The sequence below is a fragment of the aff. Roholtiella sp. LEGE 12411 genome, assembly GCF_015206995.1.
Lineage (GTDB): Bacteria > Cyanobacteriota > Cyanobacteriia > Cyanobacteriales > Nostocaceae > Komarekiella.
Map to the genome: position 1 here is coordinate 1 of NZ_JADEXR010000010.1, position 57,671 is coordinate 57,671.

The 57,671-nt window shown below is 42.6% G+C and carries 42 protein-coding genes (1 of these 42 running past the window's edge); 19 read left to right on the forward strand and 23 right to left on the reverse strand.

Going from position 1 to position 57,671, the window contains the following annotated elements; all coding sequences use genetic code 11:
• Positions 1-477: 477 nt before the first annotated feature.
• The 3 genes from IQ246_RS03780 to IQ246_RS03790 all read right to left on the reverse strand — a co-directional run bounded on the left by IQ246_RS03780 (position 478) and on the right by IQ246_RS03790 (position 4,979).
• Positions 478-2,361: an N-acetylmuramoyl-L-alanine amidase gene (locus tag IQ246_RS03780; RefSeq protein WP_194000238.1), complete on the reverse strand. Its 1,884-nt coding sequence runs from the start codon at positions 2,359-2,361 to the stop codon at positions 478-480.
• A 644-nt stretch (positions 2,362-3,005) separates the two neighbouring features.
• Positions 3,006-4,478 (reverse strand): cation:proton antiporter, encoded by a 1,473-nt coding sequence (locus IQ246_RS03785; RefSeq protein ID WP_194000240.1) that lies wholly within the window; start codon positions 4,476-4,478, stop codon positions 3,006-3,008.
• Positions 4,479-4,565: 87 nt separating this feature from the next.
• On the reverse strand, positions 4,566-4,979 hold the full coding sequence (locus tag IQ246_RS03790) for an EVE domain-containing protein (protein ID WP_194000242.1): 414 nt from the start codon (positions 4,977-4,979) through the stop codon (positions 4,566-4,568).
• Between the two features lie 134 nt (positions 4,980-5,113).
• On the opposite strand from IQ246_RS03790, the gene IQ246_RS03795 reads away from it, so the two are divergent.
• Complete coding sequence (locus IQ246_RS03795) at positions 5,114-5,863, forward strand: SIMPL domain-containing protein (protein ID WP_194000244.1); 750 nt, start codon at positions 5,114-5,116, stop codon at positions 5,861-5,863.
• 61 nt (positions 5,864-5,924) lie between these two features.
• On the opposite strand, the gene IQ246_RS03800 is transcribed toward IQ246_RS03795, so the two are convergent.
• On the reverse strand, positions 5,925-6,287 hold the full coding sequence (locus IQ246_RS03800) for a single-stranded DNA-binding protein (RefSeq protein ID WP_194000246.1): 363 nt from the start codon (positions 6,285-6,287) through the stop codon (positions 5,925-5,927).
• Positions 6,288-6,659: 372 nt separating this feature from the next.
• Here IQ246_RS03800 and IQ246_RS03805 point away from each other — a divergent pair, with 372 nt between their 5' ends.
• The 4 genes from IQ246_RS03805 to ribD all read left to right on the forward strand — a co-directional run bounded on the left by IQ246_RS03805 (position 6,660) and on the right by ribD (position 10,873).
• A complete protein-coding gene (locus tag IQ246_RS03805; RefSeq protein ID WP_162395282.1) occupies positions 6,660-7,667 on the forward strand; it encodes a rod shape-determining protein in 1,008 nt (335 codons plus the stop codon).
• Between the two features lie 86 nt (positions 7,668-7,753).
• Positions 7,754-8,563 (forward strand): rod shape-determining protein MreC, encoded by an 810-nt coding sequence (mreC, locus tag IQ246_RS03810; RefSeq protein WP_194000248.1) that lies wholly within the window; start codon positions 7,754-7,756, stop codon positions 8,561-8,563.
• Positions 8,564-8,586: 23 nt separating this feature from the next.
• Positions 8,587-9,222 (forward strand): rod shape-determining protein MreD, encoded by a 636-nt coding sequence (gene mreD, locus IQ246_RS03815; RefSeq protein ID WP_194000250.1) that lies wholly within the window; start codon positions 8,587-8,589, stop codon positions 9,220-9,222.
• Positions 9,223-9,640: 418 nt separating this feature from the next.
• Entirely contained in the window at positions 9,641-10,873 is a 1,233-nt protein-coding gene (gene ribD / locus IQ246_RS03820) for a bifunctional diaminohydroxyphosphoribosylaminopyrimidine deaminase/5-amino-6-(5-phosphoribosylamino)uracil reductase RibD (protein ID WP_194000252.1), read from the forward strand.
• Between the two features lie 39 nt (positions 10,874-10,912).
• On the opposite strand, the gene IQ246_RS03825 is transcribed toward ribD, so the two are convergent.
• Positions 10,913-11,131 carry a hypothetical protein gene (locus tag IQ246_RS03825; RefSeq protein WP_194000254.1) on the reverse strand — a complete coding sequence of 73 codons (219 nt, stop codon included), beginning with the start codon at positions 11,129-11,131 and terminating at the stop codon, positions 10,913-10,915.
• A 302-nt stretch (positions 11,132-11,433) separates the two neighbouring features.
• On the opposite strand from IQ246_RS03825, the gene IQ246_RS30765 reads away from it, so the two are divergent.
• Positions 11,434-11,556, forward strand: a complete 123-nt coding sequence (locus IQ246_RS30765) for a hypothetical protein (RefSeq protein WP_255515439.1) — start codon at positions 11,434-11,436, stop codon at positions 11,554-11,556.
• Positions 11,557-11,701: 145 nt separating this feature from the next.
• Here IQ246_RS30765 and IQ246_RS03830 read toward each other — a convergent pair whose 3' ends face one another.
• The 6 genes from IQ246_RS03830 to rpoB all read right to left on the reverse strand — a co-directional run bounded on the left by IQ246_RS03830 (position 11,702) and on the right by rpoB (position 24,561).
• Positions 11,702-13,489 carry a serine/threonine-protein kinase gene (locus tag IQ246_RS03830; protein WP_194000256.1) on the reverse strand — a complete coding sequence of 596 codons (1,788 nt, stop codon included), beginning with the start codon at positions 13,487-13,489 and terminating at the stop codon, positions 11,702-11,704.
• Positions 13,490-13,703: 214 nt separating this feature from the next.
• Positions 13,704-14,249 (reverse strand): GIY-YIG nuclease family protein, encoded by a 546-nt coding sequence (locus IQ246_RS03835; RefSeq protein ID WP_194000258.1) that lies wholly within the window; start codon positions 14,247-14,249, stop codon positions 13,704-13,706.
• A gap of 39 nt (positions 14,250-14,288) precedes the next feature.
• A complete protein-coding gene (locus IQ246_RS03840) occupies positions 14,289-14,612 on the reverse strand; it encodes a hypothetical protein (protein WP_194000260.1) in 324 nt (107 codons plus the stop codon).
• 471 nt (positions 14,613-15,083) lie between these two features.
• The gene (locus IQ246_RS03845; protein WP_194000262.1) at positions 15,084-19,142 is read right to left on the reverse strand and encodes a DNA-directed RNA polymerase subunit beta''; all 4,059 of its coding nucleotides are present in this window, start codon (positions 19,140-19,142) and stop codon (positions 15,084-15,086) included.
• Between the two features lie 100 nt (positions 19,143-19,242).
• On the reverse strand, positions 19,243-21,120 hold the full coding sequence (locus IQ246_RS03850) for a DNA-directed RNA polymerase subunit gamma (RefSeq protein ID WP_194000264.1): 1,878 nt from the start codon (positions 21,118-21,120) through the stop codon (positions 19,243-19,245).
• Between the two features lie 141 nt (positions 21,121-21,261).
• Entirely contained in the window at positions 21,262-24,561 is a 3,300-nt protein-coding gene (gene rpoB, locus IQ246_RS03855) for a DNA-directed RNA polymerase subunit beta (protein ID WP_194000266.1), read from the reverse strand.
• 103 nt (positions 24,562-24,664) lie between these two features.
• Between rpoB and IQ246_RS03860 the strand changes: the two genes are divergently transcribed.
• Positions 24,665-24,862 carry a hypothetical protein gene (locus IQ246_RS03860; protein ID WP_194000268.1) on the forward strand — a complete coding sequence of 66 codons (198 nt, stop codon included), beginning with the start codon at positions 24,665-24,667 and terminating at the stop codon, positions 24,860-24,862.
• A 454-nt stretch (positions 24,863-25,316) separates the two neighbouring features.
• On the opposite strand, the gene IQ246_RS03865 is transcribed toward IQ246_RS03860, so the two are convergent.
• Together IQ246_RS03865 and rpsT are read right to left on the reverse strand one after the other, a co-directional pair.
• On the reverse strand, positions 25,317-26,102 hold the full coding sequence (locus IQ246_RS03865) for a TatD family hydrolase (protein ID WP_194000352.1): 786 nt from the start codon (positions 26,100-26,102) through the stop codon (positions 25,317-25,319).
• A gap of 67 nt (positions 26,103-26,169) precedes the next feature.
• Complete coding sequence (gene rpsT / locus IQ246_RS03870; RefSeq protein WP_194000354.1) at positions 26,170-26,469, reverse strand: 30S ribosomal protein S20; 300 nt, start codon at positions 26,467-26,469, stop codon at positions 26,170-26,172.
• Positions 26,470-27,171: 702 nt separating this feature from the next.
• Here rpsT and hisD point away from each other — a divergent pair.
• Both hisD and IQ246_RS03880 read left to right on the forward strand, forming a co-directional pair.
• Complete coding sequence (gene hisD / locus IQ246_RS03875) at positions 27,172-28,473, forward strand: histidinol dehydrogenase (protein WP_194000270.1); 1,302 nt, start codon at positions 27,172-27,174, stop codon at positions 28,471-28,473.
• 296 nt (positions 28,474-28,769) lie between these two features.
• Positions 28,770-29,201 carry a universal stress protein gene (locus IQ246_RS03880; protein WP_194000272.1) on the forward strand — a complete coding sequence of 144 codons (432 nt, stop codon included), beginning with the start codon at positions 28,770-28,772 and terminating at the stop codon, positions 29,199-29,201.
• Positions 29,202-29,532: 331 nt separating this feature from the next.
• On the opposite strand, the gene IQ246_RS03885 is transcribed toward IQ246_RS03880, so the two are convergent.
• Positions 29,533-29,919, reverse strand: coding sequence for a hypothetical protein (locus IQ246_RS03885; RefSeq protein ID WP_194000274.1), 387 nt, complete (start codon positions 29,917-29,919; stop codon positions 29,533-29,535).
• A gap of 565 nt (positions 29,920-30,484) precedes the next feature.
• Between IQ246_RS03885 and hslO the strand changes: the two genes are divergently transcribed.
• The gene (gene hslO, locus IQ246_RS03890) at positions 30,485-31,396 is read left to right on the forward strand and encodes an Hsp33 family molecular chaperone HslO (protein ID WP_194000276.1); all 912 of its coding nucleotides are present in this window, start codon (positions 30,485-30,487) and stop codon (positions 31,394-31,396) included.
• A 147-nt stretch (positions 31,397-31,543) separates the two neighbouring features.
• Positions 31,544-33,631, forward strand: a complete 2,088-nt coding sequence (locus IQ246_RS03895; RefSeq protein ID WP_194000278.1) for a chromosome segregation ATPase — start codon at positions 31,544-31,546, stop codon at positions 33,629-33,631.
• A 102-nt stretch (positions 33,632-33,733) separates the two neighbouring features.
• Here IQ246_RS03895 and crtD read toward each other — a convergent pair whose 3' ends face one another.
• The 7 genes from crtD to IQ246_RS03930 all read right to left on the reverse strand — a co-directional run bounded on the left by crtD (position 33,734) and on the right by IQ246_RS03930 (position 45,521).
• On the reverse strand, positions 33,734-35,248 hold the full coding sequence (gene crtD, locus IQ246_RS03900) for a C-3',4' desaturase CrtD (RefSeq protein ID WP_194000280.1): 1,515 nt from the start codon (positions 35,246-35,248) through the stop codon (positions 33,734-33,736).
• A 53-nt stretch (positions 35,249-35,301) separates the two neighbouring features.
• Positions 35,302-38,898: a trifunctional glycosyltransferase/class I SAM-dependent methyltransferase/polysaccharide deacetylase gene (locus tag IQ246_RS03905; protein WP_208491996.1), complete on the reverse strand. Its 3,597-nt coding sequence runs from the start codon at positions 38,896-38,898 to the stop codon at positions 35,302-35,304.
• 169 nt (positions 38,899-39,067) lie between these two features.
• Complete coding sequence (locus tag IQ246_RS03910; protein ID WP_194000282.1) at positions 39,068-40,396, reverse strand: glycosyltransferase family 2 protein; 1,329 nt, start codon at positions 40,394-40,396, stop codon at positions 39,068-39,070.
• The gene (locus IQ246_RS03915; protein ID WP_194000284.1) at positions 40,393-41,625 is read right to left on the reverse strand and encodes a glycosyltransferase family 2 protein; all 1,233 of its coding nucleotides are present in this window, start codon (positions 41,623-41,625) and stop codon (positions 40,393-40,395) included. Before IQ246_RS03915 ends, IQ246_RS03910 begins: the two co-directional genes overlap by 4 nt.
• Positions 41,626-41,643: 18 nt before the next feature.
• A complete protein-coding gene (locus tag IQ246_RS03920; protein WP_194000286.1) occupies positions 41,644-43,437 on the reverse strand; it encodes an ABC transporter ATP-binding protein in 1,794 nt (597 codons plus the stop codon).
• A gap of 21 nt (positions 43,438-43,458) precedes the next feature.
• Positions 43,459-44,598 (reverse strand): glycosyltransferase family 2 protein, encoded by a 1,140-nt coding sequence (locus IQ246_RS03925; protein ID WP_194000288.1) that lies wholly within the window; start codon positions 44,596-44,598, stop codon positions 43,459-43,461.
• A 734-nt stretch (positions 44,599-45,332) separates the two neighbouring features.
• The gene (locus IQ246_RS03930) at positions 45,333-45,521 is read right to left on the reverse strand and encodes a hypothetical protein (protein ID WP_194000290.1); all 189 of its coding nucleotides are present in this window, start codon (positions 45,519-45,521) and stop codon (positions 45,333-45,335) included.
• A 281-nt stretch (positions 45,522-45,802) separates the two neighbouring features.
• Between IQ246_RS03930 and IQ246_RS03935 the strand changes: the two genes are divergently transcribed.
• Complete coding sequence (locus IQ246_RS03935) at positions 45,803-47,086, forward strand: pitrilysin family protein (protein WP_194000292.1); 1,284 nt, start codon at positions 45,803-45,805, stop codon at positions 47,084-47,086.
• Positions 47,087-47,136: 50 nt separating this feature from the next.
• Positions 47,137-47,994 carry a fructosamine kinase family protein gene (locus tag IQ246_RS03940; protein WP_194000358.1) on the forward strand — a complete coding sequence of 286 codons (858 nt, stop codon included), beginning with the start codon at positions 47,137-47,139 and terminating at the stop codon, positions 47,992-47,994.
• Between the two features lie 37 nt (positions 47,995-48,031).
• Here IQ246_RS03940 and IQ246_RS03945 read toward each other — a convergent pair whose 3' ends face one another.
• Complete coding sequence (locus IQ246_RS03945) at positions 48,032-48,325, reverse strand: DUF2442 domain-containing protein (RefSeq protein WP_194000294.1); 294 nt, start codon at positions 48,323-48,325, stop codon at positions 48,032-48,034.
• A 73-nt stretch (positions 48,326-48,398) separates the two neighbouring features.
• Positions 48,399-49,265, reverse strand: a complete 867-nt coding sequence (locus IQ246_RS03950; RefSeq protein WP_194000296.1) for a WYL domain-containing protein — start codon at positions 49,263-49,265, stop codon at positions 48,399-48,401.
• Between the two features lie 169 nt (positions 49,266-49,434).
• Between IQ246_RS03950 and IQ246_RS03955 the strand changes: the two genes are divergently transcribed.
• The 6 genes from IQ246_RS03955 to cas7d all read left to right on the forward strand — a co-directional run.
• Positions 49,435-49,695, forward strand: coding sequence for a DUF433 domain-containing protein (locus IQ246_RS03955; RefSeq protein WP_194000298.1), 261 nt, complete (start codon positions 49,435-49,437; stop codon positions 49,693-49,695).
• 2 nt (positions 49,696-49,697) lie between these two features.
• Complete coding sequence (gene cas3, locus IQ246_RS03960; RefSeq protein ID WP_194000360.1) at positions 49,698-51,920, forward strand: type I-D CRISPR-associated helicase Cas3'; 2,223 nt, start codon at positions 49,698-49,700, stop codon at positions 51,918-51,920.
• A gap of 128 nt (positions 51,921-52,048) precedes the next feature.
• The gene (locus IQ246_RS03965) at positions 52,049-52,294 is read left to right on the forward strand and encodes a hypothetical protein (protein ID WP_194000300.1); all 246 of its coding nucleotides are present in this window, start codon (positions 52,049-52,051) and stop codon (positions 52,292-52,294) included.
• Positions 52,295-52,306: 12 nt separating this feature from the next.
• On the forward strand, positions 52,307-53,326 hold the full coding sequence (locus IQ246_RS03970; RefSeq protein WP_194000302.1) for a YhcG family protein: 1,020 nt from the start codon (positions 52,307-52,309) through the stop codon (positions 53,324-53,326).
• A 59-nt stretch (positions 53,327-53,385) separates the two neighbouring features.
• Complete coding sequence (gene cas10d / locus IQ246_RS03975) at positions 53,386-56,805, forward strand: type I-D CRISPR-associated protein Cas10d/Csc3 (RefSeq protein WP_194000304.1); 3,420 nt, start codon at positions 53,386-53,388, stop codon at positions 56,803-56,805.
• 194 nt (positions 56,806-56,999) lie between these two features.
• Positions 57,000-57,671 carry the 5' portion of a type I-D CRISPR-associated protein Cas7/Csc2 gene (gene cas7d, locus IQ246_RS03980; RefSeq protein WP_194000306.1) on the forward strand. The gene runs 345 nt beyond the window's last position, so 672 of the gene's 1,017 nt are visible here — the first part of the coding sequence; it begins with the start codon at positions 57,000-57,002; the stop codon falls past the right edge of the window.

Below are 57,671 nucleotides of genomic sequence, written 5' to 3' on the forward strand. Positions count from 1 at the left end.
ATCAAAACGCCAAGATTCAAGTCTCGCGGCCATTGCTGGCGACGATAACATGAAGATAGTTCCAATAGTACTGGGTAGTAACCAGTGTAGTTTCACAGTATTTTCTCCTGATTCACATTTATGGGAGGCGTTAATATCTCAACCTATTGGCAAATCCTCACACTGTCACCGCCCAAACTTGAGCTTTGATGCCTGACTTGAGTTTTGCGCTGATCTAAACACACACTTAATGGCGTAAGATTATAGCACGTTAATCTGATTTTGCCATGCGGTTAACGCCTAACAATTCGGTCAGTAAAGCATCAGATTACACCAAAAAAGCGGAATCAACCATATTTATATAAGTCTAATCAATGACACTGAACATCACGCAGAGACTGGCGTTGGATTGTTGGTAAGCGATACAACAATGCCAAAATTCTCTCTAAAATTAATGTTTAGAAAAATATTTACACCCAATTTTTTAGACTAAATTACTTATCTTCTTTTTAGGTACTGGAGAATACCGCGAGCGATCGCCTCCGCCATTTGGTTTTGGTAAGCTGAGGTTCTTAGCTTAGCGATATCCTCCCGACCAGTCAAATAACCTGTTTCCACTAAAATAGACGGCATAGAACTTTTTCTGAGGACATAAAATCTGGCTCGGCGCACTCCTCGATCTCTGACATTGAGACTTTGGAGAATGCTGCTACGGACAATACGAGCTAGACTCAGACCACTGTCGTAATAATAAACTTCTAAGCCACTGACATCTGGACGATTCGGCCCTATTGCATTAGCGTGGATGCTGACAAACACATCAGCATTAGCTCGCTCTGCGAGTTGCACTCTTCCAGGAAGAGTAACAAAATAGTCAGAATCCCGCGTTAGAATTGCTTGCACGCCATTTTGCTGCAAAATGGCTGCGATTTTTCTACCGATGGGCAAGATGACATCTTTCTCACGTACTCCCCCAATACCAATTGCTCCAGGATCTTTACCACCATGTCCAGGGTCAATGAGAACTACCACTTTTCCTCTGGGAATCGGGCGTGGCTGTGTAATAGGCTGGGGATTGGGATTATTTGGGTCTGGGAATGGTATCCGATTAAGCGGAGGTAGGGGGGGTAAGGGAAGTGTTCCAGAGCGTGTGACGACTCCACGAGATCCTTGTAACTGTAGAGCTAAAAGCTGATCACTAACCTGGTTGAGTTCACCAATTTGCACTCCCGCTGCTGGTTGAACCAAGATAACTACAGTATTAGGTTGTTGTGGTTGTAGGCGTACCCGCAGGATAGGGCTATTAGCATTCAAAACCGGGCCTCTAACTCTAGGAGCTAGGTTAGAGTTAGTAATAGTGATGCGATATAGACCAGAGGTTCTATCCCAGCCTCCTGTCGCAGATAAATTTTGGTCGGCTCTAATCAGTAGTTGTGTACCGTTATTAGACAATTCCACAGACTGAATCGTAGCAGGCGAGCTAACAGCAAGTGGCGTACGGGGTAATGGAAGGGGTTTTGACTGATTATCTTGTATATTGTTGGAATTATTACCTCTAGGCAATCTGACAATTCGACTAGGTAGAAACACCAGACCACCAGCACTGCTCTTAGTTGCTTGCCAGTCAGGACTATTTTTGTCTACCCGCAATGTCATGCGAACACCAGGTGGGCGGGTTTGCAGTTGGGTGAATTCGACACTACTAACACCGTGTCGATTAATGGACACATCATCCCGCTGTGCTAGAGATGGTGATAAAGTCGCGCCATAAATGTCCATAAAAATCGTACTGCGATCGCGGCTGCGATTTACCTGAAGCTGAGGATTACCACCAGTGGTGCGGATGAAAAGCCCATCGCCGGTTACTTGCAAGTTCTCAATTTGAGTCGCCCCTTGTGTGGCGTTGGCAACTCTTGATAAGTCAAGTTTAGTCTCAGGGTCTACTGTTACTACACTGTAAATATTTCTTGGGGGAGAGGATGCTACTTTATCAAGCACTGGCGTGGGTAATTGCACCGTCCACCGACTACCAGTATTTCCGATAAATTGCACTCGTTTGGGGTCTAGAGTATAACCGGGAGTGAGTTCGACAACTATACGCGTTGTTTGTTGGTCAAACTGTCCAACACGGATAGAGCGAATTGCACCCCCGACTTGTTGGGTTAGCTGCTCCCGCCCAAATGTGGTTTCTGGCAAATCAATTACCAGACGAGTCGGGTTGAATACTAATTGCGCTTTGGGTTGAACAGCTCCCAAAGTGTTGATTTCCAGTTTGTTTTGGTTGGCATCAAAACGCCAAGATTCAAGTCTCGCGGCCATTGCTGGCGACGATAACATGAAGATAGTTCCAATAGTACTGGGTAGTAACCAGTGTAGTTTCACAGTATTTTCTCCTGATTCACATTTATGGGAGCCGTCAATATCTCAACATATTGGCAATCGTCACACTGACACCACCTAAACTTGAGCTTTGATGCCTGACTTGAGTTTTACGCTGATCTCAATACACACCTGCTGAGGTAATTTACAGTTTGTCCCTCTGATTTTGCCATGCCGTTAGCGCTTAAAAATTAGACCAGCAAAGCACCAAATATTAACAACAAAGAGACAGCCAGAATTTACTCCACTCATTCAAACCCAGTCAGCAAGACTTGAGTTAGTCAGGAATTGATGTTTATTTATTTGATTGCTGCAATTTATGCACTGAGTAAATAATTCCCACAACCGTCAGAGGATCTAGCAAAATTTATGGAAATTACTCCCTAATTACTTGGAAAATATTCAGACTAAGACTGTGGAGTAGGGTGAAATGGGAAACAGATAACATTCCGAATGCTGGTAAAAATTAGAAACAAACGATAATTTTACAATCTCACGGGACGGAGATTTGGGGAGATAAGTTTCCACTTGACTTTAGCAAAATCCACCAAGTACTTATAGAGTCCTGAGTCCTGAGAATTACTCAGAACTCAGTTATGTTCTACATCAAGACGCTGCTAACAACCTGTTTATACTCAGAATTTTAATTAAGTCTCTTGAGAATCTGGGGCTGTCTCCAAACTCTCATCATCGTTTTGCATCATCGCCTGAGGTGGTTCAATTACTAACGACTTGCCAGAGGAACCGTCTAAAATCAGTTTTTCTGAGCTGATATCCAAGGTTTCCGGATCTGGAAATACGAATCGTAACAAGGGAGGAGCTAAAAAGGTTGTCAAGATTACCATCATGATAATGGCTGCCCCTAGTGGTTTTGAAAGAGCGCCACTGGCAGCGCCGACACCAGCAAACACCAAACCGACCTCGCCCCTGGGAATCATGCCTACACCAATCGCTAAACGGTTGATTTGCGGTTGACCAAATACGCTTAAGCCTGTGATTACTTTACCGAGAATGGCTACTATGATCAGGAAAGTTGCCATAATTAGACCTTCCCGATTGTCGGGAATTGCTGGGTTTAAAACTCCCAAATCAGTTTTTGCCCCAACAGTCACAAAGAAAATTGGTACAAGCATATCCGCAATGGGAATAACTTGCTTTTGCAGTTCTTTGCGCTTATCAGTTTCCTCTAGGACTAAGCCTGCTGCAAAAGCCCCCAGAATTGCTTCTAATTGGATGATAGCAGCAAAGTATGCCATGACAAAGGCGAAGATGAATGCTGGTATTACCAGTCCACCGCGTGTTTTAAGTTGATTAGCGATCGCCACAAAGCTCTTATTGAAAACATTGCCTAGCAAGATGGCTCCGAGCAGAAAACCACTGGCGCTGATAATCAAATAAATGACTTTGCTCACATCTACCGCGCCATCTTTAGCCAAGCTAGCAACTACTGCGAGGACGATGATTCCCAGTACATCGTCAATCACAGCAGCACCAAGAATAATCTGCCCTTCTTTAGAATTAAGCCGTCCTAATTCTGACAGCACTTTGGAAGTAATCCCAATACTAGTGGCAGTCAAAGCCGCACCAGCAAAAATTGCGGGTACAGCGTCGATACCAAATATAGTCATTAGTCCTACAGTACCAGCAGTAAAGGGTACTACTACCCCCACTACTGCCACGACGACGGCTTGAAGACCGACTGCCATTAGATCTTTGAGGTTCGATTCCAAACCAATTTCAAATAGCAGGATGATCACACCCAGTTCTGCCAAAACGGAAACGACTTCCGACTGCGCCGCAAATACTTCGGGAGTGGCTTCAGGACTTAAACCGGCAGTGGTTTTGAGGAAGATCATGATCAAAGAACTTGAACTGTCTGCTCCGCCTTCTGGAAACACTAAAAGATGGAAAACAGAGATACCCACTACTACACCCCCGACGAGTTCACCTAAGACAGGCGGTAAACCCACTTGATTTGATAACTCCCCACCAAGTTTACTCGCAAGGTAAATTACCACTAAGCTTAGTAGCACAGCTGCTACTACCATTGAACTGTCTGCTGCTTTTGTTGCGGTTGCCAGCAGAGGAAAAGAGAAGTTGATTGGATCTAACAAATGCATTGGTTCTGTGAAAATCCTTCTCCTTATTTTTACGCGTTTGTGGAATTTAGCTATTTTTATAAATGCGCTGCTGATAGCAGCTATCAATTATTTTGTGCCACTTGTCAGATCAATTAGGTACTGCCAATCAAATTCAGATACCGGGACTACAGACAGTCTGGGAAGTCGCAGTAAGTCAAAGTTTGTGAATTTGCTATCTTGCTTAATTTGGGTTAGGGTAATGGGCTGATTGACTCTTCTTACTGCCCGCACATCCACAACTACTCTTTTGCGATCGCTGAGTGCTGGATCGGCATAAGGTTGACTAACTATCTCTGCTATACCCATGACTTGCCGTTCTTTAGCGGTGTGGTAAATCAACGCCAAGTCACCAAGGAACATTGTACGTAAATGTTTGAGCGCTAAGGCATTGTTGACTCCATCCCAAACTGTACTGCCGTCCCGTTCTAAATCTGAGTAGGAATAATCTTCCGGTTCAGTTTTCAGCAGCCAATACCTCATCACAAAATCTCCAAATGGGTTGGTGTAATTTTTTCAGTTTCCAAAAATGTAACCATTTCAGCTTTTGATTATGGCAATGTCAAAGTAGGAACAGATAAATCGTATCGATATATACTTTTCGGAGGAGTGCAAATATGACGCATGGAGATGCTTTATCCGGTTCTCAGTTTCAACCCAGAAACCTGTGGAAAACACTATCTTTGGCTTTAGTAGGATGTGTAATTTTGACTTTGCCTGCTTCAGCACAAGAAAAAGAAAAATTGTGGAGAACCCTTACTGTTAGTGGTCGTGGAGTAGAAACAATTCCTACAACCCTGTCGCAAGTTAGTTTAGGAGTGGAGATTCAGGGTAAAACTGCACAAGAAGTACAGCAAGAAGCAGCTCGTAGGTCATCAGCAGTAGTGGCTTTGCTGAAGCGCCAAAATGTAGAAAAACTAGAAACTACTGGTATCCGGTTTAATCCAGTTTATAGTTACAACAATAATGTACAGCGGATTACAGGCTATGCAGCCAATAATACGGTGAGTTTTAGGATTGCTACTGATAAAGCTGGTACTTTGTTGGATGATGCAGTCAAAGTAGGTGCAACACAAATTAACAGTATTAGTTTTGTCGCTAATGACGAGGCGATCGCTAGCGCTCAAAAGCAAGCGCTCAAAGAAGCTACCCAAGACGCCCAACAGCAAGCTGATGCTGTCTTTAGTACCTTGGGTTTGAAGCCTAAAGAAGTGGTCAACATTCAAATTAATAATGCTAGTGCGCCTTCACCACCCATTCTGTACCGTGCTGAAGCTGCCAAGGTAAGCAATGCTGATGCTTCCACCCCTGTAATTGGTGGTGAACAGCAAGTAGAGGCATCGGTGACACTACAAATTAGTTATTAGTCAAGAGTCCAAAGTCAAGAGTCAAAGGTTACATAGTATTAGGCTCTTGACCCTTGACTATTTAAAAATGTTCTGGAGACATATCTGCCGTACCGCCTTCTCCATCACGCTTAGAACCTAATAAATCAAGTTGGTCTACTTGGATAACTGGTGAGGATCGGTTTGCTCCTGTTTGGCGATCGCTCCATGTGTCAAACTTTAGGGAACCTTTGACAGCAATTTGCCTGCCTTTACGCACATAATTACCCGCAACCTCCGCCGTTTTTCCCCATAGTTCCAAATTAAACCAGTCAGTATGTTCCCCTTCCTTAGTGCGCCGATTCACAGCTAGTGTCAATCTACACTTGACACTACCAGACTCAAAATACTTTATATCTGGGTCGTTGCCTACACGACCGATGAGAGTGACAACATTGATACTCATGGGTGTTACCTTTCAGTACAGGTGTACTCATTAATCCAGACTCCCATCATAGCGAATTGTGAAACTATTGAAAATAATGTGTTAAACAGTTAACAATATGAAGGAGATGAAAAATGATACATACTACTAGGGGAAACCTCGAAAAGTATACGGATATACTTACTAAACCTGAGAATATCAAAAAGTAGAGGCCTGAGACATAGTAAATATTGCCGAGAATTATATAAAAATATAGTCTGGTTTACTGGACTCAGGATAAAAAAGGTAATAGAATCCAGCACGATTCACTTTTACCGTTGTAGTAAAAAGTATCGCAAATAGGGAGCGTACAGACGCGTGGGTCTTTTCAGAAACTTTCGCACATCATGGGATATGGGTATCGATCTCGGTACCGCTAACACCCTTGTCTACGTATCTGGTAAAGGCATCGTACTCCAAGAGCCTTCTGTAGTTGCTATCGATGTAAACGAAAAGGTAGCACTGGCAGTAGGAGAAGAGGCCAAAAAAATGCTCGGTCGGACACCAGGAAACGTGATTGCCCTCCGTCCCTTGCGGGACGGTGTTATTGCTGACTTCGATACAGCAGAGTTAATGCTGAAAAGCTTTATCCAGCGTGTAAATGAAGGTAGGTCTTTAATTCTACCCCGGATTGTCATTGGTATTCCCAGTGGCGTTACAGGCGTAGAAAGGCGAGCTGTAATGGATGCAGCTGCTCAAGCTGGAGCCAGAGAAGTTTACTTAATCGATGAACCAGTAGCTGCGGCAATTGGTGCGGGACTACCTGTTGCCGAACCGACTGGCAATATGATTATAGATATTGGTGGTGGTACAACAGAAGTTGCGGTGTTGAGTCTCCAGGGTACGGTAATCAGTGAGTCAGTACGCATTGCCGGTGATGAATTAACGGAAGCAATCATACAGTATATGAAGAAAGTTCATAACTTAGTGATTGGTGAACGTACTGCTGAGGACATCAAGATTCGGATTGGCTCTGCCTATCCGACTAACGATGATGGTGATGCAATTATGGAAGTCCGAGGCTTACACTTGCTTTCTGGTTTACCACGAACTGTAACAATCAAGGGGCCAGAAATCCGTGAAAGTATGTTGGAACCTCTATCAGTAATTATAGAAGCTGTGAAGCGGACACTGGAACGCACACCTCCGGAATTGGCATCAGACATTATTGACAGGGGTATTATGCTAGCTGGTGGTGGTGCTTTGCTCAAAGGTATAGATACCTTGATTAGCCATGAGACGGGAATCGTAACACACATTGCCGCTGATCCTTTAAGCTGCGTTGTGCTGGGAACAGGACGTGTGTTAGAAAACTTTAAACAGTTGGAACGAGTTTTCAGCGGGCGTTCTCGCAATATGTAGCAAAAAATATTAGATATTGGGTTCTATTTGGGTTTTATATAAATAGAATCCAATATCTCCTTAAATTATAAAAATAATAGGTATAGATGGTTACTCTACGTAAATGGTGGGGTCATAAAGGGTTACAAATCGGTCTGTTATCTCTGTTAGTTGGTAGTGCTTGGATACTGCGACAGACTCAAGGTGCATTGCTCGTTGAAATGTATCAAGTGATTACCCGTCCGTTGCAGATGTTCCAGCCAGTAGCAAATTCAGAAGAACGTCTTAGAGATGTTCGCTTATTGGAGTTGCAAACCCGCATAGTAGATCTGGAGAGCCAAAATAAAAAATTACAAGATTTATTGGGCTACGTTGAGAAAGAGCCACTTGTATCGCGCCCAATTACAGCGCGGGTAGTGGGACGCAGTGCTGACCACTGGTGGCAACAAGTTACCTTGAATCGTGGCTCGAACGTGGGAATTCAAGAAGGCTTTATCGTTAAGTCTGACGGTGGATTAGTCGGTTTGGTAGAGAGTGCAACTCCCAATACTAGCCGTGTGTTGTTAATTAGTGACCTTAAAAGTCAAGTGGGTGTCACAATTAGCCGCACAGCAGCTAAAGGTGTTTTACGAGGAGATTCCTCTTCAGAAGCTGTGCTGGAGTTTTATGAAAAAGTTCCAAATGTCAAAGTGGGAGATTTAATTTCCACATCTACTTACAGTCAAAAGTTTCCTGCGGGCTTAGCGGTGGGACGTATCAAGTCCCTAGATTTAAAAAAACTCCCAGCATCAGTTGCGAAAGTTGAGCTTTTTCCGCCGATACGTTCACTAGATTGGGTAAGTGTATACCCGAAGCCGACAAACCAAGAGTTGGAACAGCAAACGTCGGCAAACCAAGAACAGCAAAAATCTAATTAGATTCTCGAAAATCTCTCAAAACAATGAAGATACCTTCATTTAGTGGCAGCAGGCAAAAACAGCTAAAATCGCCAGAGCGGAAATCTAGAATTACAAATAAGCCTTTTTCTCATTGGCATCCTAGTTTGCGTCAACTAGTAAATTGGATAGTGACGGTTGGGTCTGTACTGTTATGTTTACTGTTGTTGCCTACCCGCTTACCGGGTATGGAATTACTAGAAATTGGCCCTAACTGGCTGTTAATTTGGGTAGTAGCTTGGAGTGTAAAGCGCACAGTTTTTGCAGGAGCATTAGCAGGTATAATTCTAGGCTTACTTCAAGATGCAATGACTTCACCTAACCCTACTCATGCTTTGAGTCTAGCGATAGTAGGAATTCTGACTAGTCTGCTTCAAAAACAGCGTTTTATGGAAGAAGATTTTATTTCTATTGCTTTAATTGCCTTTGGTATGGCTTTTTTAGCAGAAACTATCTTTGGGTTGCAATTGACTTTAATGAGCGATGCCTATGGCGGGCACAGCCTACGCAAAGTGGCAGATATCTGGACATATTACCAGCGGGTTGCTCTTGCCTCTGCCATTCTCAGTAGTTTGTGGGCACCTGTTGTCTATTATCCACTGAATCTTTGGTGGCAGCGGATGAAATTGTTAGAGCAGTAAATAGGACAGGACTTACGCAAGTGTCATATTTTTAACGCCAGAGGTTGTCCAGAGTCAAAGGTCAAAAGTCCAAAAAACCTTGATTCTTGACCCTTGACTCTTATACCAGAAGCCTTGTGTGCCAGTTGCGTAAGTCTTATAGGAGATAGGAGACAGAAGTTAAGAGTAAAGAGATAGGAGTGAGGAATCATCGGTGCAGACCTTTGACCCTCACTTTTCAATGTTTGGGGCTTTTAGGCAACTCTGGCAAGATGGATTCAAGCTAGAGTGAAGTGTAATGTGAATATTACAGCTGATTTAAGTCGAGACATCAATAATACCTGGATATTACTGTTTTAGTTATTACGTTCAAAGCGCGATTCTCCTGTAAAAAGGCTGCGTCAACGCGTCCAAAATATTTACAGTATTGCCCAAAATTATGGATAATTCCCCAGTGGTCACTCAAGCAGATGCATCCCTACCTAATTACACTCAGGAAAATCCACCTTTAGTAAGATCGGCAGTTGAATCTGATTTATCAACGAAGGAAAGGATTGGAAGTGATTTTGACTGTCGCATGATGCAGCGGTGTTTAGAACTTGCCCGCGGCGCTTTAGGACGCACTTCGCCAAATCCACTTGTGGGAGCGGTGATTGTTAAGGATGGGGAGATTGTTGGGGAAGGGTTTCATCCCCGTGCAGGTGAGCCTCATGCGGAAGTTTTTGCCCTGAAAGCGGCAGGCTTTGGCGCAGCCTCTCCCCAGGAGAATCGCGCTTGTGGTGCGACAATCTATGTCAGCCTCGAACCTTGCAATCACTACGGACGCACTCCTCCTTGTTCAGAAGGGCTGATAGCGGCTGGAGTGGCAAAGGTGGTGGTGGGTATGGTTGACCCTAATCCGTTGGTAGCAGGAGGCGGCATTGCGCGTTTACGTGCGGCGGGGATAGAAGTGGTGGTAGGAGTAGAAGAAGAAGCTTGCCGTCAATTAAATGAAGCTTTTGTACATCGTATTCTTTACAAGCGACCTATGGGCATTTTGAAATATGCCATGACTTTAGATGGTAAGATTGCCACCACCTCTGGTCACAGTGCCTGGGTAACTAGCCAGGATGCCCGCAGTGAAGTACATCAACTACGGGCAGCTTCTGATGCAGTAATTGTAGGTGGTAATACAGTACGACAGGACAATCCTTACTTAACTAGCCATCAGGTGGGGGGGCATAATCCCTTACGGGTGGTGATGAGTCGCCATCTCAACTTACCGAAAAATGCCCACCTGTGGCAAACTACGGAGGCTCCAACTTTAGTGCTAACAGAGAAGGGAAGCTCTACTGATTTTCAAGAACTATTGCTCAAACAGGGGGTAGAGGTGGTGGAGTTAACATCACTTACACCAGATAAGGCAATGGCGTATTTATATGAGCGGGGTTTTTGTAGCGTTTTGTGGGAATGTGGCGGTACTTTAGCTGCTAGTGCGATCGCTCAAGGAGCAGTGCAAAAAGTCTTGGCATTTATTGCCCCGAAAATCATTGGTGGTAGTAATGCTCCTACGCCTGTGGGCGATTTAGGTTTTACTACTATGACTGAGGCTCTGTCTCTAGAACGTGTTCGTTGGCGCGTGGTGGGTTCAGACTGCTTAGTGGAAGGTTATTTGCCCCAAAAAAGTCAATAGTCAACGCTCAATAGTTATTAGTTTCGACTCTGGACTAGATCATGAACACTGGCGTTCATGGGCAAGATCACGAATGAGGGCTAACCTGGATTGAATATAGTGGCTGAGGAAGTCAGTTTCGTTGGGATTTAACAACACTTGCGTTTCGGTTTGTTTTACCAACCACTGCACCAAGCTAGCATCGTCCAGTTGTAAGAGGATCTTTGCTTGGGCAGTTTCAACCACAGACCAAAGCTGACGCATTATCGTAGGAGTCATCAGACCTCAATTGAATCATTAGCTTAGCTGTCTTTAGGTTACATAATTCCAGCCGCACCTTACGACATGAATGTAGAACCTGAGACAAGTATTATTAAAAGCTTCATAATGAGACTTATAACTTTTTATAAGTTTACGAAGATTAAGAATAGAAAACTCTGTCTTGAAAATTGGTTATGGGGCATTGGACATGGGGCATAAAAAGGCGGATTCTGATGTGTTGAGGACAATGCTGGCAAATGTAATACAGATTCAGACTAAGATATTACAGATATTAAAACCCTTAATTTGCCGTACACATTATGATTGCATTTCAAATACAACTTAACAAAGAAGACGTTTGTATTGCAGGTATAGAGATAGAAGGTGTTGTAAGTGCGATCGCCACCTTTGCTAGAAGAACAACAGGACTTACGCACAGGTAACGGAAAATCGTAGACGCATTCGCGCAGCGTCTCGTAGAGAAGCGGCTTGCCGCAGGCTACCACAGAGGACGCAGAAGTCCTAAACAACTTAAACATAAGTATACTGATTAACTAGTTAGGCGAAGGATACTTTACTAGCAGCGGATTAACACTGTTTGGCAGTAGACGGATTCACAAAATCATGTAAGTCTGCATCCCAAATACTAATGTAAATAAAATCACAGTTTTGTCGGATAACCTGACCTTTCAATTTACCTTTTGAAAAACTAAAATTATCCAACTGACCCTGTTGTACTTTCTGTAGTCCTTGCTTAATTTCTTCAGTGGCTTGTCCACTTAACATACCATTCAAGGTTGTCTGCATTACCTGCGGATCTACCGATTGGGCAAAAGAAGCCTCGGTTTGACGCAACACTTTAGAATTACGATCAAATAGATAACCAAGGTCAATTTGATTTGGTACAAGTTTGTAAACAACAGCACGGGTATTACCCCAAACACCTCTTAAATCTTTACTTGGCTTGCCAAGGGTAGCTTCTACGGAGCTTCTTAATGTACCCGTGGGAAATGCTGGAACGTTTTTGCTGGTAGTAGGAGCTAATTTCTTGCGAGACTGGTTGTTTTGTGATGTGGAAACCCCAGTTGTCTGCTTATTTGGTTCCATCTGTGGTGCTGGAATATCTGAAGTTATAGGCTCCTTTGTTGCAGATGGTGTGGATGCAACTGGAAGATTAGGAGTTGCTTTCGGGTTAGGTATTGACAAAGGAGCAGGAGTTATTTGCTGTGGCGGAGGTAAGGTAGGTACAACTGGGGTTGGAGAAGGTTGGGAAGAAACGGGCGGTTTGGCAGATGGAAGAGTGGGAGGCGAAGTTTCTAGTGATGGGGTTGGACTTGTGGCTATATTTACTTCTGGCTGTTGTTGGCGAGTAATGCCAAAAATTGCGATCGCACCAATCAAACCACCTACCACTAAACTCCCAACAATCACAGCAGGTTTTTGCCAACCGGGAGTACCAGAGTTGATAATTGTACTTTGTTGAGGTGAAAATAATGGTTGGGTTTGCTGGGTTGATGTAATAGTTGCAGCTGACTCTAGAGGAATATGATTAGTAGACTGCAAAGCATGTAGCATTTTACTTGCAGTAGTGTAGCGATCGCCTGCATGGGGCTTAATTGCTTGATTAAGTACTCTTGCCAATTGGGGGGAGACATTAGGAACGTGTTGTTGCCAAAGTATTTCTCCAGTTTGCAGATCAGTTAGTAATTGTTGGGGATGTTTGCCAGTCAGCAAATAAATTGCCGTTAAGCCTAAGCTGTAAATATCAGTAGCGTAAACTGGGCGTCCCACAGCTTGTTCACTAGGCATATAACCAGGTGTACCAATCACTAGCGATCGCGTAGGGTGTCCAGGGGAATTCACTACTGAACGTATCGTCTCCTTAACTGCACCAAAATCAATCAAAACCGGCTTGCTATCAAGGGAACGGAGAATAATGTTATCAGGCTTGATATCTCGATGAATAATGCCTTTGCTGTGGACATAATCCAATACTGGTAGTAGATTCCAAAGAATTTGGCTGACAGTCGTTTCGGTTTCACAACCTTTGGCTTCAACGATTTTTTTCAGCGTTTGACCATGAATCCATTCCTGAACAAGGTAAAATTGCCCATTTTCAGAAAAGTAGGCGTAGAGTTTGGGAATTTGATCACTACTTTCACCCAGATACTCTAAAGTCGTTGCTTCCCGTTCAAACCGCTGTTGAATGATTTGATAGGTTTGTGGGTCATTATTGGTTATCGGTTTGAGTTGCTTGATAACACAGCGGCGACGAGAAGGCATATAGGTATCTTCCGCTAGCAAGGTTTCACCAAACCCACCAGCACCGATTACCTGGATAACTTGATAACGATTGTTCAGCAGCGTTGTTGTCATGAACAGTTATAGGCGTAGACACGCACATAAGTCCGTAGCTTGCTTCCCGTAGGGTGCGGAGGCTTCCGACCATCGGAACGGGAGCAAATGGGTTGTCGTCAGACATCGCCCTTTCCATACATCAAGTAAAGTTTATTAATCATACTTACCCCACAGGGTATTTGATTGTATGATATTTACTTCATGTATTAAATATTTTTACTCATGTATGCTCTCATTTTAAGTCGAGTAAACCTTCTTCTTTTAATTTAGGATTAAAGCGAATTTGTATTTGTAAACCACGCGCTTCTAGCTCTGTTAATATTTCTGCTTCTACTCGACGTGCTACATTTTTAATTATTTTCATTTGTGCCAATTCATCATTAACTGGATTTTGATGATTTGCCTGTTCTTCAGTTGTCATTAACACTTTGACATCAATGGGATGAGTCCATTTTTCTTTGTGTTCACTATTTCCTAATAGCACATTGCCATTTTCGGTAATCCAGGCATTCTCAATACTTTCTAAAACTGTGCGACTAGGACGTTCAATGGTTTGAGCTTTCACCCAATAGCATTGTTGTGTCTGACGTACTAAATGCTGCTTTAAGCTCAGATAAACATCGCGAGAATATCCGATAAATTGCAGCACTTTTTCTTGGTCAAAAATCGCGTATACCCCGATTTTACCTTGAAATTGCTCAGGTATTTGACCGTCAGCGTTAATGTAAGGCAAGTATTCCAGAGTTGCTAAGGAGGGGAAATTAGTTTCAGTGGTCATAATGAAATTTAAAACTTGCTAATTATCTTAGTAATTAGACTACTTAATTTTTTTGTAAATTACACAAAGACGGCTGGGGTTAAAAATTTTAGCCTTGAACATGAAATTTGGTGGTACGTTGATTATGGCATAATCATCAGATTCATGATATTTTTCAAATGCTGCGGGCATCCCTTTAGGAGTAGCTAAGCTGTATGGAACTGGCTGAAACAATAGTTCTGTAAATTCTACTTTTTCACACTGCAAATTTTGACAAATCTGTTTTAAGAAAGCTTCACTTGTTAATAATTGGAATAAAGTTTCTTTGACTTGTGGTTCGAGAGTAAAACTGCCATCAAAGTTTTGGACTATTTTAAGGCGCATTTGGTGTACAGATAGTTAATAACGACTGAATGATCATAGAGTGCTAGCTACTAGACATAGGATTGATTCATCGCGCTCTACGCGCTATACAAAGGCTGATAAATAAAGCTTACTTTTTTAGGTTACTAAGGCGACCTTTGTAAAAAATCACCACTTTACAGTAGTTTTCCATTGAGTAGACTACACCAAATAGTTCGTTGCTTGTAGAGTGGGCATTGCAATGAAACCCACTTTAAGATCAGCCTATGGGATTGTGGGACTTCTGTCAGCTATAGGAGGAAGCTGACACGATTAAGAATTATAAAGTTTGACACAGTTTAAGAGTCTGTGAACAAATAATAAGCGCTAGCGCCGATTTTAGTTAGAGCCAACTTCTCGCATACATGTGTCACACCTAAAAACTTTTGAACCAAAAAAGGCAAAAGAAAATTTTCTTTTGCCTTTTTACTTTTTAGCGTTTACCTTTCAGCTTTATTCGTCGTAATCGTCTTCCTCGTCTTCCTCGTAATCTTCCTCTTCATCTTCTTCTACGAGGTCGGTGATTTCATCAGCAATCAACTCATCTTCATCATCTAGAATTGACCTTTCTGCACGTCTGCTGCCAAATCCAGATTCACCAAGGGAAGGAGAATCTAAATTATAGGTGCGAGCTGTGCGGTCATCCAGAACCATATCTAGAGGGTCATCCACCTCATCCAAGACACTACTACTGTCAAGAGCAGCATAGTCTTCGATCGCGCCTGGTTCTTCATAGGCATTGTAACCAGTACCAGCCGGGATCAATCGTCCGATAATCACGTTTTCCTTTAACCCGCGCAGCCAGTCAGATTTACCTTCAATAGCTGCTTCGGTCAGTACCCGTGTTGTCTCTTGGAAAGACGCGGCAGAAATAAAGCTGTCGGTGTTCAAGGATGCTTTAGTGATCCCCAATAATACGGGGGTGTACTGTGCCCGCGCACCACCAGTAATTGCCATAGCTTCATTCACCTGCTCAACTTGGCGCAGCTCTACCAATTCACCGGGAAGCATGGTGGTGTCACCACCATCATCTATCCGCACTTTATTGGTCATTTGGCGAACAATTACTTCAATGTGCTTATCAGAAATATCAATCCCCTGAGACTGATACACCATTTGCACCTCATTCACCAAAAATGTTTGCACCTTTTGCAAAGCATGGCTAGCACAAGCATAGACTCCATCCTCGGAACCCAGGCTAAAGAAGATTTCCAAAATTTCGTGGGGATTAGATGGCCCATCACTCAACGGTTGTCCCGCTAACACATGAGATCCATCTGGCACAATCAAATTTTGTCCTGGGCCAAGAGGATAATCTGTGACTACACCATTTTGTTCAACGATCTTAATGGCGATCGCTTCATCACCATCACCATAAACTACCTTAACTTCGCCAGCTCGCCGACATAAGATACACGCTTCTTTAGGTTTACGAGCTTCGAGCAGTTCCTCAATCCGGGGCAAACCTTGAATAATGTCTCCGGTTTTGGCGCGTTCAAACACCAACAATACCAAGTTATCGCCCCGTTGTACCAAATCGCCATCTTCTATCTGCAAGACAGCACCAGGACTGACTCGGTAGGGACGACCGACGCGGATAGTGATGGCATATTCTTTAGTACTAAGAGCCGATTCCCCAGCAGCAGATGGCGCAGGGGCACTTTTAACATCTACTACTTGCCCAGATTCGGCTGCAAAGACTCCTGGTGTAACTTCTGCGCCTTCTACTAGCAAATCACCCACCTTAACTTTGGGCTGAGTACTAGTATTCATCGTGATCATGTCGGTGTCACGCCGCAATACTAAGCAGCGACGCACATTTTCAGTCCCTTTTTGTACGCCCCGCACAATACCCCCTTCTTTACACAAGATTTGGGTACGTGCCACCACAGAGGCGGGGGCGATGGTGATCCCATCTTGTACCTCAAGTGTCGTCTGGGTACTGCCTTGGGTGGCATCTGCGGTAATATCCCGACGAATCACCAAAGATTCCAAAATTACCAGCTGTAAGCGTTGAACCTCTGAATCTTCGGTATCCGGTATTAATTCAATATCTGCTGCTAAGGGAGAAGCATTGTGGTCTTGTTCACCTTCCTGCTCAATTTCCAACACTAACTGAGTTCGCAGTAGTTCCACACCTTCGACAGATTTAACGCGTTCTGAATCTTTGTAAGGCAGTCGCTGCACAGCCCGCAACTGAATGGAACGCCCAGTTTGTTGGCTTATAGATGTAGTTGATGGCACATCTGGATTGCTCGGTACAGCAAACTCCACTACTGGACGGCTCAACAGGGCTGGGCCTTCTGGTGTCTCCACATATTGGATATACCGCAATTCTGTGGCGACTGCTCCTTGAAATTCTTCACCTGGTTGAACAAAGGTGTTATCTCGGCCAATCACTGCTTCTGGATCGTCCACCATCAGCAGTTCCCCTGGCTTAACCACGACTTCCCGCAGAATGTCGTTTTTCTGGGTAACTTCTACCACGCCACTGGTTTGGCAGAAGATATCTTTTACTACCTCGGTGCCAGCTTCGACAAACTGACCATCTTCTACTAATAGCAGGGAAATATCTTTATTTACTTCGTGAGTTTCTTCGGGAATCCACAAAAGGGTGCCTCCCTCTACCACTTCATAACCTAGCTTGGCTTTGCCTTTTTTCTGGACTTCAACGCCCGCGAATTTCAGGAATCCACCAGTGTTTGTGCGATAGCGGTCATCAATTAACTCAGCTACCACTTGACCATTTTGCACTTTTGTGCCTGGTGTAGCTCGGAGGTTAAATATCTGATTGTTACCAGTAGAAACTAAGTAGTTGTTGCGACCTTGGGAGCTTTGGACAGTCACCGTTGCCTGGTCTAAAACCACAGAAGCAGTGATAATCTCAATTTCCCTGGTACTCTTACCAGGGGTAGCTTCGGGCAAGCGTACTACACCGCCGTGCAAAGTAGTTAACTTGGTTTCTGCTAGAACTCCATTCGAGGCGATCGCATCACCATTTTTCACCACCAATTCTGCACCTGGTGGCAAGTTATAAACTTCTCCAGACAAAATCCAAATCAAGCCACCCTTAGCGGCTGTGGTTGTGGTATTGCCTTGACGGTCTGTTTTTTGTTCTGGGACTACTTCGGCAAATTGCACTTCCCCTGCTAAGTCAGAGGCTACATCTTTAACGGCTTTTTCTGTATTGGTACGAGTTGTACGTCCACCGAGGGCCACCTCTGCCAACAACTGACCCTGTTTTACCTGATTTCCATCAAATACATATAATGTCGAACCTTGAGTAAGATGAACCTCTTGGTTAGGCAGGGTTTCAGAACCTTCTTTTTTGGGTTCTAAAATCAGGATGCCATTTGCCTCAACATACAGGGCATCTTCCCCGTGGCGGGTGCGATATGTTCTGGTCTTTAATTTCCGGGGAAGCTTGACAGTCCCATCGATTTTAGAGCGTACTTGTTGCGCCACTTCTCCGGTAAACACACCACCTGTGTGGAATGTCCGCATGGTTAGCTGAGTTCCAGGTTCGCCGATACTTTGGGCGGCAATAATCCCGACAGCTTCGCCTAAGTCTACCATCTTGGCGTGGGCTAAACTCCAGCCGTAGCAGTGTTGACAGACAGAACGTGCGGCATCACAAGTCAGAGGCGATCGCAAGAATACTTCAGCGACTCCAGCTTTTTCAATTTTCTTTGCTAATTCCTCAGAAACTGGGGTGTTGCGTGGTGCAATCACTTCTTTTGTAGTTGGATGTACTACATCCTCGCCAATTACCCGTCCCATCAACCGTGTTGCCAGGGGAATCAAGGTTTTGGCCCCTTCTGTCATTGGCCGAATCGGAATTCCCCTGGTAGTGCCGCAGTCAAATTCCCGGATAATCACATCCTGGGATACGTCAACTAGACGGCGGGTGAGATAACCGGAGTCAGCCGTCCGTAAAGCAGTATCCACCAATCCTTTTCTGGCACCGTAAGACGAAATAATATATTCCGTTACCGTGAGTCCTTCGCGGAAGTTGGTTTTGATCGGTAAGTCGATAATTTCCCCTTGAGGATCTGCCATCAATCCCCGCATCCCCACCAATTGGCGAACTTGGGAGATATTACCCCGCGCCCCGGAAAATGCCATCATGTACACGGAGTTGAGGGGATTAGTCTTTTTGAAGTGGATGACTACTTCATCTTTGAGAGCTTCACTAGTACCGTTCCAGGTATCAATTACTTTTTGGAAACGTTCAACTTCGGTGATTTCTCCCCGTTGGTAACGAGTTTCGGTGGCGCGGATTTCTTCTTCTGCTGCTTCTAGGAGCGATCGCTTACTTGGTGGCACCATCAAGTCATCTACACTGATAGAAACCCCTGCCTTGGTAGCGTAGCGAAATCCCAAATCTTTTAATTTGTCTGCCATCACCGCAGTTCGCGCCGTACCATAATGCGTAAACGCCCAAGAAATTAAATTTCTCAGCTGACCTTTGTCAACCACGCGATTGCGAAAAATCATTTTTTCGTTAGTCATTAGTCCTGAGTCCTGAGTCCTGAGTCATTGGAGATTGGGGATTGGGTACTAAGGATTGGGTACTGGGAAGAATTTATTCCCAGTACCCAATCCCTGAACCCTAACTTGCTAGTGCTTCTTGAATCGCTTTGTTGTAAATAACGCGTCCGGGTGTTGTGTATATATACTGAGAAAGCAGATTTCCCTTACCGTCTTCTCTGACTCGGCGAAACTTATACAGCAACGTCCGGCTACCATCGTCGTTTTCTGTCACTTCCAGGGGTTCTGTATCTGGTTGGTCTGATTCCAGTTCACCATCAAATCGCACGTAGACATAGGCGTGCAGATCAATTTGCTCTTGCTGGAAAGCCATGATTACATCATCTAGCGAAGAAAAGTACTTTCCTGCACCTTTTTTGGCATTGGGATTTTCTGCTGTTAAGTAATATGCTCCCAGTACCATGTCTTGGCTAGGGGTGATGATGGGTTTACCTGTAGCTGGTGACAAAATATTGTTAGAAGCCAGCATCAACAACCGCGCTTCAGCTTGACTTTCTAACGACAAGGGGACGTGTACCGCCATTTGGTCGCCATCAAAGTCGGCGTTAAACGCCGGACACACCAGAGGATGCAGTTGAATCGCTCTGCCTTCCACCAAAATCGGTTCAAAAGACTGAATACCCAAGCGGTGCAGCGTCGGCGCTCGGTTTAGTAGCACTGGGTGTCCTTCAATCACTTCTTCCAGGACATCCCAGACACTAGGGTCATTGCGAGATATCAGTTTTTTCGCCGCTTTAATGTTATTTACCATACCGCTGCGAATCAAGCGATTAATCACAAATGGTTGAAATAGCTCAATTGCCATTTCCCTAGGCAAACCGCACTGGTGAATCTTCAGCTTTGGCCCGACGACAATTACAGAACGCCCAGAGTAGTCAACTCGTTTACCCAACAAGTTTTGTCGGAAACGTCCTTGCTTACCCTCAATAATGTCAGACAAAGATTTCAGGGGGCGGTTATTTGCTCCTACTACCGTGCGTCCCCGACGACCATTGTCAATCAAAGCATCCACTGCTTCTTGCAGCATCCGCTTCTCGTTCCGCACAATAATCTCTGGTGCCAAAATTTCTTGTAAGCGTGCCAAACGATTATTACGATTAATCACCCGCCGATACAAATCATTTAAATCGCTGGTGGCAAAGCGTCCACCATCTAGCTGCACCATTGGGCGCAAATCTGGAGGAATTACGGGAATGACTGCCATTACCATCCATTCTGGCTTGGAACCAGTAGCGATGAAGTTGTCAATCACCCGCAGTCGCTTAATTAACTTGGCCCGCTTTTGTCCCTTGGCGTTGCCAATTTCTTCGCGTAGGCTTTCAGCTTCTTGCTCTAAATTGATATCAGCAAGTAAACGCAGCAGCGCCTCGGCACCAATACCTACCTCTACGCCTTGTAACTGAGAATCTTCGCTATAAATTTGGTCTTCAATTTCCAACCACTGGTCTTCACTCAGTAGCTGTTTGTAAGTTAGGGTTTCGGCATTCCCTGGACTCAGGACAACATAAGAGTTGAAATAGACAATCTGCTCAACATCTCGCAAGGGCATGTCCAGCAGGATAGATATATAGCTGGGAATGCCTTTGAGATACCAGACGTGAGCTACTGGTGCGGCGAGTTTAATATAGCCCATGCGGTGGCGACGCACGCGCGACTCGGTAACTTCTACCCCGCAACGCTCACACACAATACCTCTGTGACGAACTCTCTTATATTTGCCACAGTGGCATTCCCAATCTTTGGCGGGCCCAAAGATGCGCTCACAGAATAAGCCGTCCATTTCCGGCTTCAGAGTTCGGTAATTAATTGTCTCTGGCTTGGTGACTTCACCTACTAGCTGACCATTAGGCAATGTTCGCTCGCCCCACTGCCGAATTCGTTCTGGTGATGCCAAACCGATTTTTACGTAGTCAAACTGATTAGTTTGGGCTGGTCTCATACTTAAGTGTTGAGTTCTGAGTTATGAGTTTTGAGTAAATATATTCAATTAAAAGGTTTGAATAGAGAAGTATCCAAGTTCTAAGTGCCAATTGCTGAGTATCTAAAAGCTAAGTAATCGGCACTCAGTACTCAGTACTCTCTACTCGTCTTCTTCCAGCGATTCGCGGGAAAGAGATTCGTATGTTGGTCGTGGAGGAGTGCGCCGGGCTGATTGGTCTGCCATCAAATCCACTTCCACATCTAAGGAACTACCGTCTGCCTGTGTCTCTACCTTGTGTACAGCAATGTCTAAACCCAGTGATTGCAGTTCTCGCATCAGTACCTTAAAGGATTCTGGTGTTCCTGGTCGGGGAATTGCCTTACCTTTAACGATCGCATTTAGTGCTTCATTCCGCCCTTGCATATCGTCAGATTTGACTGTGAGCAATTCTTGCAAGGTGTAAGCTGCACCAAAAGCTTCCAATGCCCATACTTCCATTTCTCCAAATCGCTGACCACCTTGCTGTGCTTTACCACCCAAGGGTTGCTGGGTCACTAGTGAGTATGGACCTGTAGAACGGGCGTGGATCTTATCATCCACCAAATGCACTAGCTTCAGCATGTAAGCCACACCCACAGTTACAGGTCGGTCAAATGGTTCGCCGGTGCGACCATCAAACACCATAATTTTGCCTGGGTCATCTGGGTTATATACCCAAGTTTTGCTTGTTTCGTCCCGTGCTTCTTGCAATTTGCCATGCACAATTCTGCGGGATGACTCTTCACCGTACATTTCATCAAAAGGAGTAATCTTAAATCGCACTCCCAAATTATGCCCAGCCCAACCCAGCAAACACTCAAATACCTGTCCGACGTTCATCCGACTGGGTACGCCCAAGGGGTTAAGTACGATGTCTACTGTTGAACCATCTGGTAAATAAGGCATATCTTCCACTGGCAATATCCGGGAAATAATTCCCTTGTTACCGTGGCGTCCTGCCATTTTGTCGCCCACTTGGATTTTGCGCTTTTGGGCAACATACACCCGGACTACCATATTGGCTCCCGGTGGCAATTCATCGCCTTGCTCACGGGTAAATAAACGTACGTCAACCACACGCCCTTTTTCACCGTTAGGTACGCGCAAGGAATTGTCTCGCACATCCCGCGCTTTTTCACCGAAAATGGCACGCAATAATTTTTCTTCTGGCGGTTGGTCGGATTCACCTTTTGGGGTGACTTTTCCTACCAAGATATCCCCAGCTTCTACCCATGCCCCGATCCGAATAATTCCCTGTTCATCCAGTTGGCGCAAGGCATCTTCTCCAACGTTGGGAATTTCTCTAGTGATTTCTTCTGGCCCCAGTTTTGTTTGTCTGGCCTCAATTTCATATTTTTCAATGTGAATTGAGGTATATACATCATCCTGCACTAGCCGCTCAGAAATCAAAATCGCATCTTCGTAGTTGTAGCCTTCCCAAGGCATATAAGCGACGACAATGTTTTGTCCCAGCGCTAATTCACCACCTTCTGTTGAGGAGCCATCAGCTAGCACCTGACCTGCTACAACGCGCTCACCAATACGGACAAGGGGTTTCTGGTTGAGACAGGTATCTTGGTTGGAGCGTTGGTACTTGGAAAGTCGGTACTTAATCTCTGGTGTCGAGGGTTTGGGGCGCACACGAATCTCTGTGGCATCCACATAGGTGACATCGCCATCGGTACGGGATACAACCACCATCCCAGAGTCTCTAGCTCCTTGAGCTTCCAAGCCTGTACCCACCAAAGGACGCTCTGGTTTGAGTAGGGGTACTGCTTGCCGTTGCATGTTTGACCCCATCAGTGCTCGGTTGGCGTCATCATGCTCCAAGAAGGGAATCATGCTGGTAGCCACAGACACTATTTGCACAGGAGATACGGCTACATAGTCAACTTGCTCTGGTGTTGTGGTAGCCCAATCTTGGCGATAGCGTACTGGTACTTGTGGCCCTTTAATGTAACCATTTTCATCTAAAGGTATATCACCAGTTGCCGTACGTAGGTCATCCTCTTCGTCGGCTGTCATGTACACAGGCTGGACGTCAAATCGTACCCGCCCGTTTTCCACAGGTCTAAATGGCGTTTCTAAGAAGCCGTATTGGTTAACTCGTGCATGGGTTGCTAAGGAGCCAATCAAACCAGCGTTGGGGCCTTCTGGTGTCTCAATGGGGCAAATACGCCCGTAGTGACTAGGATGAATATCTCGGACGGCAAATCCAGCGCGTTCGCGGGTTAAACCGCCAGGGCCAAGGGCACTTAGTCGGCGTTTGTGAGTCAGTTCTGCTAAGGGATTGGTTTGATCCATGAACTGACTTAACTGGCTAGAGCCAAAGAATTCTTTAATTGCTGCTACCAATGGTTTGGGGTTCACCAAGGAAGCCGGAGTCAACACTTCCGCATCTGATACGGTCATCCGTTCCCGAATGATTCTCTCTAAGCGGTTTAAGCCTACCCGCACTTGGTTTTGCAGCAACTCGCCTACACTTCTAACTCGGCGGTTGCCTAAGTGATCAATGTCGTCGATATTACCAATATCGTATTCTAAGTTGATCAGGTAATCTACGGCTGCCAAGATATCGCTGGAAGTCAGCACGCGCATGGTATCAGGTACAGATAGCCGTAATTTCTTGTTGAGCTTATAACGTCCGACGCGACCAAGGTCATAACGTTTCGGGTCAAAGAAACGGGAGTCTAGTAATTGTTGTCCACCTAATACTGTAGGAGGTTCACCTGGACGTAGTTTGCGATACAACTCCATTAGGGCTTCTTCTTCCGAGAATTGCCCTTCTTTTTCGATAGTTTTTTGGAAATATTCTGGATGGCGTAAGGCGTCAAATATTTCGTTGTCTGATAACCCTAATGCTTTCAATAGCACTTGGGCTGAGAGTTTGCGGGTTTTGTCGATGCGTACCCACACCAAATCGTTACGGTCTGTTTCAAATTTCAGCCATGCCCCTCGGTTGGGAATTAAGCTAGCTGAATAAGTACGCCGCCCATTTTTGTCAATTTCCGATTTGTAGTATACTCCTGGCGATCGCACTATCTGGTTGACAATCACCCGCTCGGCTCCGTTAATAATAAACGTGCCGCGATCGGTCATCAAAGGCAGATCCCCAATAAATACCTCTTGCTCTTTGATTTCCCCTGTTTCTTTGTTAATTAAGCGTGTGGGGACATACATTTGCACGGCATAGGTGCTATCCCGCCGTTTGGCTTCTTCGACGCTATACTTTGGTTCTTTGAGTTTGTAATTATGACCCAAAAAGTGCAGTTCTAGTTTGCCTGTGTAATCTGTAATAGGACTAAAGGAGTTAAGTTCTTCTATCAACCCTTCTTCCAAAAACCAGCGGAAGCTTGAACGCTGGATTTCAATCAAGTCGGGTAACAAAAAGGCGGGTTCCATATATTTTTCGTTAGTCATGCCTCTACCTTTGTCAACCTGGTTATACTTTCCCTTGGACACTGCTGTTTGACGGTTCCCTACCCTAGCCAGTGTCCGCAGCTGTTTGGGAACTTCTCCTCACATGACCTGCTATTTGCATGTGTGGGCAAACGCAGCAATTAAAGCCGAAATAGACGATTTTGACAAGGGGTTAATTGCCCCTGATGAGGGTACAGAATCGCTAAAATCCAGCTATAAAATTGATTCAATAACAGTAGATGATCCAGATATTCCTGAGTTGGATTTGCTTTCTTCACTTCCCCTCCAAAAAGCGCCTTAGCTTAGCTTACGCAGATCTACACTGTTATGCGTATCTTGAATAACACTTCAGAACTTATACTCACCGTGATACCCTCAGACTGAGGGAGCGATCCACAGCTTTTCGGCTCTGAATAGTCATGGCTTCATCTTGTTGGGTTATAGTCACAAGGCAATTTTGTTTAAAGATTTTCTATAGGTTAAAGACATAGAAGCCGATGTACAGATGTTTAGCAAAAGCATTGATTAACCAGGTTAAGCACGGCTAGTCTTGTATAAAGTGCGTCCGCTTGTAGAGAATAGGAGGATGTTACAGTCGGTAAAAGCACGAAATTCAAGCTGAGAAATTCTTGGTTCCTTCCTTTATCATTATGCCGCAAGCAAAGTGTTTTGGAGGCAATAATATTAGCATATTTTCGTCCTTATAGATTTTTATTTTTTTTGACCACAACTGATAGCAGCAACTGAGCCACACTTTATAGTGACAGACCGAACAATTCACAAGCATTTTGGGTGGTTTGAGCGGCGATCGCCTCTACTGTTTCCTCACGCAGTTTGGCTACTTGCTCGGCTACATAACGCACATAGGCTGGTTCATTGCGTCGTTCACCTCGTTTGGGAACCGGAGCTAAAAAAGGGCAGTCTGTTTCAATTAGTAAGCGATCGCTGCTCACCATAGCAGCTGAAGATTGGATAGCTTTGGCATTTTTGAATGTTACTGTACCGCTAAAGCTAATGTATAACCCTAAATCGAGAAACCATTGAGTTTCTTCTGGCGTTCCACCCCAACAATGCATCACGCCTCGTATCCTTTCTCCTTGAAGTTCATGCCGTTTTTGCAACACTTCTCTGACTTCAACAGCAGCATCCCGGCAGTGGATAATTACTGGTAAGTCAAGTTCTGATGCAATCGCCAACTGTCCTTCAAATACCATGCGCTGCTGCTCATAGTTGTCTGCTTTGTAAAAATCCAAGCCCATCTCCCCGATTGCTACCACTTTAGAATCAGAACAAGCCAAAGATTTTATTTTCTCGGCTGTTTCGCTATTCCATTTTTCAGCATCTAGAGGATGCAATCCCACGGCAAAGCTGATTTCGGGAAACTTCTGTGCTATGGCTTGAATACTGGAAAACTCATCAGTGTGAACACACGAATGTACTAAACGGACTACACCTGATTGTTGCCATCGCGATCGCACTGCTGCTAAATCTGGCTCAAAACTATCAAAGTTGAGATGGACGTGGGTGTCTATCAACTGCATTACTTGTCCTTTTTCATTAATCATTAGTCATTTGTCCGTTCGATGACTAAGGACAAATGACTAATAACTACTCAGATGTTGTTTTGGTGAGGGGTTTTAGTCGGTGAGCCAATTTTGACTTTTTCCTTGCCCCATTGTTGGGGTGAAGAACACCACGCTTGACGGCTTTATCGATTTTGCTGAAAGCCTCAGACAGTCGAGACTCTACTACTTGTTTTGATTCTGGGGTAGGATTAGCTGTATGGACATCAACAGCACTAATGTATTTCTTCATCAGCGTCTTTACTGCTGATTTATAAGCTTTATTGCGTAGCCGATTGCGTTCTGCGATTTCGGCGCGCTTGAGAGCAGACTTTGTATTCGCCACAGTCAATTCCAAAAAGACTATTAAATATGTACACACTACTAGATTTACTAATATAGCATCCATATTGCCAATGTTAGAATTTCCTAAAAAATCCCACTTGTGAGTTTACAATCAGCTTCTCAAATTAAGTGTTAGAACAAAAAAGATTTGACATCTATACTGATATGTGTGCTCAATTAGGGAAATGCGTTAAAATTAAGTACCTTAATAAATAGTGAACCTAACTTACCACCGCTTGATTGTGCAGTGCATCTCTAAAGAGGATATAGTATCAAAGCCGAGAACTGTAAACTTCTAAAGTTCAGGGGTTGAATTGTATGGACCAGAAATTTTGTGTCTGTACATCCGCTGGCTACTAAAGTAGAAAAATCAGCAAAAAATTATACTCAGACCTTACCCTGTTTGACCTAGGAATTGTGTGTATTAACACACTACCTGTGCTCCTATGGGGAGTGATGGGTGGGATATAAGGGTAGGGGGAATGGCACACCCGCTCCCTGCCGAGAGGCCCGCTAGGCTTGTCGGACTGAGCAATTAAGTAGTCGCCTTCTCAAGTAACCCAGATGCTGGCAGCCTTGGGAGTATCAAAAAAATCCGAGTTAAGCTAAAGAAGAGAGTAAAGTTAGCTCAATATCCCGGTGGGTAAAGAGCAAGACTAATTCTCAGGTGGGAATATTATAATTTTGGCATTGTGCTTACTCCATGCTGCGAATCATTACTCAGCAGGCAGACGTCAGAGCAGAACTACAACGTATCTGCGATCGCACCCATGATGAACAGGTGCTTCACAAGGAAGCAACGGTGCGGGAAGTGTTGCAGGCAGTGAAGCGCCAAGGCGACAAAGCTGTATTGCATTACACAGCCGAATTTGACAAACAAACTCTCAAGCCTGAAGAACTACGTGTTACAGGCTCAGAATTGGATGCGGCTTATCAACAGGTGTCCAAGGAGTTGATGGAGGCAATTCGGCTAGCTAGCCGTCAAATTGAAGCGTTTCATCGTCAGCGAGTACCAAAAAGCTGGGTACACTTTGGTGATGATGAAGTGGTGCTGGGCAAACGCTATACTCCTGTAGACCGAGCGGGGTTATATGTGCCTGGTGGTCGTGCCGCCTATCCCAGTACGGTACTGATGAATGCAATTCCGGCAAAGGTAGCTTGTGTACCTCACGTTGTGATGGTAACACCACCAGGAGCCGGAAAAACAATTAACCCAGCCGTTTTGGTGGCTGCCCAAGAAGCAGGGGTGCAAGAAATTTACCGCGTCGGGGGCGCACAAGCGATCGCTGCTTTAGCTTATGGCACAGAAACGATTCCGAAAGTAAATGTGATTACTGGCCCAGGTAATATTTATGTCACCTTAGCGAAAAAACTTGTCTACGGCACAGTGGGCATTGATTCTTTGGCTGGGCCAAGCGAAGTACTAATTATTGCCGATGAAACGGCTAATCCGGTGCATGTCGCTGCTGATTTGTTAGCCCAAGCCGAACACGATCCAATGGCGGCAGCGATTTTGCTGACGACAGATGCTGGATTGGCGAAAAACGTGCAAGTAGCTGTGGAAAGACAGCTAGTGGATCACCCACGGCGAATAGATACAGAAAAAGCGATCGCTCACTACGGCTTGATTGTCGTTGTGGAATCCCTGGAAGCAGCCGCAGAACTATCTAATGAATTTGCCCCCGAACATCTGGAATTAGAAGTCAAAGACCCTTGGGCAATAATTCCACACATTCGCCACGCTGGAGCTATTTTCTTGGGTTACTCTACACCAGAAGCTGTAGGAGACTATTTAGCAGGCCCTAACCATACCTTGCCGACTTCTGGTGCTGCTCGCTATGCTTCGGCATTGGGGGTAGAAACTTTCCTCAAACACTCCAGTATTATTCAATACTCACAAACTGCACTGCAAAAAGTTGCTGGTGCAATTGACGCACTAGCAACAGCCGAAGGCTTACCTTCTCACGCCGATTCAGTACGACGCCGAATTCAGCAGGAAGAGTGATTTATGCTTACTTTTTTCTTATACTCAGGACTTACGCAAGTGTCATATTTTTAACGCCAGAGGTTGTCCAGAGTCAAAGGTCAAAAGTCCAAAAAACCTTGACCCTTGACCCTTGACCCTTTCAGGCAATTGCGGAAAGCGTTCTTTACGCCAGATGCTACCAAGAAAAAGCATAGCAACGCACTGGCTCGACTATACAAACTAAGTTCTAAATGGGAAATTGGTTGGTGTAGTATCTGCCAAGAACCTTTGGTAAGTGCTTAATATTAAGAGGTACTCTTTAGGAGACGAGAGCAGTGCTAAAGACTATTTTGGTAGCTCTGGACGGTTCAGAAATTGCAGAACGAGTAATTCAGACTTTAGATCATTTGGTGCTATCTAAAGACACCATAGTCATCTTTTGTCATGTCTTTCATAACCCAGACTCAGAGACGGAACTACCCGCTGATCGTCCTCATCCAGAGTCACCAACACTTTCTTATTTCCATATTGAAAAACAACTCCAATCCTATCAGCAGCAATTGTCAGTTAATAGCCAATTAGAGCTAGTAACTGGTGATCCTGCTGACGAGATTATCCGTCTTGCTAATATTTACAAAGCTGACTTAATTATAATTGGTAGTCGTGGATTAATTGGGATGAAAAGAATTGTCCTGGGTTCTGTGAGTAGTCAAGTGGTGGAAGAGGCTAATTGTTCGGTGTTGGTGGTAAAGCCGAATCAGAATTAGTAAAGGCAAATAACATAACTAACAGTTGAGCAAGTGTTAACAGATGAAGATTAAATACAATTTAAGGATTCAAAAAGTCTGTTAAGAAGCGCAAAAATTGCCGAAGATGAATTGTAAAAAGCTTAAGCTGATTGTAAATCAGCCTAAGCAAATATCAGAGCTAATGAGGTATTATGGAAAACGGCCTCTTGTAAAGTGCGATCGCTAAGGTAATCAGCATCTAAGCTGCATGTTGAAATAGCAGTCAGTAAACATTAATTATTTGTCTCAAACTGGCTTAGAAAAAGTATGGACAAACGAGGAAATCCTCTTTGTCTGCACATCCAATTGCTCATAGCTGTGGAGTTATCAAGAACTGACGCAAACTCAATAAACTTAGAGTTTGACCCAAATTCAAGGGTAGAATTGACACTCCTTCTAAGCAGGACTGCACCCAACCTTCTCCCCAGTACCATTCGTGAAACCCGTCAATTCCTCCACTTAGTAACAAGCGCAAACAGTTAGGTTTTAGAATGTCCACTTGATGACGAATAGCAACTGGGCCAGTCCAGGTTGTAAACTGGAATCCTGGAAACAATTCTTCTGGCATTCCGGGCGAAAAGCGTTGCACTAAGAGCCATTTTTCTAATTTTTTTAAATGCACCAGACTATCGTGAATTGCATCTGCTGACGCTTCGATTTCGATTCTTAATTGACTTTGTTGAAAGTTACCCAGCATTTTTTAAGATTATACTCACTCCGAGTGAGTTGTTGTTTTAAGTGTTAGTATGACAAAGCTCAGCAAAAAATACTCCTCAATATTCTGTTTTTTATCTGAGCAAATAAGAATCAATAAGTTAATCTTGTTAAGACATTTGACACTTTTCCTACATCAAATGCTTGTTGTTACATCTATCTTTTCAATGTCTTGCTTTGTTGCTATCTCCCTTGAGAATAAATTCCAAAATCAATATCTAAAGTCTGTTTCGATGGACTCACTTTAATGAGATAGTGTCAGCTTTAACTAGATTTGGCTGTGCAGCCCACAATATCAATCGCAGCAGACTATAAATTCAATGACAATTTGACTGCTACAAAGATGTGGCTAGCTCTTAAGTTTAGCTCAAATCTATTTCAGGAGATGTATTCACTAAATTAATTGTTAGTTTGAATTGCTTCATGCTATTATTATAAACTACTGATTAAATATATATTTAAATTAAGTTTTGTTATAATAGGTAATAATCTCATCCCCATGCTTAAAAGCAAGGGATTTTTATAAGACATTATTGGTAAGGTTTTTCATGGCGGATCAGTTAATTCGTGCCACGGCAGCCGAAGGTGGAATTCGTGCAGTAGGTGTGATTACCACACGCTTAACAGAAGAGGCACGACTGCGCCACAAACTTTCTTATGTGGCAACGGCAGCACTAGGTCGGACTATGGCAGCAGGCTTGTTGATGGCTTCTAATATGAAGCGAACTGGGTCGAGGGTCAATGTCCGAGTCAAAGGCGACGGGTCTTTGGGTGGTATCTTAGTCGATGCAGGATTAGATGGCACGGTACGCGGTTATGTCGCAAACCCATCAGTGGAATTACCTCCCAATTCTAAAGGTAAGCTAGATGTTGGTGGTGCAGTAGGTAGTGGCTACCTCTACGTTGTTAGAGATATCGGTTACGGTTATCCTTACTCTAGTACAGTGGAACTAGTTTCTGGAGAAATCGGCGATGATGTCGCTCATTACCTAGTAAGTTCCGAACAAACACCTTCAGCCATAGTTCTAGGCGTGTTTGTGGGAGCAGGTGGAGTCACGGCTGCTGGAGGGTTACTAGTGCAGGTGTTGCCCAAAGCTGCTAGAGACGAAGCTCTAGTTGCAACGCTGGAATCACGGGTAGCTGCTTTAGCAGGATTTACGCCGTTGTTGCAAGCTGGGAAGACTTTAACCGAAATCTTTAATGACTTACTGGGCGATATGGGTTTGGTTATTTTTCCTGAAAGCCAAATGCTGCGTTTCCACTGTGGTTGCTCTTTTGATCGCGTGCTGGGAGCACTCAAGATTCTGGGCGAAGCAGAATTGCAAGACATGATTATTAAGGATGATGGTGCTGAGGCAACTTGTGACTTTTGTGGCAGAGTTTACCAGGCAAGTAGTGATCAATTAGCTGAGCTAATTGTTGATTTACAAACAGAATCTCCTATTAAAAGAAAAGTATAAAAGGGCACTATAGCTTAAAATTATTAATGGTATCTGTGGATATAGATAATTAAAAAAGTAGCTTTTTGAGCATGAGAAAGTTACTATGGCAGCAATGGAATTATCAACTTAAAACAGATCGCTATTCAATTATTTTTGGTGTGAGAGATGACAGAGCGGGATATTCCAGACAGTTGGCCCCAAGCCAGAGCAAGAGAAGCAGATAAAAAAACTATATTATCGCAAACACATCAATTAGGTGAAACTCAAGCATTTGGTGTCCCAGCTACTGATTCAACCTCTAACTCAGTGAAGCGGCGAAAAGAAAACAATTCCGTTAACGGAGCGTCTAGTACAGAAGGATTACCTATAAATAATCATTCAGAAGACACTGTTACACTCAGTGGTAGTTCTAAAAAACTGCCACGCTGGATTAAAAGTTGGGTGTTGTGGTCTTTACTCCTAACGTTATTAATTCCTGGCAGTATAGGTTTCCTGGCAATGGCAATACTGTTTAAGTTGCCATCTGCTCCAAACTGCCCATCAATTTTTTGGCCCTTGGCTAGTGCGTCAGTGCGCCTACACTGTGCTCAGTTGGCAGCTTCTAAGCAGACAGTCAATGACTTGTTGCAAGCGATCGCCCTAGTCAAACAACTCCCACAAAGTCACCCGTTACATGAAGAAATTGATCGTTACTTAGAAGAATGGTCGCGGGATATTTTGCAGCTAGCAGACCAGAGTTTCCAAGCAGGGAATTTAGAAGAAGCGATCGCTACTGTTCGCAAGATACCCGAAGACCTGCCAACTTCCAAATTAGTAGACGAGCAAGTTTCCAAATGGCAGTCAGTCTGGTCGAAGGCAGAAAGCATCTACAAAGACTCAGAAAAGGAACTGCAAGAAAGGCGCTGGCAATCGGCGTTTATGCTAGCAGCTAAATTATTGCGCGTGGATAATAAATACTGGGCGAGTACTAAGTACGAGCAATTAAATGGTATAATCACCACGGCACGAGAAGATGGCGATAAGTTAGCAAAAGCTGAAGGTCTAGCGAATACCAAAATCGTAGATAACTTACTAGGAGCTATCAAGCTAGCCGAGTCGATTGGGCAAAATAGCTACTTTTATCAGAAAGCTCAAGAATCCATTCCAGTATTCGGACGTAAGATGCTGGAGTTGGCACAGGCAAAGCTAGATAAGCAGAACGCAGATGATGCTTTAGACATTGCTAGACAAATACCCGAAAATACAGGACTGCAAGCCGAAATAGATGACTTTATCGCCTTGGGCGAGGCACAAAGGAGTGCGTGGATTGGTAATGTTTCTGGCTTAGAGGCGGCGATCGCTCAAGCACAACAAATTGACCCCTCCAGACCAGTGTATAACAAAGCACAGGAGCTTGTGGCTCGCTGGCAGTTGGAAATTGAAGATGTTGCCAGGTTAGAAAAAGCCAGAATACTTGCTAACCAAGGAACAATCAACGATTTAACAGCAGCGATCGCGGAAGTTCAGCTGATCCCCGCTACTAATCCTCGCGCCCCAGAAGCTAGGCAAGAGATGGGTCGTTGGCGTGCCCAAGTGGAGACAATTGAAGACCAGCCTTACTTAGAACGTGCCGAACAGATAGCAGTGTTCGAGGATATTAACTCCTTGCAAGCAGCGATCGCTGAGGTTAGTCAAGTCCGTAGAGGCCGTGCATTATACCCAGAAGCGCGAAGAAAAATTCGCAACTGGACGGCAAAGATTCAGCAAATTCAAGACCAGCCCTACTTGGATCAGGCGCGTGAACTAGCTCAGAGTGGCAATTTACCAGTTGCCATTAGCACCGCTCAACAAATTGCATCGTCGGGAAGGGCGCTTTCTGGTGAAGCACAAGCGGCTATAGATGATTGGCAAGGACAAATCAGCGCCAAAGAAAACTGGCGGAAAGCGCAGGAAGTGGCAAATGCTGCTACACCAGAAGCTTTGGTTGAGGCAATACGGCTGGCTGATCGCATTTCAAACAACAGCATCTTACGGATGGATGTGAATTTTGCTATTGACCAATGGAGTCAGCAATTACTGGAAATAGCACGTTCTGTTGGTCAGTCTGATATTGCTAGAGGTATTGAGACTGCTAAGTTGATTCCACGACGTAGTGCCGCTTACGCAACCGCCCAAGAGCAAATTAAGACTTGGCGGCAATTTCTCAATCCTGAGCCTCAGCCTGAGTCTGAGCAATTTCAGCCATCAACGCCAACAACTCCTAATGGGCAGTAATTCTCATCGGCTTTGGGTGCATGGGTGGAGACGTTGTATTGCAACGTCTCTACATCGGTATACCGTGCTTTCTTGTTCTGAATTTGTTAGTGCTATCCGATGCTACTTTAGCGCTTCAATTTGCCTGACTACTGTTAACGCTGAGTAACTTACCCCAGCAGTACCTTCGCCGGGATGGGTGGAGTCACCGACTAACCACAAATGATTAATGGGTGTACGATTAGCAAAACCAAAGGGGCCAAAGGTGGGTATCCTTTGACCAATGCCACCGACTATACCGCGATCGCGTGCTGTGTAATGGGAAAAAGTACGGGGTGTTGCGGCTTCTTGATGGATAATAGTTTCCGGTTTCAAATAGAAGTATTGAGCAAGGCGGGCGATCGCTTCGTCTGTATACTTTTGTTTGAGTAATGGATAGTTTTCAGTAAGCCACCAAGGTGCAGGATCGACAAATGAAGAAGCGATAATGGTCGCTTTTCCGTCTGGGGCACGACCATCTCCATGATGGCTAACGGAAACAAATAAGGAATTATTCTCGCCAATTGGGCCATTGGCATCATACATAAATTGTAGATGGGGAGGACACTCAGGCGGAATGGCACTGGCATCTACGCCTAAATAGACTACAAATGCTCCCGATGCTTGGGGTAGTTTTTCTACTCGGTGTTTATATCCTGATGGAGCTTGTTCTCCTAACAACTGCACCAGATTTTGCACGGCAACATTGGCAACTACATGGTCAGTAGCTTCTGTCCACACTTCGCCAGTTTTCTGATTTCTGATGACGACAGCGGTGGATTTACCATTTTCTACTTTGATTTGTTCCACTGTGTGGCGCATTAATAGTTTGCCACCATCTCTTTCTAAAGCTTCTACTAAGCGATCGCTTAATACCTGCATACTACCCTGGAGGTGAAACAATCCTTGGGGTAGTTGGGATACACTCAATGCCGTTGCGGCATAAAGTAAGGCTGTTTCCTCAGCGTTGACCTGGGAATACAGCTTGAGTTGCAAATCCAAAAACGTTCTCAGCCGTCTGTCATTTCCCAATCCACATAAGCGTAAAGCATCTCCTACAGTAAGCAAGGTAAATGGTACAGTAATTAATGTATTGGGACGCACTGCCTGAGTTAGCTGCCACAAGTCCCACAAGTTACGCGGTGGTAGCACCGGATCCCGTCCTTGAAATTCCCAGCTAGCTGCAAACAAAGTTGCCATCAACTGCCAAAAAGGTTCGCTACCGGGAAACTGCCTTTGTCTTTCCGCTTGCCATTTCTCTGAGTCACGCCAGATGTTGATTGGTGTCACCTCACCAGGCAAATACACTGCACAAGCAGGATCACAAGGTGTCGCTTCGGGTAAATCTATTGCCAATTCTGAGAAAATGCGGTGATGAATCCCTCCTGGTTCTAACCCCGCTACTTGAGTGGCTCCTACATCAAAGGTAAATCCCTGACGTTTAAATGTAGAAGCACAGCCTCCAGGTACGAGGGCTTGATCCAAAATTAAGACGCTGTAACCTCTATGAGCTAATAATGCTCCAGTTGTCAGCCCACCGATTCCTGCACCGATAACAATGACGCGGAGTTTACTTTTGTCAACAGAAAGACTGGACATTGACACTTAATTTTAAAATTCTTAATATTTCTACTCATAATTTTACATTATTCTTAAACGTTAAGCTTTGCTACAAACTCTTGCAAACCGTCATAACCAGTGATTTCGATGCGAGGTAGCGCTAACAGAGAATCATGGAAACGACTCAAACCAGGCTTACAGGAAAGACCAAAGACATAACCACAAGCACCGAGCAAATGCTGAACTACATCATCCTGATCGCCGTAGGGATATGCAAAAGCATTAGGTAAGCGATCCAATCCTTGTTGCAAAATTACGCGCGATCGCGCCCCCTCACTCACCATTTCCCTAGGTGAAAGTGCAGTTAGATGACGGTGAGTAACTGAATGAGATCCAAACTCAACACCTTCATCCTGAAGTTTGCGAATATCTGACCAGTCAAGTAACGCTATTTCCTCACCGTAGAAACTATCCCAGCGATTACTACCACCGATTTCATCGGCCACCAGGAAGACAGTAGCAGAAAAGCCATAGCGCTTCAGCAAGGGCCATGCATAATCTCTAAAATCTTGGTAGCCATCGTCAAAGGTAATCAAAATTGCTCGACCGGGAAGTGGAGTTTTGGTTGCCATTGCTATGCGCCACGCCTCTAATGTGATGCTGTAGAATCCGGCATCGCGTAAGTACCGCAGTTGCTCTGCAAATGCTTCAGGTGTTACCCGGTAGCGGGTAGTTGCACATATCTCATTGAGATGAACACGATGGTACATCAAGATTGGTAGGTGAGTGGTGACGGTTTGACCATTGTCATAGTGGTGGGGAGAACCGCCATTCCAGAGAACATCTGCCGCGACAAACGGTGGTGGTGGTGTAGGTTGGGGGAGTTTGATAATTTCTGGCTCTTTGGTGGGGGTATATTTATTCCTATCACCCGCTTGGAACAGTTGAATTCTGTAAAGGGGCGTCCATAGTTCTTTAATCAGTTGCAGGGGCTGAGTATTGGCAAATGTGTCACCAATGCCTTTTGCGCCAAAGGGGTGATCCCAGTTGTAGCCTGGTTGGTCAGGCTGATCAACTACAAGATTGGCGTGGGCTGTCAGAAAGTAGCCGCCTGGGTTGAGAGCATCTGCAATCTTACGAGCACAGGCTCGGAGTTCCTCCCAGCCGCCGACATAGTAGAGAACTTCGCTACAGATAATCAAATCAAAGCGACCAGGAATTAAATCTTTGGTTAAGTCGAGCTGATGGAAGTGGACGTTCTTTAGTTCAGTACATCGCTGGCCAGCTCTTTCCAGGGCTACTTGAGAGATATCAGCAGCGAGTAAGCTACCAACACGAGGAGCAAGTTGAACTGTAAAGTGTCCTTCTGCACAGGCTAGTTCTAACACCTGATCTAATTTAATCGGTGGTAGTAACTCCAGAGTCTGTTCATATTTTTTCTGTTCGTATGGGACAGTATATTTCCAAGGGTCAGCTTGTTGGGCAAAGAGAGTCTCGAAATGTTCTCTGAGGTTTAATGCTGACGACTGCTGTAGTGGAGATTTTAATGCAATTTGGTTTGATAAATTTGCTGTTGTGTCTGGGAACCAGATGAGTTCAGGGGCATAAACTAGACGTTCTGGCTGTTGCTCAACTCCAGGCACTTTTACCACGGATTCCCCAGTAACTAAGGCAGCTTTAATCAGGTCATTGGTTGCGTTTATGGGTAGCATTGCCCGCCTACAGACGCTTGTACCGATCGCACCTGGGTGGCGTGCGAGTACAACACCGCGATCAATACCATACGAGTTTTCAATTGAGAATACAGTCGGCTTGTTGACTAAGCGATCGCGGAGAGTTTGTCCTGTGATTGGTCTGCCCAACAATCCTTCCCGTACAGCCACAACGGCAAGCTCCAAACCGCTTTCTTTGGTGATGGCAGCACGCAATTTTTGAGCGCTAACTCTGTTACCATTAACTTCTACAGATATAATTCCTAACGGTACTTTCCCCACTGTGGGCATCACTAAAAGTTCTGGAGTGCTGACTAATATATTGGGTAAATCCTCACTCACCTCAACTGTCAGTCTGCCTTGTACTGCATATTGCTGGGAAGAAATGAAAGTTTTAACTGTTGACTTCCACCCACCTTCAAAAAGTAAGTTCTGGAATCTTTCCTTGAGTATTTTTAAAATAGCTTTTTTGCCTAATTTTAGACTATAGAAAAAACCTCCTGGATAGGATGGTAGCCCCCAGAGTTCTTGTAAGAAAACTGTCCAGCCGATGCGATCGTGTGCTATTGCCCACAGTGCCTGTCTTTCTTCGGGAAGCCCATCTGCAAGACATACAGAACCTCGCCAAACAGACGCGCCTGCCAAACTTTGCTTGACGGTGAGTGTGCGGTAGACTGTCTGTTTGAAGAAATGTCCCAGAATTTCCCAAGCAAACTTGGCAGCGATCGCATCCTGTAAGACGTAGCCAGAAAAACCATCAAAAATTGGCAGCGTAATGTTCCCCAATGGTTTGCCTTCAATTTCGATAGCACAATGCAAACGCTCCACTGTTGATGGAACAACAATATCTGGAATGGGTTCGGTCACTTCTACACGAACTGCATAGGTAGATCCGAGTGTCAAGGGTCGCGGTGCAGTGGAATGGTCTAAAATTAGATTCTCCAGTCTCTGAAAGACACGACGAGTCAATGTTGGAGTCATGGACTGTGCTTCCAATGCCGTTAAGAATTCCTGAATCTGTCCTTGCAGATCTGGCCATAAATCATCCCAGGCGGAGAGCGGGCGACAACTAGGTAAGAGTGGTGCTTTGAAGATATATTCTGCTAAAAGTTCTGGGTTGAGTCCTGGGAAACACTCCTGCGACACAGCCCTGAGCAAAGTTAGGGGATTACCACCGTGACCTAATGTTAAACCAGCATTCCAACATACATAATCGAGTTTCGCACCCGCAAGCTCTGCTACTGGCATACCGTTGGCATAAGCAGGAGCGGGATTTGGCACGCGTGGATCGAGTGAATGCCCGGTTGTAATCACCCGCAGCCCGTCACAGAGGAGTTGCATCACGTCCATAGAAGCTGAATGCGATCGCATTCGATAGCGGGCAAAGGTATGGGAAATTGCTCCAAAGCGAGCACCAGTCCGCGCAATTCGCTGCCACAGATCCCAATCTTCACAAGTACGCAGCGAGGTATCAAAACCTCCAAGATTGACTACAGTTGAACGGCGCACAAGGCATGTGTGAATGACAAACACGCAATTACGAGCAAATGCATTAAATATTTTAGTTGGTTGACCGCGAAACTCTTCGTAAAAGAGTGCGCCATCTACTGTAATCCTTGCCCAACCGCTATAAACAAGGTCTAAACTGGGGTTACAGGTTAGAGCATCTGTCAAACATTCTAGGTGCTGAGGCAATATCCAATCGTCAGCATCCAAAAACAGTAGCCAATCGTTTTTAGCCTCAGCTATGCCAGTATTTCTCGCAATACATACCCCTGTTTGAGGCTGACTGATGACGCGAATACGGGAGTCTTTTTCTGCAAACTCAGTAGCAATTTGCAACGTATCGTCGCTTGAATCATTGTCAATTACGATCGCTTCCCAATTAGTAAAAGTCTGAGCGCCAAGAGATTGTAGTGACTCGGCGATTGTTTCTTTCGCGTTGTAAGCGGGTATGATTACAGATACTTTTATCATAAATTTTAGTAGTCATTTTCTCAAATTGAGGCAGGAGGGGAGGTCACTAAGCTTGTCGAAGTGTTGAATCCTCTTATAATTTCAGGACTTACGCAAGTGTCATATTTTTAACGCCAGAGGTTGTCCAGAGTCAAAGGTCAAAAGTCCAAAAAACCTTGATTCTTGACCCTTAATTCTTGACTCTTATACCAGAAGCCTTGTGTGCCAGTTGCGTAAGTCCTAAATTTTTCAGTCGCGTCTGTTGCCTATTTTGAAAGTAATAAATTACTCCTGAAAAACAGCCAGAAATTTCGGCAAATAGTGTGCTATATCTCAACTTAAAACCTTTAACCAGCCCTTTTAAAACTAATTTTCCATACCACTTAGGTAGAGATAGTAACAGGTGACGTAAGTTACCCCAATGTTTGTACTTTTCAAATTGAATTAAAAGCGCTGCTACATGACCGCGCATATAGTAATACATCTGATTTTTCAAACTTTCTAAAGTGCGACGGTGGTAGTGATAAACAACAGCAGATGGCTCATAGCGACAAGTTCCGCCTGCTGCCAGAATTCGATACCAAAATTCTGAATCTCCACTACAGCCAGCCGCTCCGACGTCTAGCCGCTCGTCAAAATCACCTACTAACTCAAAAACATGGCTGCGAAAAGCCATGTTAGCGCCTGCACCAATATGCCAAACAGGTACACCCCAAGGGTTGAGTTGCTCAAAATACTCAGTATCAAAAGTTAGGGGACAATATCCTCGATTAAAACCCCAGAATGTTTCAAAAAGAAATTGTGCTTCTGTTTCAATTTCTGCTGCCAAAACCAAACCAGTCATAGCCATTACCTGCGGTTCGCTAAAGCTTTGCTGTAGGCGAACAATCCAATCGGGATGAACAATTACATCATCATCTGTGAAAGCGATAATTTCACTTGTACTATGGCGAATGCCTGTATTGCGAGCAATATCTAAACCAGGACGAGGCTCTAACACATACTTGATATTTGGTAGCTGGCTAACCAGAAGCCGAGTTTGATCAGAGCTTGGAGCATTATCGATCACCAAGATTTCCTGTGGGGGTTTAGATAAATTTTGGAGCGATTGCAAACATCTTGCTAATTGTTCTGGGCGATCGCGTGTACAAATAACTACGGAAACAGAGGTATCATTTACAAGCTGAAAGCATTCGGAGAGTTTTGCTAAAGGCTGCGTTAATGCTACTAACTCTTGAAAATCAGCTATATTAATCAGGCTCAAATCTGGTGTGAAAGCTTGAAATCCTGGGCGGATTTTGCGCGCGCCAACTGCTGGAGTAATTGTTTTAATTGCTAAATGTGTAAGTTGAGCAGCAGTCATCGGTAACTGATTGACAGCAATTACCTGATGTCCAAGAGGAATTCTATGCCACCAAAAAATGATGTAGAGTCGCTCATACCCAGGATAATCTGGGAGTGTGGGAATTTCTTGACTCAATTCCACTGACAATACTTTCCAAGAATTAAAGTTTGTCATGAATATTGACTCCTAATTTTTTCAATTCGCCGTGTAGAGCGAGAATATTCTCCACAAAGTCCAACAACACCTCCCCAAAGTTCCGTCAAAATCAAATCTGGAGGCACATTGTGCCTTCTTAAAAGACTCTTAAGCAACTGGCGTGATTGATCTTGAAACCACCACTTAACTAACCGCAACCACCTACGACGTTGAGGAGGATCTGTTTGATAGGCTTTGACTACAAAAGCCATTAAGCTTAAACCCCAAGTCCAATACTGGTGACGCAGCTTTGCATATTCCCGACGATGCTGATGAAAAACCAGATATCGAGGTTCATAAACTAATGTATGACCCGCTCGAATGACTTGATAAAAAATGTCATGATCACCACCTCCAGGTAAGGGCGCACCTGTATCTAGAGCCTCATCAAAACCACCAATTTTAAATAAAATCTCCCGACAAAAAGCCATGTTGCATCCAACCCCAAACACACCTGTGCCGCAAGGGTACAAATCAAGATAATCATCAGGGGAGACTTGACCATAACGTATCTTCTGAAAACCACGGCGAAAACCACCCCTACGTTCAAACAGAACTTGCGCCTCTGTACTTAACTCGTATGGTAAGATTAGTCCCGTAAACGCCGCAGCATCGGGATTTTCTGCCCATGCTTCCATAAGTCCCTTCAGCCACTGTCGGTCTACAACAACGTCATCATCTATAAAAGCCAAAATTTCTGATGTTGCTTTGTGTAGAGCTAGATTGCGAGCAAAATTCAATCCTGGTTTGGGTTCTCGAACATAACGCACATCTGGAAATGAGAGGACTAATTCTTGGGTGCGTTCATCAGTAGGAGCATTATCAATTACTAAAATTTCAAAGCGGGGGGAATCTCCTGAGTCAGGTTTTTGCAGCTTGAGCAAAGATTTCAAACATCTAGCTAAATTATCTGGGCGGTCTTTAGTACAAATAGCAACCGTTAGTGAGGGAAATTGAGCCAGATTAGCAGCAGGAAAAATTAATTCTTCCTGTATGCTCTGTTGAATTAGCTGAAGACCTACTTCTTTTGCAATCCATTGAGCTAAGTAATCGGGAGTAAGGACACTTTTTGCTGGTAGTGCTTTCAGCAAAAAACCAATGGGCTGATCTTTGCGTCGCAGGATCAGAGCAATACCTGTGTCATTTTTTGGGAGCGAAATACTGGGTAAAGGTTGTGTGAGTTCGATTTCAGTGACGGTATAAGACATCAAATTTATTTGATTTTTTCAGATTTTGGCATTACGGTGTTGCAAGTTATAAAGCTTGGCAAACAATCCATTCAGTGTCAAAAGATGTTCGAGATTACCCTGTTCTATAACCTGTCCTTCATTAAGCACAATAATTTGATCGGCTTGCTCAATGGTAGACAGACGATGGGCAATAACAATCACTGTACGATTTTGACTAAGAGTGTTAAGAGCTTCTTGGATTAAGTGTTCAGAAATACTATCGAGAGCGTTAGTAGCTTCATCTAAAATCAGAATTTGGGGATTGCGAACAATAGCACGAGCTAGAGCAATTCGCTGTCTTTGCCCTCCTGAAAGACGAATACCGCGATCGCCAACTTTGGTATCATAACTCTGGGGCAGTTGCTGAATAAAATCATGGGCATTCGCAAGTTTTGCTGCGGCGATAATTTCGTTTTTTGTCGCATCTAAACGACCATAAGCAATATTCTCTAACACTGTTGTACTAAACATATAAATATCCTGACTAACAATAGCAATTTTATTACGCCAATCAGTTAAATTGAGTTCTCGCAAAGGATAGCTATCTGTATAAATTTCCCCTGTCGTCACTTCATAAAAACGGCATATCAAGCCGATAATGGTAGATTTACCTGCACCCGAAGGGCCTACTATAGCAGTAGTTTTTCCCGCAGGAATACTAATGGAAACGTTCTTAATAACAGCTTCCTCTAGAGGATTGTATAGGAAGCTAACAGATTTAAAGTAGATGCCTTGCTCTAAACTTTTGAAGTGAATATTGCCAGAACGAATATAAGGTTTATCTGAGTAGTCTAAAAATGATATTACATCCTGTACAGCACTTGTTAAACTAACTAAATTGACACGAATTCCATCTAAATGCTGTACTTTGGGCTGTAAACGATAAAGAATAAGTATAAAACTTAGATAATTAGGTAGAGATGCATGGTTTTGAAGTAGTGCAATTACTAAAATAGATACTAATACAAATCCAGATAAAACTTCAGATATAGGATTTACTATTCCAGATATAATATCTAGTTTGAAAAAAGTATTAACTACATTTTTGGATGCTGTATCAAAGCGCCTTTGTTCATAATTCTCACGCCTAAAGGCTCGAATCTCTTTCATACCTGCTAACCCTTCCCACATCCGGTTAGTCAGAGTGGAATTAGCCTCTACTGCTTCTTCTCCTAGATTTTTTACTTGGCGAGTAACTAATTGAATCACAAAGGAAATTAGTACCATTAATACGGCAACTAATAAAGTTATTTGCCAGGATATTAGTAATAATAAACTCACATAAATAGCAATTGTAGATATAGTGATGATCAGGCTAATCCAATTAGATAAAGCCTCAGTAGTTTGCCAGGTTTCACTTGCTAAGATATTTATCAACTTACCTGAGTCATTATTTTCAATAAAACTATAACTGACACTCAAAAGTTGTTTAAAAACTCCTGAGCGTAATCTATGACCAATGCGCGAGCTTAACCAACCAAATAGAATAGCATTTCCAAAAATCAAGCAGTTTTTCAAAAAAATACTGCCCAAAATGCATGAAGAAATTATTAAGAGACGATTATTAGTTGAGATATTTATAAATATTCTATTGAGTAAGCTTAACAGAAAATTGCTATTTTCTGTTGGAGATTTTGTCTCAATAAAACTTTGTAGCAGTGGAATAAATAAGCTAATTCCCAATCCTTCAAAAATAGATGACAATATCCCTAAAATGATAATTATAAAAATTATCCTAGGATAGAGTTTCAGCAGAGGCAGTAGCTGTTTAAATACTTGAGCCTCTCTCATAATTTTTTCTATTTAATTTCCTTAATTTCGACTAGAAGATATACGACATAATTGTACAATATCTAACCACCTTTGCCATCTAGTTTTGCCATATTTATCCCACTTATTTTGATTTACTTGCTGTATACTTCTCACTGTAATAACTCGATTCTTAATTAATCTATGTAATAATATTTTCCTTGTATTTAACAGCAATGGATTAGCTTTGTCAGACAAAATAAAACTGATTAATGGATTAAATATAATTTTCAGAATACATTTAGTAATTCTTTTGTAAATCCATTGTTCTTTTAACAGAACAAAGTCTAATTTAATTGATTTATATAGGAAGAATAAAGTACTCCAATTATCTGCACAAGCTGTACTTTTATTTGATAAATAAATATAAAATGAACTAGCAGATAAGCTATACACATAACTAGGAATTTCTGGATGTCTTTTTAGGAAAGATGCCATACACAGATTATAAGATTTTGCCATTGACTTATAGTCGCTAGACATACTTCTACTTATCTGACGATAACCAACCAAGAAATCTCGTACAACGCGGAACTGATAACATTCGGCAATCCGCAGATAAAGTTCCCAATCTTCGCAACCTTGAGCATTATGCTCTTTAAATTTGCGGGTATAACCACCAAGTTTTTCAAAACAAACTCGGCGAATTAAGGGTGAGCTAGCATTGCCTATAAAGTTGGTGTATACCAAAGCTGTATAAACATTCCCTTCTAAACTTTTAAAATCTAAATTCTCCTCATTATCGTAACTTGAAATAACTACATCGTTTTCATCAATGTTTAGTGACCAAGCATAAACTAATCCTACAGATTTTTCTGATTCAACCATGCATTGCACTTGTTTTTCTATTTTTTGGGAATACCAAATATCATCTGCATCAATTGGTGCAATATATTCACCCTTAGAATTTTCAACTGCTAAATTGCGAGCGGCAGCAACCCCAGCATTGGGCTGTTTCAAGAGAATGACACGACTATCTTGTTGAGCAAAAGATTCGACAATTTCACCAGTTCTATCCTGGGAGCCATCATCAACAACTAAAACTTCAATATTTTGGTAAGTTTGGGTCAAAATAGAATTCAATGTCCTACCAATAAAAGCCTCTGCGTTATAGGCAGGTACAATAGCTGAAACTAATGGCATGTTAATGAAATGCAACCTGATGTAAATATTGCTTGGAGGTTAAACGATTCAATAAATAAAAAAAGATGACTAGCGACTATTTTTTTATAGTCATTACTCTTAGCCTAAAGTTTAGATAATCCAAATACTGAGTAAAACATTATTAAACAAATGTTTTACTCAATTACAAAGACTATTACAGCAAGACGGAAATAGACCACCCATTTTAGATGTCTAAAACCTTTGCAAGATGTAATTCATAATTACGTTTGCGTAGCTAGGTATACCCCATTACGCATTACGAATTACGCGCGGCGGTACTAGTTGGTTAGTAATGCCACGTAAACTTTATAGTATTTACTATTAGCTTTAATACAACATACTAATAACATACTCAAAGCGATAGGAATTTTAAAGATTTGATGAATTAAATAGTCAAAAAATATAGCTATTTGATTGCCAATAATCAGCAAGTAAGCCAATAAGCATAAATAACCGTATATCTTTTTATAATTCTCAAGAACCATTTTTACTTATAAACCAGGGATTTTACTCTAAAAAGCAAATATTTTTTAGTTATGTTTATTTGTGCCCATCATTTAATAAATATATTTTGTGTGCTTTACAAACACGCACAAATGAGGGCTTTAAGAGGTGAAACTTGCAGAAGCATTAATAGGACTTACGCAACTGGCACACAAGGCTTCTGGTATAAGAGTCAAGGGTCAAGAGTCAAGAGTCAAGAGTGAATGGCACTAAGAAAAGCCCAAAGGCTTGTGTCGTCTCGTTCCCAGCCTGGGGGCTGGGAATGTGTTTAAAGAGGCTCTGCCTGTTGTCAAGCTAGTGGAGGCGGAGCCTCCCAGAATGGGTTCCCAGCCCCCAGGCTGGGAACCAGTCAGAGCAAGGGCTGTATCTTTTCTTAGTGCCATTCGGTCAAGAGTCAAGGGTCAAGGGTCAAGGGTCAAGGGTCAAGGTTTTTTGGACTTTTGACCTTTGACTCTGGACAACCTCTGGCGTTAAAAATATGACACTTGCGTAAGTCCTGATTAAGTTAGCGATCGCCTATCTTGACACTCTTTGATCTGAAGCCACGGAGATTATTTAATCTCAGATATGACTTGCTTGAGCAAGTTTTCACCAACAGAAGTACGATTATGTGATATGGGTGCTTATTTGAAGTCGTAGTTAAGATAAAGGAGTAAAAAAATCTCACTCACCACGAGCAATGACCTCAACCCTACTGAAATTTCCTAGTCTCAATGCTCCAAAGCTACAGCAGTTGCCTAATGGTTTGACAATTATAGTGGAGCAGATGCCAGTTGAAGCTGTTAACCTCAGCTTGTGGGTTAAAGCTGGCTCGGCTGTAGAATCTGATTCTATTAACGGCATGGCTCACTTTTTAGAGCACATGATTTTTAAGGGAACCGAACGACTGGCTAGCGGCGAGTTTGAATGTCGAATTGAAGAACGGGGTGCTGTCACCAATGCCGCTACTAGCCAGGATTATACTCATTACTATATAACCACTGCTCCTAAAGATTTTGCCGAACTGGCTCCACTACAAATAGATGTAGTATTTAATCCCAGTATTCCTGATGATGCTTTTGAACGTGAGCGATTGGTAGTTTTAGAAGAAATTAGACGTTCAGACGATAATCCCCGCCGTCGCACGTTTCGACGGGCAATGGAGACAGCGTTTGATTTGTTACCATATCGCCGTCCAGTATTGGGGCCAGAAGCAGTGATTACTCAACTTCAACCCCAGCAAATGCGAGATTTTCACGCTAGTTGGTATCAACCCCAATCAATTACTGCTGTGGCTGTGGGGAATTTACCCGAAGAAGAATTAATTGAAATTGTGACTGAAGGACTTCAAAAGACAAATGTAGAGACGCGTCATAGCGCGTCTCTACAAGAAGCCAGGATTAATCCTGAACCTGCGTTCACAGAAATTGTCCGTCAGGAATTTATCGATGAAAGTCTCCAACAAGCAAGGTTAGTTATGGTTTGGAGGGTTCCAGGTTTGACTCAACTAGATCAAACTTATGGGCTGGATGTTTTGGCAGGAATTTTGGGACAGGGACGAACATCAAGACTGGTAAGAGATTTGCGAGAAGAACAAGGATTAGTGTCTTCCATCGCTGTGAGCAATATGAGTAATCTGCTGCAAGGGACGTTTTATATTTCGGCTAAGTGTGCAGTGGAAAATTTACAAGCTGTGGAAGATGCGATCGCCCAACACATCCGCTCTTTGCAAACAGAGTTGGTTACAGAATCAGAAATTGCCCGTGTGCGGCGGCGAGCAGCTAACAGGTTTATTTTTGGTAATGAAACACCAAGCGATCGCGCTGGCTTATATGGTTACTATCAGTCTATGGTGGGAGATTTAGAACCAGCGTTTAACTACCCAGCTAGTATTCAAGCTCAGAATGCTCCGGAATTGTTATTTGCAGCTAACCAGTATCTGGCTCCAGATGCTTATGGTGTAGTTGTTCTCAAGCCGTTTTAGTAGTCAACAATAATTGACTGTTGGGCACATGACAAATGACAAATGACATGATGTGGACTGAAATTGACGCCCATATTGGCCAGGCTACTGGCAAAAAATTTCAGAGTCAGCAGCGGCGATCAGTTAGTGGTGGGTGTATTAACCAAGGCTATGCTGTCTCGAATGGGAAGCTAAACTACTTTGTCAAGCTCAACCAAGCATCCCAAGTTGCCATGTTTGAGGCTGAAGCGCTGGGTTTGGAAGATATGTTAGCAACAGCTAGTATTCGTATCCCCAAACCAGTTTGCTGGGGGATAGCTGGTAATTCTAGCTACATTGTGTTGGAATGGTTGGAACTTGATGGTAACAGCAATTCTGGCGAAGAGATGGGGCGCAAATTGGCGGCGATGCATAAAACCAGCAGTAGCCAAGGTTTTGGTTGGAAAATTAACAATACTATCGGTTCCACACCCCAAATCAATACTTGGACAGCAGACTGGGCGGAATTTTATACCAAGCATCGACTCTCGTATCAATTTCAGTTAGCAAGGCGACGGGGGGGGAATTTTCCTCAACAAGAAAAGCTACTAGCAGCTATTCCAGAATTATTGGCACACCAAGTGCAGCCATCCTTGGTACATGGCGATTTATGGGGCGGAAATGCTGGATGTACTGTAACGGGAGAACCAGTGATTTTTGATCCTGCAACTTATTTTGGCGATCGCGAAGTTGATATCGCCATGACAGAATTATTTGGTGGTTTTTCAGCAGCTTTTTACAAAGGTTATAACGCAGTTTTTCCTTTAGATGCAGGCTATGAGAAGAGAAAAACGCTCTACAACCTGTATCACATTTTGAATCACTTCAATTTATTTGGCGGTGGTTATGCTTCCCAAGCGAATCGGATGATTGACCAGATTTTACGGTGAATCATTGTTAGTTTTTGTACCCCTGCAATTAGTCAAATCAATCAGCAGAATTAGTTGAAACAGCACTAAGCCGATATTCTGGAATTAGCTGTTCTGTAATCATAGAATAAATAACATCTGGGTCAAGGTCGGCTCCTGAATCCCATTGAATTGTTCCATATTCAAAGTTTACTTCGACTGTGGCAAAGTATTCTTTATCTTGCAAAGGAGCAAACACACCTGTAAATTGAACTATCTTACTAATATCAATAACTCCTTCTACATCATCCTCAAAACGGATGTACAGTTGATAGTTTTGTCTCGGTTCAACTGCAATAATATCTTTAAGCATGATTTACTCCAATGGGGAAATTTTATTTAAAGTGATGATAATTCCAAAAAAACGGCTAATTTCTGGCATTCTCTCACTCCCTGGTTTCAATATCGTACAACTGGCAGAGGGTGAGGAGTTTTTGCTTGAGGCGATCGCGCACATTTTCAGGTAATATCACTACACAATCTGGCGCATACTGCATCACTTCCCGCATAAACCAAAATGTACTAGATACTCGCCTAACAACTCGTCGGACTCGCGCTTTATCTGGTAGCCACTCATTAATATTGTCTTCTTGTTTAGCTTGATAGGCAAAAGCCAAGCCAGCAAATAGATGCATTTCCACTTCTATCTGGGCCAAATTAGTACGCCACTCACCAGAAATTGGCATGACAGCAGCTTCAGTAATCCTGTCTAATCGTAAACTCCAGTTGTGAACCAGTTCTGGTATATCAAAGTTTCCTTCTATCTCTTCGCACCAGCAATCAAGATATTGCCGCTTTTCGTGGGGTGTAACTTTGGCATAGCGAACGGTAAAATTAAATACACGCTCTGCTGCATCTTGATAGGAAAGCTGAAAGGGTTGTTCGCGCAAGATATAGCGGTCTATTTCTAAGCGCCAAGATGGGGGCAAATTCTCTAATAAACGTTCGATTTCGCCCCGCAGTGGTAATGATAGTTCGCTGCGTTCGAGAAGTAAGTTTGCAATGATTTGGGCTTGTTCAATTTGCCCGATGTCTGTCAACGCATTGATACATCTGTGTAATGCCCTGATGCGTGGTTCTTTCCAATCGTTATTGTTACCAATGAGTAACTTACGTTGAGCGATCGCTTCTATCAGTTTAGAGATATTCGGGCGATCGCCCCACATCATACCGAATTCTAAGGCGATCGCTTCTAGCTCGGCTTTATCACGTTCTGATATCGACAGTGTAATAGATTGACCTTTTCGACTCATTAAAAGTGTCCGTGTACTTTATGCTTGCATTCTCTTGCCAACTTCTATTTTGCGTGCGAATATAGTTTTTAACAACTAGTTACGGACACTATTTAAGTGTAAGTCCGAATATACAATTAGGAGAAAAGGAATCATTAAGAAGAATTACAACAAATTTGGAGAAGCTTCAATGACTAAGAACGATTTACTATCTCGAATTTCCATTGATCCAAATATTTGTTTCGGTAAACCTTGTATTAAAGGTCATCGTATTTGGGTTTCTCTAATTCTTGACCTTCTTGCAAGTGGAGAAAAAATAGAGACAATTTTGGAAGAATATCCCGGTTTGGAAAGAGAAGATATTCTGGCTTGTATTGCATACGCTGCGGAGATGACAAGAGATAGCTATGTAGAAATTCCTTTAGGATTGCAAAAAGAATCAAAAAAGTGAATATTAACGAAGCATACAAAATTACTCTCAAGCCTGTTTATTCTCAAACCGTCTCCACACCTGACGGGGTGAAATTACCTAAAGATTGGTTGCTTTCTTGGCATCAAGCAGAAACTTTGAAGGCGTTGCGCGATCCAAATATTGATGTCGTGTTCAACACTGCGATGACTGGTGATGGTAAAAGCCTTGCCGGATATCTGGATATTTTGCAAAGACACTCTCCAGTTTTAGGGCTATATCCCACAAACGAACTCGCTAGAGATCAAGAAAAGCAAATTAAAGGATATATTGAGCAATTTCAGCCTGAACATAAACCGCGTGTTAATAGATTAAGTGGACAAGAATTAGAAATTTATGCTGAAGAAGAAAATTTGAAAAAAGGCGCAGCCTTAGAAACTCGCACTGCACAATCGGATATTTTACTTACCAATCTTGATATTTTTCACTACCTACATTATGGTGCATATTTATTTTCCAAAGATAGTCCTGATAAGCTTTGGAATCGAATCGATAAGAGGTTTAATCTCATTATTTTTGATGAGTTCCACGTATTCCAAGCACCACAAATCGCCAGTGTAATCAACACAATGCTATTGATTCGTCACACCAACAGGCGTAAAAAGTTTTTATTTCTTTCTGCTACACCAAATCCGCAATTAATTGAGAGACTTAAATTAGTAGGTTTTCGCTGTCACCCCGTCAACCCAATAGAAGAAAAAGACACCAAGTATCAATTTCCTGATACCATTGCTGAGTCTCAGCAGCTAGAAACCCAAGGTTGGCGAAAAGTTACGTGGGAAATATCATTGCAATTTATCGATTTAAAATCTACATCCAAAGCGTCTGAAACTTGGTTAAAAAATAATTCAGAATTGATTTTAAGCCATTTGCAAAAGCATCCAGGTAGCAAAGGTGCAATTATTCTTAACTCCATTGCTGCTGTGAAGCGGTTAACTGATTTTTTCAAAATTTTTCTCCAGCCGTATAATTTCACAGTTGAAGAAAACACTGGTTTATCTGGTAAAAAAACTAAAGAAGAATCCTTTGATGCTGACTTAGTTTTAGGAAATAGCACTATTGATGTGGGTATTGATTTCAAAATCAATTTATTGTTTTTTGAATCAGCAGACGCGGGTAATTTTATCCAGCGTTTAGGCAGACTGGGACGACATGATGGTTATGAACGTGACGGACAGCAGATTGATTTTACTAACTTTACTGCTTATGCACTTGTCCCTGAATTTTTGGTGAAAAGGCTTTTTGAAAAAGATGAGAAGGATAAAGCACCACTATTGAAGTCAGGCGAAGTTTATGAACGTCCATTTTTTCATGATCAAATTAGGGATAAATACCGCAAAATTAATGATTTTACAGGCTATTACTTTAAATGGGGTGTTGTTCAATCTATGCGACTGGTTCGACAGTTGGGACATCCTAATATTAAACAGCAATATGCAGCAGGTAGTCAGGAAGCACTAAAGAAAGATTGTGAGATAGTTTTCAGCACAGACAAAAGAAAAGCCAGTCTTAAAGCAGCGTTTGTCCGTAGCAAAGAATGGGAAGAAAAATGGCACAAACTTTCAGGAACAGATAAGGGAAATCCTATTTTAGAGGAGGCTGTGAGTTTTCGGGGTAAGAGTCCTTTACTGTGTGGAATTTACGACACTACAGAGAAAAATGAGGCTGATAAGTTCAAAACCTACGATTTACCAGGAATTCTCAGCAACTTGGAAATTGAACCGATGAAGGGAACAGAATTTGAACGACTGCGACAAGCGACAGCAGAACACACAGATACAGCTATTCCCAAAGGCAGATTTAAAGGCTGTTTAGGATTTATGAAATTACTTCGCTATCGAGAAGAAAGACTAGATTGGAAATTTACTTATCCTGGGGACTTGAAACCCTTTGCTGATACTTGGGATGTGCAGGTGTTGTTAGGTATTCAGGTTTGGCAACCTGCAAACTATTGGATTAGTGAAATTAACAAGCAATTGAAGAAACAGGCATTAGTTAGTTATCTGCTGCCTTTTCCCTTAAAGAGAGTACGTCAGCAAGGAAGATTACCAATGCACTTTCAGATTTACCCAATTAGTGACCAATATAGTGTTTTAGATAATACACCACCATACTGTATTGCCTTCGGGCAGTCTGCACTATTGCTAGATACCTTGACACATTGGTTTAAGAGTAAAGGGGATGAAATATGGATAACACCATGTTGAGATCCCTAATAGGGATTAAACTGCCTTTTTCGCAGTGTAGAGTCAGCATCAGTGAATGATGAATCTGTGTTTCAATCCCTTATAAGGGATTATTATAATACCCTACAAGTAAACCAGGAAAAGCTTAGATGCAAAGCCAAAACTCTGACCCCTTAGACCAACTCCGTTATGTCATCAATGATCTGATTGATCGCATTAAAGCGCAGCAACAGCACAATCTTATTCAAGATAATCGACTCTCAGTCCACGACAATCGAATTCAAGAAAATGAGGAATCAATCGAATTTTTATTCAGAAAAGTTAGTCAATTTGAGTATCTAATTGGCAGAAATCAGGAACTAGAACAGAACAAGGACTTTGACTTGCGAGATTGAAATATTGTCATTATGAGTAATTCCATCTCTGACGATTACAGAAATCTACTTATGGAAGTACAACAACGGATTCGTTCAGCCCAGTACGAAGCATTAAAGACAGTTAATCGGGAAATGATTAACCTGTATTGGGATATTGGGCAGATGATTGTTATCAAACAACAGGATGCTAGTTGGGGTAAATCAGTAGTAGAACAGCTAGCAAAAGACTTACAAACAGAGTTTCCTGGTATCAGTGGGTTTTCTGCCAGAAATATCTGGAATATGCGGAACTTTTACGTCACATATAGCCAAAATGAAAAACTGCAACCAATGGTTGCAGAAATTGGATGGACTCACAATTTGGTCATTTTAGAAAAATGCAAAGATGACTTAGAACGAGAATTTTACATTAGAATGACTCGGAAATTTGGCTGGACAAAAAACGTTTTAATTCACCAAATTGAAAATCAAACTTATGAAAAAACTCTGCTTAATCAAACTAATTTTGATCAAAGTATTTCAGCAGAGATCCGTAACCAATTAAAGCTAGCAGTTAAAGATGAATATACTTTTGATTTTTTGGAATTAGCAGATGAACATAGCGAACGACAGCTAGAAGAGTCTATTTTGACTAAAGTTCAACCGTTCTTACAAGAAATGGGTGGAATATTTGCCTTTATTGGTAGCCAATATCGTTTAGAAGTTGATGATGAAGAATATTTTATAGATATCCTATTATATCATCGCCGTTTAAAGTGTTTGGTGGCAATAGAACTAAAAATTGGTAAGTTTTTACCTGAATATGTTGGCAAAATGCAGTTTTATTTAGCTGTTTTAGATAACACGGTAAAGCTACCAGAAGAAAATCCTTCTATTGGCATTATTCTTTGTAAATCCAAACAGAGAACTATTGTTGAATATGCACTAAAGGAATCTAATAAACCAATTGGTGTTGCAACTTACCAAATAGTTTCTAAAGTACCACAAGAATTAAAAAATCAACTTCCAGATCCAGAACAAGTTGCTAGATTGCTAGAAGGATTTGAATGAATATTGATAATTATTCATAATGCTGGATAACTCAAATTTAATTTTATTGAGTAAAGAAAATGGCTAAAAAAAGTAAAAAATCAGATGAATATCAACAACTATCACTTTTAGAAGCAGAAACAGAAAATGATTCAACCTCTGAACTATCAGATGATGATTGGATGTCTGGAGATGATTCTGACTTTCAAGAAACATCTAATCTAAAAGTCGAAACACAATCAGCAGAACTCTTAACCCTCAAGTTACTGCAAGATGCAATTAAATCAGAAAATAACAATGATTTAATTATGCAGGAATTTAGTGATTACGTTTTACCCAATCTTTTACGGGTAGCAGTTGGAGTTACAGCTAAAGGTGGAAAATTTTTTGATTATCTCGATCAAAAGAGAGAAAAGGAGATAGAGAATTTCCACAAAAATAATTTAGGAAAAAGTCACAAAATAAAAGAGCCGAAAAAACTTGATCGAAGAAATGCAGGTGATCAATCTTTAAATACTCATTTACTCAATGGTTTACTACCAGCTAATTTAATAGAACGTTGTCTAAATAAACTTGATACCACTGCAAAAAGGGTAATTCAAAAACAAGAAAGGCGCTTATTAATTGCTGGGTTTATTTTACATGATTTTGAAAAGTTTGATTATCGGCTATTTCCTAAAATGCCAGATAATTATAAAGAAATTAGCCAAGATAAAGAACAAGACATTCGCAAGTTATCTGTAGATGCCCACCGCGAAATTATAGATGTTATGGTCTGTGAATTAGGTCTTGATAAATTTGTTAGTCCTGATGAACCAACAGCATGGCAAGAATATCGAGATGATTTGTTATTTATTGCCTACAATGCCCAGCGTCGGAATGATACAAACCTCAATCTTTCTGAGTATGGTTTACAGCCAATAATTGATGATTATATCCTCATATGTCTTGCTGATTTAACTTGTTTAGCTGATTTACTTTCCTCAGTTATTAAACATCCTCAAGACGCAGAACATCAGACATTAAATGGAATTCTCCACAGCCTCAGTGATGGGCAATTAAAATTTACCTATCACAGCATTGCTGAAAACCGGGGCGTATTAACTAATGTAGTTAATAATGCTTTGATGGAAGCACATACTAGCCTCAACACTGAGGAGCAAGCCTACTATGAAATACTGCTTTACCTACCTACAGGAGTAATTTATTTAGCTCGAAAAGATGCTCCACAAATTAGTCGAAAAGGATTAGATGATCGCGTTATTTACACCATAAAAAAACTCTGCGCTAATCAACTTCAACTCCGAAAAGTTGGATTCAGTCGGGGAAATATTGGGATGAAATATGCTGACTACTACAATCTCTTCCTCGACATCAAAGGCTTAATGCAATTTACCGTTGATGCAGTACCGAGTAAAGTAAAAACCAGCAAGGCAGCAGATAAAGCTACTAATTTGGCTCAATTCCAGCGTAAAGGTATTTTAGCGAAGAATATCGAAATAGATTTTGCAGAAGATATTCGTATAGATCATTTGGCAGAACTAGGAGCTTTAATAACTGGAAAGTTTTGGAAAGAGTATCTGGAGAGAGTTAAAGCCCTAATTAAAAACAACAAAGAACTCCCTCCAATTCCAACTATTAATCTTACAGAGATAGCTATTGATTTTCTTGATTTATCTGAGTATAAATCTGAAATTATTGCGCTTCAGCAACTTAAAGATACTGGAGGCATCGCGTATGACTGGTATTATATTGCAACGCAATACCTTAAACGTAATCCAGGACAAGAAGACGTTCGTGAGATTTGTCAAAGTCTGGTTAATCAATGGATAAAAATTATTGAACCAATTATTAATCAGTACACTCTACCTGATGAATGGAAAGATTTAAGGGATTGGTGCGATCGCGTGATTATGCTTCCGACTGAAACGCAACAAAAATCAGCTACCGATCAAGCGGAAATCTTTTTTAAAGAGTTGTCAAACTACAATGCTGCGAAAAAAGCAGGGCGAGGGAAACAATTAATCTGCTCAATTTCTCATTCTGCTTACACGGTTACTGAGCAAATGGAATCAGCAGTTTTATTTACGCCACAAGTTTATACCAATAAGCAAATGTTAAGAGGTGCTAACGCTAAACGCAATATTTCCAGTATTGCAGGTGTGGAGATCATGCTCAGGCAAATATTGATGAATCAAACTCAAGCTGTAGGTAAGCGATTTGAAGATGGAAAATATCGCTATCTCTATTTTTATCCTACTTATTACTTTACTCCAGAGACTAATAAGTTTTTGCAGAAAGCTTACAATGGTATTGCTCAAACTCGCTTTGATACCAGCGTTCGCAATCATTTTATTAGTAAAGATTTACAGGCAGATTTGGGGCGCGATCGCTATCAAAGTGTAGATAGTTTCTTAATAGATGAAAACCTCCAGCGTGACAAGGATCGCACCTTTAAGCTTTCCTATCCTGAAGACCAGCCTTTAACATTTTACTTCATGGCACTCCCGCCAGGAAGAGACAGCAGCGATACAGAATCTTGGGTAATGCCAACTTGGTTAGCATTTGCTTTCCCGATGATTTTAGATGTTAAAACTGTAGTTTCAGAGTCGCCGATTCCACCCTTTAATGATGGGGCTGAATTTGAGGAAAGCGTTTTCCTTGATAGTGCGCCTCATGCTTTCCGTGCTTTAGTAAGGCGCGATCGCTTCCGTCTTGACTACATCCTCGAAGGCTGGAATGAAAACGGCATCCAATACCCAGCACCTTTAAATGTACTTACCGCCGCTTACGCCATTCATTTAGATGTGAATGCTAGGCAAGGTAAGTCTGGTTACGATGCCAACTGGGGGAGATTTACAGAACTGGCAAAAGATTTTGAAACCAGTCCACTGTACGTCTTTTCTTATCTCAATCGCTGGGTACGTAACCAGGGATCGGAAACAGCACGAATTGAAAAAATCCGGCTTTATGCCTATCATTTTTATCCTTGTTTTGACCCCTATGTGAAATATGACACTAATATGGAGCAATTAATTGTGGGAGAACAATCTAGTTTGAATCATCCTAAGAAATTAACAGATTTATACCGCAGATTTTACCGAGCTAATAAACGTTATAATCCCAAGTCTAATGCTGTGTTGAAACCAGTTGATATTGCAGCTGAAACTATACTCAAAGCTGAGTCAAGTGTGTTTCAGGGAGAAACATTAGTTGCGGCTGTTGCAGCAGAAGTTTTTAAACTCATGGATCGCGTTCATTCTTCTACTGCTGAAGGACGCTGGATTATGAGCAAACGAGAGGAAGAACGGCAAGCTGTTCTCGATTTTGCCAAGTATTTTGTAGTGGAGGTATTTGATAACTCATTTGCGGGCGATCGCGCTCGTTTAGCAGGCCGTCAACTCAACTTAATTCGAGACACCTGTGAATTTCTTTATCGTCTTGAAGATGATAAAGAGAATGCAGGAAAATCTAAAGTTGAAAATGATGAAAATGAATAATCAAATTAGAGCCAGGGCGACTATAAGTCGCGGCTACACAAACAAAGTCCGCCTATCGCGCTTGCGCTGCGCTACGCGCACCACGCGGACTAACAAAAAATGGGTGTTTTAACCCACGCAGGTGGGTTTCGCCTGTGTAGATGCGGTTTCTAACCGCCGATTTAACTTAAATAACCTCATTTTGGACATAATTCATGGCAATTCTAAAAACTGTTGAATCTAAATTTTTTCAAACTGAAATTCCTTACAAACCAATGGGTAAATATGTTCATTTTTTGACCATTCGCATTACTGAATCTTATCCTCTATTTCAGACAGATGCAGAACTTAATAAAGCACGGGTAAGAGCAGGAGTAAAAGACAAAACCACAATTAGCCGTTTGTCAATGTTCAAGCGCAAACAATCTACACCAGAGCGTTTAGTCGGTCGGGAATTGTTACGTAATTATGGCTTGATGACGGCTAAAGAATGCGAATACAATGTGAATTTTGCAATGGATAATCCTGATTGCATCATTTACGGTTTTGCTATTGGTGACTCTGGTTCTGAAAAATCGAAAGTTGTGGTAGATACGGCATTTTCAATTACTGCTTTTGATGAATCACACGAAACATTCACCCTCAATGCTCCTTATGAAAATGGCACAATGGCTTCTAAGGGTGAAAATGGTTCTAAACCTGGTGAAGTTACTAGTAGAATTAATCAACAAGACCATATTAAACCGCAAGTTTTCTTTCCTAGTATTGTCACCTTGAAAGACCCTACTGAGGCTAGTTTTCTTTACGTTTTTAATAATATTCTGCGAACTCGTCATTATGGAGCGCAAACAACCCGTACAGGTCGTGTCAGAAATGAGTTAATTGGC

What these genes read in the sequence shown, in the direction of transcription:
- IQ246_RS03785 (WP_194000240.1), bottom strand. Translation starts at nt 4,478, where the DNA reads ATGCATTTGTTAGATCCAATCAACTTCTCTTTTCCTCTGCTGGCAACC.
- IQ246_RS03970 (WP_194000302.1), top strand. Translation starts at nt 52,307, where the DNA reads ATGAGTAATTCCATCTCTGACGATTACAGAAATCTACTTATGGAAGTA.
- IQ246_RS03865 (WP_194000352.1), bottom strand. Translation starts at nt 26,102, where the DNA reads ATGCAGTTGATAGACACCCACGTCCATCTCAACTTTGATAGTTTTGAG.
- IQ246_RS03885 (WP_194000274.1), bottom strand. Translation starts at nt 29,919, where the DNA reads ATGCTGGGTAACTTTCAACAAAGTCAATTAAGAATCGAAATCGAAGCG.
- IQ246_RS03925 (WP_194000288.1), bottom strand. Translation starts at nt 44,598, where the DNA reads ATGCCATTAGTTTCAGCTATTGTACCTGCCTATAACGCAGAGGCTTTT.
- IQ246_RS03895 (WP_194000278.1), top strand. Translation starts at nt 31,544, where the DNA reads ATGACAGAGCGGGATATTCCAGACAGTTGGCCCCAAGCCAGAGCAAGA.
- IQ246_RS03950 (WP_194000296.1), bottom strand. Translation starts at nt 49,265, where the DNA reads ATGAGTCGAAAAGGTCAATCTATTACACTGTCGATATCAGAACGTGAT.
- mreD (WP_194000250.1), top strand. Translation starts at nt 8,587, where the DNA reads ATGAAGATACCTTCATTTAGTGGCAGCAGGCAAAAACAGCTAAAATCG.
- IQ246_RS03835 (WP_194000258.1), bottom strand. Translation starts at nt 14,249, where the DNA reads ATGACCACTGAAACTAATTTCCCCTCCTTAGCAACTCTGGAATACTTG.
- rpoB (WP_194000266.1), bottom strand. Translation starts at nt 24,561, where the DNA reads ATGACTAACGAAAAATATATGGAACCCGCCTTTTTGTTACCCGACTTG.
- IQ246_RS03910 (WP_194000282.1), bottom strand. Translation starts at nt 40,396, where the DNA reads ATGACAAACTTTAATTCTTGGAAAGTATTGTCAGTGGAATTGAGTCAA.
- IQ246_RS03940 (WP_194000358.1), top strand. Translation starts at nt 47,137, where the DNA reads ATGTGGACTGAAATTGACGCCCATATTGGCCAGGCTACTGGCAAAAAA.
- mreC (WP_194000248.1), top strand. Translation starts at nt 7,754, where the DNA reads ATGGTTACTCTACGTAAATGGTGGGGTCATAAAGGGTTACAAATCGGT.
- IQ246_RS03845 (WP_194000262.1), bottom strand. Translation starts at nt 19,142, where the DNA reads ATGACTAACGAAAAAATGATTTTTCGCAATCGCGTGGTTGACAAAGGT.
- ribD (WP_194000252.1), top strand. Translation starts at nt 9,641, where the DNA reads ATGGATAATTCCCCAGTGGTCACTCAAGCAGATGCATCCCTACCTAAT.
- IQ246_RS03955 (WP_194000298.1), top strand. Translation starts at nt 49,435, where the DNA reads ATGACTAAGAACGATTTACTATCTCGAATTTCCATTGATCCAAATATT.
- IQ246_RS03795 (WP_194000244.1), top strand. Translation starts at nt 5,114, where the DNA reads ATGACGCATGGAGATGCTTTATCCGGTTCTCAGTTTCAACCCAGAAAC.
- IQ246_RS03830 (WP_194000256.1), bottom strand. Translation starts at nt 13,489, where the DNA reads ATGACAACAACGCTGCTGAACAATCGTTATCAAGTTATCCAGGTAATC.
- IQ246_RS03800 (WP_194000246.1), bottom strand. Translation starts at nt 6,287, where the DNA reads ATGAGTATCAATGTTGTCACTCTCATCGGTCGTGTAGGCAACGACCCA.
- IQ246_RS03945 (WP_194000294.1), bottom strand. Translation starts at nt 48,325, where the DNA reads ATGCTTAAAGATATTATTGCAGTTGAACCGAGACAAAACTATCAACTG.
- hisD (WP_194000270.1), top strand. Translation starts at nt 27,172, where the DNA reads ATGCTGCGAATCATTACTCAGCAGGCAGACGTCAGAGCAGAACTACAA.
- IQ246_RS03850 (WP_194000264.1), bottom strand. Translation starts at nt 21,120, where the DNA reads ATGAGACCAGCCCAAACTAATCAGTTTGACTACGTAAAAATCGGTTTG.
- IQ246_RS03935 (WP_194000292.1), top strand. Translation starts at nt 45,803, where the DNA reads ATGACCTCAACCCTACTGAAATTTCCTAGTCTCAATGCTCCAAAGCTA.
- IQ246_RS03905 (WP_208491996.1), bottom strand. Translation starts at nt 38,898, where the DNA reads ATGATAAAAGTATCTGTAATCATACCCGCTTACAACGCGAAAGAAACA.
- IQ246_RS03965 (WP_194000300.1), top strand. Translation starts at nt 52,049, where the DNA reads ATGCAAAGCCAAAACTCTGACCCCTTAGACCAACTCCGTTATGTCATC.
- IQ246_RS03790 (WP_194000242.1), bottom strand. Translation starts at nt 4,979, where the DNA reads ATGAGGTATTGGCTGCTGAAAACTGAACCGGAAGATTATTCCTACTCA.
- IQ246_RS03920 (WP_194000286.1), bottom strand. Translation starts at nt 43,437, where the DNA reads ATGAGAGAGGCTCAAGTATTTAAACAGCTACTGCCTCTGCTGAAACTC.
- IQ246_RS03860 (WP_194000268.1), top strand. Translation starts at nt 24,665, where the DNA reads ATGACCTGCTATTTGCATGTGTGGGCAAACGCAGCAATTAAAGCCGAA.
- IQ246_RS03805 (WP_162395282.1), top strand. Translation starts at nt 6,660, where the DNA reads ATGGGTATCGATCTCGGTACCGCTAACACCCTTGTCTACGTATCTGGT.
- crtD (WP_194000280.1), bottom strand. Translation starts at nt 35,248, where the DNA reads ATGTCCAGTCTTTCTGTTGACAAAAGTAAACTCCGCGTCATTGTTATC.
- cas10d (WP_194000304.1), top strand. Translation starts at nt 53,386, where the DNA reads ATGGCTAAAAAAAGTAAAAAATCAGATGAATATCAACAACTATCACTT.
- IQ246_RS30765 (WP_255515439.1), top strand. Translation starts at nt 11,434, where the DNA reads ATGATTGCATTTCAAATACAACTTAACAAAGAAGACGTTTGTATTGCA.
- hslO (WP_194000276.1), top strand. Translation starts at nt 30,485, where the DNA reads ATGGCGGATCAGTTAATTCGTGCCACGGCAGCCGAAGGTGGAATTCGT.
- IQ246_RS03840 (WP_194000260.1), bottom strand. Translation starts at nt 14,612, where the DNA reads ATGCGCCTTAAAATAGTCCAAAACTTTGATGGCAGTTTTACTCTCGAA.
- IQ246_RS03825 (WP_194000254.1), bottom strand. Translation starts at nt 11,131, where the DNA reads ATGACTCCTACGATAATGCGTCAGCTTTGGTCTGTGGTTGAAACTGCC.
- IQ246_RS03915 (WP_194000284.1), bottom strand. Translation starts at nt 41,625, where the DNA reads ATGTCTTATACCGTCACTGAAATCGAACTCACACAACCTTTACCCAGT.